The sequence below is a fragment of the Klebsiella sp. DY2415 genome (assembly GCF_026314315.1).
Classification (GTDB): Bacteria; Pseudomonadota; Gammaproteobacteria; order Enterobacterales; family Enterobacteriaceae; genus Klebsiella; species Klebsiella ornithinolytica.
This window is the reverse complement of sequence record NZ_CP111115.1, coordinates 4,984,221-5,040,684: the sequence shown is the minus strand read 5'-3', so window position 1 is coordinate 5,040,684 and position 56,464 is coordinate 4,984,221. Positions and strand designations below refer to the sequence as shown.

Below are 56,464 nucleotides of genomic sequence, written 5' to 3'. Positions count from 1 at the left end.
AGGAAACAGGAAACAGGAATGAGGAATCAGGAATGAGGAAACAGGAATGAGGAATCAGGAATGAGGAATCAGGAATGAGGAATGAAGGTGAGGGCGCGCGTAGAGAGCGGATATTCCCGGCGAGGCTATCGCTTGCCGGGCTACAGGTACAGCGTTATCCGGTAGCCCGGACAGGCGCAAAGCGCCGCCTCCGGGAAAATCTGGCGGGCAAACGCGGAGTTAGCTTTCGCCTTCAGCCAGTTCACGCAGATACTGGAAGATCAGGCGCGCGGATTTCGGCGGCTTGTTGCCTTCTTTCTCTTTTTTGGCGTTACGGATAAGCGAACGCAGCTGCTGACGATCGGCGTCAGGCCACAGGTTTAACACTTCCGGGACCGCATCATCACCCTCTTCAATCAGGCGATCGCGAATCATTTCCAGCTTATGGAACAGCGCAACCTGCTGGTTGTGACGGTTCTTCAGCTTGTCCAACGCCTGGCGAATCGGATCGACATCGCGGCTGCGCAGCATTTTACCAATCAGCTGCATCTGGCGGCGGCGACCCTCTTTCTTGATACGTTGGGCGAGTTCAATGGCGTCGCGCAGGTCGCTATCGAGCGGGATTTTATCCAGCGCGTTTTTTCCCAGCTCAACCATTTCAGCGCCAAGACGCTTCAGTTCTTCCGCGTCACGTTTAATTTCACTTTTACTGACCCAGATAATTTCATCGTCTTCATCTTCAACGTCATCACCGGGCACGTCGTCGAGCCAGTCATCGGGCTGCTTAGTCATCTCAGGCTCCTTAAAAAAAGAGGCTAATGTTACCAGTTAAGGCGCGCACTGAAAAACGGTTCTCTGTTAGACTTCACTTAACACCTTCCTACATTATGGCATTAGCGATGAAAGTCATCTCTCAAGTTGCACAACAGCGCAAGACGCTGGAAGAGGCCGTGACCACGGCGCTGGAACTGGCGGCAGGCAAATCAGACGGTGCGGAAGTCTCCGTCAGCAAAACCACCGGCATCAGCGTCAGCACCCGCTACGGCGAGGTGGAGAACGTAGAATTTAATAGCGATGGTGCGTTAGGCATCACCGTTTATCATCAGAACCGCAAGGGAAGCGCCTCTTCAACCGATCTGAGCCCGCAGGCGATAGCCCGCACGGTACAGGCGGCACTGGATATTGCCCGCTATACCTCCCCGGATCCGTTTGCCGGCGTGGCGGATAAAGAGCTGCTGGCCTTTGACGCCCCGGATCTTGACCTGTTCCATCCGGCGGAAGTGACTCCGGATCAGGCAATCGAGCTGGCCGCGCGCGCGGAACAGGTCGCTCTGCAGGCGGATAAACGCATTACCAATACCGAAGGCGGCAGCTTCAATAGCCACTACGGCATTAAAGTGTTCGGCAACAGCCACGGCATGTTGCAGAGCTACTGCTCAACTCGCCATTCGCTCTCCAGCTGCGTTATCGCGGAAGAGAACGGCGATATGGAGCGCGATTACGCTTACACCATTGGCCGTGCGCTCGAAGATTTGCATACCCCGGAGTGGGTCGGTGACGAATGCGCCCGCCGCACCCTGTCGCGCCTGGCGCCGCGTAAACTCTCGACGATGAAAGCACCGGTTATCTTTGCCAACGAAGTCGCCACCGGGCTGTTTGGTCACCTGGTCGGCGCTATCGCCGGCGGCGCGGTCTATCGCAAATCCACTTTCCTGCTCGACTCCCTCGGCCAGCAGATTCTGCCGGAGTGGCTGACGATTGAAGAGCATCCGCATCTGCTGAAAGGACTGGCCTCGACGCCGTTCGACAGCGAAGGCGTGCGCACGGAACGTCGTGACATTATTAAAGACGGCGTGCTGACGCAGTGGCTGCTGACCAACTACTCGGCGCGCAAGCTGGGCATGAAGAGCACCGGACACGCGGGCGGCATTCATAACTGGCGGATTAACGGCCGCGGTCTGAGTTTTGAAAAGTTGCTTAAAGAGATGGGCACCGGACTTGTCGTCACCGAATTGATGGGGCAGGGTGTCAGTGGCGTGACCGGCGATTATTCGCGCGGTGCTTCTGGCTTCTGGGTTGAGAATGGTGAAATTCAGTATCCGGTAAGCGAAATTACCATCGCCGGCAATTTGAAAGATATGTGGCGTAATATCGTGACCGTGGGTGACGATATTGAAACGCGTAGCAATATCCAGTGCGGTTCCGTGCTGTTGCCTGAGATGAAAATCGCCGGACAGTAATAGCGGATTATCCCCACTATTCACCATCCAGTTTGCAGAATAATCTGTACAGAAGGGCGCTCCCTGCGGCGCCCGTTTGCTTAAATAATAAAAAAGGATGTGAGCAATGCGTAAAAAACTGTTAGCAATGCTGGCCGTCTCCGCCCTTACGATGGGGTCTGTTTCGGCATTCGCCGCTGAACTGGGCGAAGATATGGATACTATCGCGCAAAACCTGCAGGTGGTGCAGAAGACCTCCGATGCGGGCGAACTGAAAGCGGCATTGACGAAGATGCGCAGTGCCGCCGTGGATGCGCAGCAAGCCACCCCGCAGAAGCTGGAAGGCAAAGCGGCGGACAGTGCGGAAATGAAAGACTATCGTCACGGTCTGGATATTCTGATTGGTCAGATTGACGGTGCGCTGAAGCTGGCGGAGGAAGGTAAAGTAAAAGAGGCGCAGGCTGCCGCTGAAGGGTTCAAAACAACCCGTAATACCTACCATCAGAAATACCGTTAACGTCTGTTACAGGAGGTTTCTGTCGAGACCTCCTGCTTGTCTCCCGCGATAAAACCCTGCTGGCATCACACTTTTCCCTTTTTCTTTTCCGCTTATTCAGGCAACGGCAACCGCCAACGCAATGATTTTCTTGTGATGCTCATCACGTGATTTCGCCCAAAACGTCCTCTCCGCGACAGTTTCACGTCGATTATGTGCAATAGATCACGCATGCCGTCCGCCTTTCCACTTCGAAGTGGAAAACAACTCGCTACAAACTCCTTCCCCCCGGCGCTAGTTTTATCCCCAGAGACATCAACGGGGTAACACAAGTGAATAACGGAGCGGTAATAAACGACGTAGGGGAACAGGCAAAGCAAACGGAGCAGTTGGCTGAGAAGATGCTGCCACGGGTTTATGCACTGTTAAGCCGTCGCAATATCATCCCCAACGCCGTCCAGGAGCAGATGCTGACTTCCCACGTGCGGGCGATGGCCCACCGGTCGATTAGCGGCGAGCCGCTGCCGGAAGTGGATGCCAGCCTGTTTGAAGAAATTTCAGAAGATTCAATGATGCTGGCCCGCGAAGTGGTCGCGGAATTCGGCAACCTGCCAGAAGAAGAGTCCTGGCTGCTGTCCGTCCACTTCGAAGTAGCAAAAGACAACCTGTAAGGAGCAATAAAATGGAACAGATTACTGTGGTAATTGGCGACCGCCTGGGTAAAGGGCAAAAAGTGGCCGCTGGCGCGGAAAAAGCCGGTGCTCGTGCTGTTGTTGTACCGGGTGTTGCCGCTGATATGAAGCTCGGCGACATGATGAAAGCAGAAAACGCCACCTTCGGCATCTCCTTCTGCGGCAGCGGCGGCGCAGGCGCCATCACTGCGCAGAACAAGCACGGCTACAAGGCAAAATATGGCATGCGCTCCGTTGACGAAGGCGTGACTGCGATCAACGAAGGCTACAACGTACTGGGTTTCGGCTTTATGGATAAAGAAGAGCTGGGCGAGCGCCTGGTGGAAGCCTGGAAAAAGAAATACGGCGCGTGAGCATGAAAGAGCAATTCACCACGACGGTGAGCGTGAAGGGTAAAGGCGAAAGCAAAGCACGGGCCTTCGCCGACGCCCTGAGCCATGTACAGGCAGCGGTGATGAAAACCTCGCCGCATATCTTACTGCGTATTGAGCCACAGGATGTGAAGGTTGTTCGTGCGCATGAAGCGACGCGCAAAGAAGCGTTTCTGTTCTTCTTTTTGCGTCGTGAACGACGGACCTACAGCGTGGAGCTGGATGTCACCGTCAACGTGACGGCCATTAATGTCGATAAAGTGGATTTCGTCACGCAAACCTGAATTTCATCATAGGGTTAAACTATGTTCCTGATAATTTTAATAAAATCGCTCATTATCGGCGGCCTGGTCGGCGTCGGAGTGGGCGCCGGAGCGGCACGCATGTTTCATGCGCCTACCACCCAGGGGATGGGGGCGTTTCGTACCTTGGGCGAGCTGAATTCCCGCGAAGGCGATCCGGCTTCTCACTTCTCCTTTGGTCTGGGATTCTTCTTTAACGCCTGGGCCTCTTCCGTTGCAGCAGGCTCATTCACCCAGGACGTCGATCACCGCATTATCCCGAACTGGGGCGCTGCGGCATTGATGTTGAAAAATCGTAACGTCGGCGAAACGCTGCACGATCCGAAGAAAATGGCGATTGCCTGCGGCATCATCGGCATGCTGGTGGTCGCCTTCTTAAACCTGACCGCCTCTTCCGTACCGGAAGCGCTGCAGGTCACCGCGGTGAAGGTGCTGGTCCCGGCGGCCAACCTGCTGGTTAACACCGTAATGCCGGTTATCTTCTGGCTGGCAGCCATCGACGCCGGTAAAAAATCGGGCTTCTGGGCCACTATTTTCGGCGGCGCGGCGCAGCTGATTATGGGCAACGCCGTACCGGGCCTGGTACTGGGGATCCTGATCGGTAAAGGCGTAGAAGAGAGCGGCTGGAACCGCGTCACCAAAGTGATGATGTCCGCCATTATTGCGCTGTTTGTCCTGAGCGCCTTCTTCCGCGGCTTTGACATTAAGACACTGCAATCCTTCCATCTGACCGTGCCGAACTGGTTGGATCTGATCCACAACTCGCTCAGCGGCAAATAACAGGAGCCTCTAAATGGAACAGAATAAAGGTTTTTGGTATGCCGACTGGTCGTTTCCGATTTTTGTTGGTCTGCTTTCGTCCGGTGTTTTCGCCGGGACCCACATGTATTACCTCTACGGCATCGGCGCATTTAACGAAGTGGCCTTCGTGGCCATGCTGAAAGCGGGTATTGATACCGGCGCTTATGGCGCGGTAGCCGCGTTCGGCGCCAGCTTCCTCTTCGCCCGTATTATCGAAGGTTCGCTGGTCGGGATCCTCGATATCGGCGGCGCGATTCAGACCGGCGTCGGTCTTGGCGTTCCGGCGCTGCTGCTCGGGGCTGGTATTGTCTTCCCGGTGGCGAACTTTGCCGCCTCGCTGGCGACCGGTCTCGCGCTGGGCCTGGCGATTGGCTACATCATTATTCTGGCGCGTAAGTTCACCATCAATCAGAGCGACTCCACCTACGGTGCCGATGTGATGATGGGGGCCGGTAACGCCTCGGGCCGTTTCCTCGGGCCGTTGATTATCCTCAGCGCCATGACCGCCTCAATTCCTATCGGTATCGGTTCTTTGGTCGGCGCGCTGCTGTTCTACATCTGGCAGAAGCCGATCACCGGCGGCGCCATCCTCGGTGCAATGATTTTAGGTTCGCTATTCCCGGTAGCGCTGTGACACCAACGGGCGCCTATGCGCCCGCCTTAACAGGAGATACGTATGTTTGATTTACTCCTGCGCCGTGCGCGCCTCGTCGACGATACCCTGACCGATATCGCCATCCAGGACGGAAAAATTGCCGCGCTGGGCGAGATTAGCGCGTCTGCGCGCAAAACCGTCGATCTGCATGGTAATTATTATGTCAGCGCCGGCTGGATTGATTCCCACGTTCACTGCTACCCGAAGTCACCGATTTATCATGACCAGCCGGACAGCATCGGTATTGCTACCGGCGTCACCACCGTGATTGATGCCGGGAGCACCGGTGCAGACGATGTCGATGACTTTTATCAGCTGACCCGCGAAGCGGCTACCGACGTTTATGCGCTGCTCAATATCTCCCGCGTCGGGCTGATTGCCCAGAACGAGCTGGCCAATATGGCCAACATTGACGCGGATGCGGTGAAGCAGGCGGTCGCACGCCACCCGGATTTTATCGTCGGCCTGAAGGCGCGCATGAGCAGCAGCGTTGTCGGCGAGAACGGAATTACGCCGCTGGAGCGGGCGAAAGCCATCCAGCGGGAAAACGGCGATCTGCCGCTGATGGTGCATATCGGCAACAACCCGCCGAACCTCGACGAAATCGCCGAACGGCTCAGCGCAGGCGACATCATTACCCACTGCTATAACGGCAAACCGAACCGCATCCTGACGCCAGAAGGTGAGCTGCGCAGCGCGATTACCCGCGCGCTGCAGCGCGGCGTGCGGCTTGATGTCGGCCACGGTACCGCCAGCTTCAGCTTCGAAGTGGCCCGACGGGCCATTGCGATGGGCATTCTGCCGCACAGCATCAGTTCCGATATTTACTGCCGCAACCGTATTGACGGCCCGGTTCGCTCGCTGGCGCTGGTGATGTCGAAGTTCCTCGCCATCGGCATGACGCTGCCGCAGGTCATTGATTGTGTCACCGTGAATGCCGCGAGTGGGCTGCGCCTGAAGAGCAAAGGGCAGCTGGCCGTGGGCTATGATGCCGATTTAACGCTGTTTACCGTGCAGCATGCGCCGACGTTACTGGTCGACGCGGAAAAAGAGAGCCTGCAGGCTGACAATATTCTGGTGCCGCTTGCCGCGATTCGCGCAGGCAAGGGCTATCTGACCGAACAAGGGAGCGCGGAAAATGCCTTCGATTTTTGAAAAATACCATCTCAAGCAAGTCATCAATACCTCCGGCCGCATGACGGCGCTGGGTGTCTCCACTCCGCGTCCGGAAGTGGTGGAGGCGGTGATGAGCGGCATGAATCACTATTTCGAAATCAAAGACCTGGTGAATAAAACCGGGGAATACATTGCGCAGCTGCTGGATGTGGAGGGGGCGACCGTCGTCTCCTGCGCCTCGGCGGGGATCGCGCAGTCGGTCGCGGCGGTGCTGGTGAAAGACAGCAGCTGGCTGCTGGAGAATCTGCACGTTACGCCGATTGAGAACAATGAAATCGTGCTGCCGAAAGGCCACAACGTCAACTTTGGCGCGCCGGTGGGTTCGATGGTCGCGCTGGGCGGCGGTAAGCTGGTGGAGGCGGGCTACGCCAACGAATGTTCCGCTGACCAGCTGGCGGCAGCGATTACCCCGCGCACCGCGGCGATTCTGTATATCAAATCTCACCACTGCGTGCAGAAAAGCATGCTCAGCGTAGAGCAGGCGGTGGTCGTGGCGCGCAAACATAACCTGCCGCTGATCGTCGATGCGGCGGCAGAAGAAGACCTGCAATGCTACTACCGGGCCGGGGCTGACCTGGTGATTTACAGCGGCGCGAAAGCGATTGAAGGGCCGACCAGCGGTCTGGTGGTGGGGAAAACTCAGTACGTTGAGTGGGTGAAACGCCAGTCGGCGGGTATTGGTCGGGCGATGAAGGTAGGTAAAGAGGGGATCCTCGGTCTGACCTGCGCGATTGAACACTATCTGCTGGCGCGTAAAGAGAGCGGTGATGAGATGGTTGCCAAAATGACGCCGTTCATTAACCAGCTGAACACGCTTAATGGCGTCACCGCCCGTGTTGTCTGGGACAGCGCCGGCCGTGATATCGCCCGTAGCGAAATCAAATTTGATGAAGCCGTTACCGGCATCGCCACCGGCGAACTGGTGGACGCGCTGAAACAGGGCGAATACGCCATCTATTTCCGCGGCTATAAGGCCAACGAAGGGATTATTGAAGCCGATGTTCGCAGCGTGAACGCACAGCAGCTGGAGATTGTCTCTCGTCGCATCGCCGAGGTTCTGAACAAGGAGAAAAACGCATGAAACTGACCCCCAACTTTTACCGCGATCGGGTATGTCTGAACGTTCTGGCGGGTAGCAAAGACAACGCCCGCGAGATCTACGAGGCGGCGGAAGGTCACGTTCTGGTTGGCGTGCTCTCCAAAAACTACCCGGACGTGGCGAGCGCGGTGGCGGATATGCGTGAATATGCGCAGCTCATCGATAACGCACTCTCAGTAGGGCTGGGAGCGGGCGATCCGAACCAGTCGGCTATGGTCAGCGAAATCTCGCGTCAGGTACAGCCGCAGCACGTCAATCAGGTGTTCACCGGCGTCGGCGCCAGCCGTGCGCTGCTCGGGCAGAACCAGACCGTGGTCAACGGCCTGGTGTCGCCGACCGGCACACCGGGTAAGGTTAAGATCTCGACCGGGCCGCTGAGCAGCGGCGTAGCGGACGGCATTGTGCCGCTGGAAACCGCCATCGCCCTGCTGAAGGATATGGGCGGCAGCTCAATCAAATACTTCCCGATGGGGGGCCTGAAACACCGCGATGAGTTCGTCGCAGTGGCACAGGCCTGCGCCCGCCATGATTTCTGGCTGGAGCCGACCGGCGGCATCGATCTGGAAAACTACAGTGAAATTTTGCAGATCGCGCTGGACGCGGGCGTCAGCAAAATTATTCCGCACATTTATAGCTCGATTATTGATAAAGCCAGTGGCAATACCCGTCCGGCGGACGTTCGCCAGCTGCTGGAGATGACCAAAGCTCTCGTCAAATAGGTTTGCTGTCCCGCCGCACGCGTTGCTTTGTGAGAGACGCGTGCGGAAACCCCCCATCGAACCATCAAGGAGTCACTATGCCCACCGCTCGTCACCTGCTTGTTGCTTCACTTTCTCTGTTGGCTGCCACCGCCTCCGCGCAAACGCATTATGCCTGGGTCGGTACCTACAACCCGAATGGCGAAGGCCTCTACCGGTTTACCGTCGACGGTAAAACCGGCGCGCTGCGCGATAAGGCCCTGGTCAGCTCGCTGCCGAATGTGGCCCAGCTCACCGTATCGCATGATGGTAAAACCCTGTATGCCGCCAGCGAAGTGGAAAAAGGGGTGGTACAGGCGTGGCGGATTGAAGCCAACGGTGAGCTAACCGCTCTCAATCAGGTCTCTTCGGCGGGGGCCGGGCCGGTCTATCTGTCGCTGACACCGGACGGTCGTCATCTGCTGGTGGCAAACTATGTCAGCGGAACGGTGGCGGTGCTGCCGATCAAAGACGATGGCAGCCTCGGCGAGGCGGTTGATAGCCATCAGGATCAGGGCCCTGCCGGCGCAGAACGGCCGGCTGCGGCCGCCGAGGGGAGCTTTGCTATCAGCGATCATAACGGTCCCCATGCCCATATGATCGCCGCCGATCCGAGCGGGAAATATGTTTATTCTACCGACCTGGGGCTGGATCGGATCTATCAGTACCGGCTGGACAACGGCAGCGGCAAGCTCACGCCGAACGATCCGCCGTTTATCGCCGCCTCTTCTGCCGGCGCCGGACCGCGGCATTTTGTCTTTACGCCGGAAGGGGATGGTCTGTGGCTGATTAATGAAGAATCCTCGACGCTGACGTTCTATCATCTTGATAAGAAAAGTGGGCTGTTGCGCGAGGGCAAAACGGTCTCCGCGTTACCGCAAGCGTATAAAGGCACCAGTTTCGCGGCGGGGCTGGCGCTGAGCGCCGACGGAAAACAGCTGTATGTCGCCAACCGTTTACATAACAGCATTGCGCACTTTAGCGTGATGGCCGACGGCAGCCTGAGTCATCAGGAAGATATCTGGACCCGCGGCGACTACCCCCGCACGCTGACGCTGGATAATCAGGGGCAGTGGCTGTACGTCATGAACCAGCGTAGCGATAATATTACCCGTTTTAGCGTGGCGCCTCAGAGCGGTAAGCTGACCTTTGCCCCGGACTACACCCCGGTAGGCAGCCCATCACAGATGGTGATATCCGCTCAACCTTGAGCCGTAAGATGAAGGAACTGACATGCGATTTCCCAACCAACGTTTAGCGCAACTGTTTACTTTGCTGCAAAACGAAACGCTGCCGCAGGATGAGCTGGCGCAGCGGCTGTCGGTTTCTACTCGTACCGTGCGCGCCGACATTACCGCGCTTAACGCGTTGTTAGTGGAGTATGGCGCGCAATTCATACTCACTCGCGGCAGCGGCTATCAGTTGAAAATCGACGACCCGGCCCGCTACCAGACTCTGCAAGAGCATGCGCCGAAGCCGCAGCAGATTCCGCGTACGGCGGCGGATCGCATCAACTTTCTGCTGGTGCGCTTTTTGACCTCTGCGTTCTCCATTAAGCTCGAAGATCTGGCGGACGAGTGGTTTGTCAGCCGGGCGACGTTACAAAGCGATATGGCCGAAGTGCGCGAGCGCTTTCAGCGCTACCAGCTGACTCTCGAGACCCGCCCACGGCACGGTATGAGGCTGTTTGGCAGCGAAGTATCGATTCGCGCCTGCCTGACCGATCTGTTATGGCAACAGGCGCAGCAGGGGGGGATAAACCCGCTGATCGATGAAGAAGCGCTGAATTCGGATGTGCAGGAGCAGCTTGGGGACATGCTGCAGGAGATCCTGACCCGGCACCACGTGCGCCTCACCGATGAAGGCGAGCGCTTTATCCGGATGTACAGCGCAGTGACGGTGCGTCGCGTCAGCCAGGGTTATCCGCTGGCGGAATTCAGCGCGGAGGATGTCGCGCAAAACGTGCGGGATGCCGCGCGGGATCTGGCTGCGGTGCTGCAGCAGCTGGCGGGAAAGGCCCTCTCTCCGGCAGAGGAAGCGTGGCTGTGCGTACATCTTGCCGCCCGTCAGGTTCAGGACATCGATCCGGGTACCATCAGCGCCGACGATGGCGAAGCGCTGGTAAACTACATTCTGCGCTACATCAACAGCCAGTATAACTACAACCTGCTGGACGACACTCAGCTACATGCCGATCTGCTGACCCACGTTAAGACCATGATCACCCGGGTCCGCTACCAGATCATGATCCCCAATCCTCTGCTCGATAATATTAAGCAGCACTACCCGATGGCGTGGGACATGACTCTCGCTGCGGTGACCAGCTGGGGGAAATACACGCCCTATGCCATCAGTGAAAACGAGATTGGTTTCCTGGTATTGCATATTGGCGTCGGACTGGAACGTCATTACAACATTGGCTATCAGCGGCAGCCGCGGGTGCTGTTGGTATGCGATACCAGCAATGCGATGGTGCGGATGATCGAAGCCATTTTGCAGCGTAAATATCCGCAGTTAGAAATCGCCGCCACCCTGTCGCAGCGGGAGTATGAACAGCTGGCGGCGGTCGCTGAAGATTTTGTCATCTCGACCGTGCGGATTGGTGAAAAAGACAAGCCGGTGGTGACCATTGCGCCATTTCCGACCGATTATCAGCTGGATCAAATCGGCAAGCTGGTGCTGGTGGACAGGACCCGTCCGTGGGTGCTGAATAAATATTTCGATGCGGCCCATTTCCAGGTGATCGATGCGCCGATCGATCGGCAGACGCTGTTTGCCGGGCTGTGCCAGCAGCTGCAGCAGGAAGGATTTGTCGATGCCGGGTTCCATGACTCGGTGGTCGAACGCGAGGCCATCGTCAGCACCATGCTGGGCGACGGTATTGCGTTGCCTCACGCCCTTGGCCTGCTGGCGCAAAAAACCGTGGTCTATACCGTCATTGCGCCGAATGGTATCGCCTGGGGTGATGAAACGGCCCATATCATCTTCCTGCTGGCGATCAGCAAAAGCGAGTATGAAGAGGCGATGGCGATCTACGATATTTTTGTCACTTTCCTGCGCGAGCGCGCGATGGCCCGGCTTGCCGAGACACGCAGTTTCGATGAGTTCAAAGCGGTGGCGGTGGAGTGCGTCAGCCGTTTTTGAACGTCACTATCTCAAGCGGTGGACGACCTGATTGCTGCTGCCGCGCCAGATCAGCGCCGGATCTTTTAAATCTTCGACAAACTTGCCGTCGACCAGTACGTTAATCAGATCAACCACTTCCCGCTGCGCGTCGTTCAGCTCGTCGAGCTTATAACCGGTCCAGACCCAGATATCCTTGCCGGGGCATTCGGCGAGGATGCGGCGCACCAGCGCGAGGATCTCCGGCACGTTCTGCGGATGCAGGGGATCGCCGCCGGAAAGGGAGATCCCCTGGCGTTTGATCCGCGTGTCGTTGAGGTCGGCGATGATACGGTCGGCCATCTCGGTCGTGAACGGCAACCCGGAGTTGAGTCGCCAGGTGCTCTTGTTATAACAGCCGGGGCATTCGTGGACGCAGCCGGAGACGAACAGGGTGCAGCGAGTGCCGGGGCCGTTGACGATGTCGACAGGGTAATACTGATGGTAATTCATTGTTTCCTCTTCTCATTTGACGCTGCAGCGGCGTTGGCTGCGCTCGCTCGCCCGGGTCACTTACTACAGTAAGCTCCCCGGGACTGACTCGTTTGCCGCCTTGCTACAACGCCAACTGATTTGAGGAAACCTACGCTGGTGCGTTGTAGCCCGGATAAGCCGCTGGCGGCGCCTCCGGGGGGACGATGGTGAGATTAGCGTTGTAGCCCGGACAGGCCGCTGGCGTCGCTATCCGGGATGACGGTGGCGAAATTAGCCGATCTGCCCGTTACCCAAATGCTTAACGCGGCGTTTAACTTCTTCCTGCTTGCCGGCGTTGAACGGACGGGCGTCCGGGCTGCCGAGATAGCCGCAGACCCGTCGGGTGACCGACACCCGGGCGGCATCGTGGTTGCCACATTTCGGGCAGGTAAAGCCTTTACTGGTACATTCGAACTCGCCGGTAAAGCCGCACTCATAGCACTCATCGATCGGCGTGTTGGTACCGTAATAGGGGACATGCTGGTAGCTGTAATCCCAGACATCTTCCAGCGCTTTCAGGTTGTGCTGGATATTCGGGTATTCGCCGTAGCAAATGAAGCCCCCGTTGGCCAGCGGCGGATACGGCGCTTCGAAGTCGATCTTGTCGTACGGGTTAACCTTTTTCTCGACATCGAGGTGGAAGCTGTTGGTGTAGTAGCCCTTATCGGTCACCCCTTCAATGACGCCGAATTCGGCGGTATCAAGACGGCAGAAGCGATCGCAGAGGTTTTCGCTCGGCGTGCTGTACAGGCTGAAGCCGTAGCCGGTCTCTTCTTTCCAGCGGTCGACGGCGTCACGCAGACGTCGGACGATGGCGACGCCTTTTTCACGCAGCGCGTCGCTATCGTACATATGCTGGTTGCCAGACAGCGCGTTGATGGTTTCGTGGATACCGATATAGCCCAGCGAAATAGAGGCGCGACCGTTTTTAAAGATCTCTGATACATCGTCGTCGGCCTTCAGGCGTACGCCGCAGGCGCCTTCCATGTACAGGATCGGTGCCACGCGCGCTTTCACTCCTTCCAGGCGGGCAATGCGCGTCATCAGCGCTTTGTAAGCCAGCTCCAGACGGTTATCCAGCAGCTTCCAGAATGTCGCTTCATCACCTTTCGCTTCCAGCGCAATGCGCGGCAGGTTGAGGCTGATCACGCCGATATTGTTGCGGCCGTCGTGGATCTGCTCGCCGTTTTCTTCATAGACGCCGAGGAAGCTGCGACAGCCCATTGGCGTTTTAAACGAACCGGTGACTTTCACCACCTGATCGTAGTTGAGAATGTCCGGGTACATGCGCTTGCTCGCGCACTCCAGCGCCAGCTGCTTGATGTCATAGTTCGCGTCGCCGAACTTGTGGTTCAGGCCGTCGCGAATGGCGAACACCAGTTTCGGGAATACCGCAGTTTTGCGGTTTTTGCCCAGGCCGGCGATGCGGTTACGCAGGATAGACTGCTGAATCAGGCGGGATTCCCAGCTGGTGCCGAGACCAAAGCCAAAGGTGACGAACGGCGTCTGCCCGTTGGCGGTATGCAGAGTATTGACTTCGTATTCCAGCGACTGGAAGGCGTCGTAGCACTCTTTCTCGGTACGCGAGCGGGCATAGCCTTCCGCATCAGGGATCTGCCACTCTTCGGCAATTTTACGGTGCTTGTTGAAGCTTTCTTTGACGAACGGCGCCAGCACTTCATCGATGCGGTTAATGGTGGTGCCGCCATAAATGTGGCTGGCGACCTGGGCGATAATCTGCGCCGTTACCGCCGTGGCGGTGGAGATCGATTTCGGTGGTTCAATCTCCGCGTTGCCCATTTTAAACCCGTGCGTCAGCATCCCTTTCAGATCGATCAGCATGCAGTTGAACATCGGGAAGAACGGCGAATAGTCGAGATCGTGGTAGTGAATCTCACCGCGCTCGTGGGCAAGCACCACATCGCGCGGCAGCAGATGCTGGCGGGCGTAATGTTTGGCGACGATACCGGCCAGCAGGTCGCGCTGGGTCGGGATGACTTTACTGTCTTTGTTGGCATTTTCGTTAAGCAGGGACGAGTTGGTTTGCTCAACCAGACCGCGAATTTCCTGGTTCAGGCGGCCGCGTTTTTCACGCTCGATATCGCGGTCGTGGCGATATTCGATATAGGCCCGGGCCAGCTGTTTCCACGGCCCTGACATCAGCTGGTTCTCAACGGCAGTCTGAATCTCGTTGATATCAACCTGGCTACGGTCCTGCATTTGCTGGCTAACGACTTCTGCGACGGTGGCGCAATAGTCTGCGTCATCGACTCCCGCTGCTTTAGCTGCACGCAGAATTGCTTCTTTAATGCGCTCAGATTTGAACGGCACTTTACAGCCATCACGTTTCATCACATGCGGTGTCATGATCACTCCATACTTTATAAAACAGGTTATCCACAGAGGCGGAAGTATCGCCGGCGTCGCGGGGGCTTTAGCTGCCGCCGTTTTGCGTCGGTTCCGGCCCTTTTTATCCACATCCCACCACCGCCACAGAACGATGGGATGTGCTGACATAATAGACGATTAATACAAGATGTAGGGCCGGGATGCATTCTAAGTTCTATATGTAGTGATTTGCATCAAAGATGTTTGCGATTTTATTGACCCAGAACAAAGTAAAAAGACGAGAGTACGGATGGTGGGCGCTGGGCGTTATGTAAATTTATCTGACTATAAAATAAGCAAAAAATGGCCTGAAGGGGGGAAGTATTCAGGCCGGAAATGCCCTGCGTCAGGCCATCAGGGTGTCATTGAGCAGATCGACCAGCAGCAGCAGGGCATAGCGTGCCAGCTGCGGACTATCGGGAAGGGGAATAATATCGGCGGCCATATTGGCCAGCGCATGCTGTGGCGGCGTTAGCGCGATGATGGTGACGCCCTGGGTTCGCGCCTGGAGCGTTGCGCTTTGTAAAACCGTATCGGCCTCGGCGGTCACCAGTACCAGCAGCAGATGATCGTCGCTGAGGGTGCTGGCGGTCATGCGCATCAGCGAGGCATCCTGACACAGGTTAATGGCAATGCCGGCGGGCAGCAGCTGATGCTGGAGTAGCGATGCCAGCGCCGTATCCTGGGCGCCGAGGGCAAAGCAGTGGACGGCGCGGGCCTCGCGCAGCCGGGATTTGAGCTTTTCCACCGCCGTTTCCGAGGTATTCGCCAGCTGCTGGGCGAGGGTGGAGCCAAGATAGCTCAGCGCGTCCCGCCAGGCGGCGGGCAGGGCATTGCTGTCCGGCGCCAGCCAGCTGGCGCGGCGCTCGCTGGCCTGCGCCAGCTGTTTGCGCAGATCGCGAATATCCTCGCAGCCGACGGAGCGGGCAAAGCGGGTGATCGTCGCCGGGCTGACGCCGGCGCTGGCGGCCAGTTCGTCGATAGAAGCGCTGGCGGTAAAGCTTAAGTTTTTCAGGATAAACGCGGCGACTCGCGACTCCTGAGCGCTAAAACGAACTAACCCTTCCTGCAACTGACCTACGATATCCATCCTGACTGTCCCTTTCTCCGGAAGATGATTTGAAAATATTTTTCACTTATCGCTTTCTGCCATTTATAGCACCAGTACAGAGTTTTTCCTAATGACAGGCGAAGTCAGCGCTGAAAAAACGCAATAATAATGCTGAAAAATTCATCCCCGATCACATCGGTGAAAATTATTTTCATATAGCCTTCACTCTTACACAATCTTAACAATATATTCATGTATGCCTTGACGGGCCAGATCACGAAACCACAAGAGGAAAACGCGATGCAACGAATCGTTCTGTGTTGTGCGGCGGGCATGTCGACCAGCATGCTGGTCAACAAAATGAAGGCGGAAGCGCAGCAGCGCGCGCTGGCGCTGGATATTTACGCCGTTGCGGTGGCGGAGTTTGAGCGCGAGCTGGCCAATGCCGATGTGATCCTGCTGGGTCCGCAGGTGAAGTATGAAGCCGGGCGCCTGAGCGCGCTGGCCGCTCCGCACGGTAAAGCGGTGGCGGTGATTGATATGGCCGACTACGGCATGATGCGCGGCGCGGCCGTGCTCGATAAGGCGCTTTCGCTGCTTAATCACTGATTTTTCTCTCTTAAATCTGAACCACCACGCGCAATCATGCCGGTTGCGTGCGGCTCTCTGTATGCCGAAAGGGGCCTCTATGCAAACACTGAAAATCGCCGTGATTGGCGGCGGCAGTAGCTACACGCCGGAGCTTATTGAAGGAATTATCGTTCGTTATGAGCAGCTTCCGGTCACCGAGCTGGCGCTGGTCGATGTTGAATCCGGCAGGGAGAAGGTCGGGATTATCGCCGCGCTGACGCAACGGATGTTGAAACACAAAGGGCTGGAGCACGTTACCGTCAGCGTCCATTTTACGCTTGATGAGGCGATTCGCGGCGCCAGCTTTGTCTTAACCCAGCTGCGCGTCGGCCAGCTGGCAGCGCGCGCGGCGGATGAACGCCTTGGGCTGAAGTATCATCTGCTGGGGCAGGAGACTACCGGCGTCGGCGGATTCGCTAAGGCACTGAGGACCATTCCGGTGATCCTTGAGGTGGCGCGCAAAGTGGAAGCGCTGGCGCCGGAGGCGTTTATTCTCAACTTCACCAACCCGGCGGGGATCGTCACTGAAGCGGTGAGCCGCTACAGCAAGGCAAAGATCATTGGCCTGTGCAACGTGCCCATTAATATGCAGCACATGATCGCCGGCATGCTGGGCGCCAGAGAGGAGGAGGTCAAACTGCGTTTTGCCGGCCTCAACCATATGGTCTGGGTGCATAAGGTCATGCGCGGGGGCGAAGATGTCACCCGCAAGGCGATCGACATGCTGTGTGATGGCCAGGCGCTGTCGATGAATAACATCAAGGAGCTGCCGTGGCCGGCGGAATTTCTGCGGGCGCTGAACGCGATTCCCTGCCCGTATCACCGCTACTTCTGGCTGACGCCGGCGATGCTGGCGGAAGAGATCGCCGCGGCGAAAAGCAAAGGCACCCGCGCCGAGCAGGTGATGAAGGTCGAACAGGAGCTGTTCGCGCTGTACGCCGATCCGGCGCTGGCTGAGAAACCGGCGCAGCTCAGCTTCCGCGGCGGGGCCTACTACTCCGAAGTTGCCGTGGAACTGATTACCGCCATCCACAACAATCTCGGTAAGGAGATGGTGGTCAACACCCGCAACAACGGCGCGATTCACGGGCTGGATGATGACGCGGTGGTGGAGACCAACAGCATTATTGATGCCCAGGGGGCACGGCCGCTCACCTTTGGCGCATTGCCTCCGGCGATGAATGGCCTGACGCAACAGGTGAAAGCGTTCGAACGGCTGACCATTGAAGCCGCGGTCCACGGCTGTCGCGACAGCGCGCTGCTGGCGCTGGTGACCAACCCGCTGGTGGGGAACGTCACCGATGCGCAGGCGTTACTGGATGAAGTGTTAACTATCAACCGTCAGTGGCTGACGCAATTTAACTGACCATTATTTCCTTCGGGGATCGCAAATGTCGAACACTACCTTCATTGAACGTTACGTCATGCCTGCGGCGCTGAAATTCGCCGGGCAAAAACATGTTCTGTCCGTACGCGACGGCATTATTCTTAATATGCCGTTTATGCTGATTGGTTCGTTTTTCCTGATTTTTGCCTATCTGCCGATTCCGGGCTATGCCGATATGATGAGCGGCCTGTTCGGCGATGTCTGGCGCGATAAAATTCTCTATCCGGTGAAAGCGACCTACGACATCATGGCGCTGATCTCCAGCTTCGGCATCGCTTACCGGCTGGCAGAGAAATACCGTACGCTGGATCCGCTGACCGCAGGCGCCCTGTCGCTGGTCGCTTTTGTGATGACCATTCCACAGCACACGCTGTTCACCCCGGTCCACGGGGCGGCGGAGGTGGTGAAAGGGGTGATTCCGGTCGGGCTGGTCGGTAGCCAGGGGCTGTTTGTGGCGATCGTGATTTCGCTGCTCTCTACTGAGATTTACCGCTTTGTCGCCGGGCGTAATCTGGTTATTCGCATGCCGGACGGTGTACCGCCGGCGGTGGCGAAATCCTTCCTCGCGCTGATCCCCGGATTCTGCGTGCTGGCGGTGGTGCTGGCGCTGCGTCTGGCCGTGGAAGCCTCCTCGTTCGGCGATATCAACAGCATGATCGCGACCATTATCGGTATTCCGATGCACCATATCGGCGGTACGCTACCGGGGATGATTATCTCGGTTATCCTGATCGGTATCCTGTGGACGCTGGGCCTGCACGGTGATGCTATCGTGCTGGTGTTTATCCAGCCGGTGTGGCTGTCGAATATGTCCGAAAACCTGACGGCGTTTCAGAACGGCCAGCCGATTCCGCACATTATTACGCAGCAGTTTTACGACCTGTGGATCGCCCCGGGCGGTACCGGAGCGCTGCTTGGGCTGGTGATTTTTATGCTGTTCAGAAGCCGTAGCCAGCAGATGAAGCAGTTAGGGAAAATCGCCGCGCCGGGCGCGTTGTTCAACATCAGCGAACCGATGGTATTCGGCATTCCGCTGGTGATGAACCCCTGGTTCTTCCTGCCGTTTATTTTGACGCCGGTGCTGCTGGTGATTGTTTCGTATACCGCGATGGCCACCGGGCTGGTGGCGCCGCCGGCGGGGATTGCGCTACCGTTTACCACGCCGATTTTTATCAGCGGCTACCTGGCGACGGGCGGGCATATTTCCGGGACTATTCTGCAGGTCGTTAACCTGAGTATTTCGCTGGTGGTCTATTACCCGTTCTTCCGGGCGTGGGATCGTCTGAAAGCGAAAGAGGAACATGCGGCGACGCAGTCGGAAGTGAGCGCTACGCTGTCTGCGGCTGACCGCACGTAACGTCTGCTCACTCCGGCGCGGCAGCGCCGCTGTCCGGGCTACCGGCTCGCCGAAGTTTGCGAACCCGTAGCCCGGTTACAGGCAGCGCTCCAGGGGTTACTCCTGCAGCCACCATACCGCTTCAAACGGCCGTAGGGTCATGGCGGCCGGGCGATTCGCCGCTTCCGCGTAATTGCTCATCAATACCTGCCAGTCGCCGTCCACCTCCTCCGGCTGCCAGCTCTGGAACTCGCGGCTCAGGTTCGCCGCGACAACCAGCGTTTTCCCTTGCCACTGGCGGCGATAACACCACAGCGACGGATGATCAGGCTGCAGGTCCAGATAGTCGCCCCAGGTCAGCACCGGCGTGGTTTTACGCAGCGCAATCAGCCGCTGGTAGGTGTAAAAGACGGAATCCGCATCCGCCAGCGCCGCCTCGACGTTGATCGTCTGATAGTTATCGCACAGCGCAATCCACGGTTCACCGGCGGTAAATCCGCCCTGGTCGCGAGCGTCCCACTGCATCGGCGTGCGGCTGTTATCGCGCGATTTACTGGCCAGAATCGCCAGCAGCTCATCGGGAGCCTGTCCCTGCGCCGAGCGCTCAATAAACATGTTATGACTCTCGACGTCGCGATAATCGCCGATCTGCGAGAAGTGCGGATTGGTCATGCCAATCTCTTCGCCCTGATAAATATAGGGAGTGCCCTGCATGCCGTGCAGGACCATCGCCAGCATTTTCGCCGCCGGTACCCGGTATTCCCCTTCATCGCCAAAACGCGACACGATACGTGGCTGATCGTGGTTACACCAGAACAGCGCATTCCACGCCCGGTTGTGCATGCCTTGCTGCCAGTGAGTGAACAGCGCTTTCAGCGCCACGTAGTCCGGGCGCGCAAGGGTCCATTTTTCGCCGCCGGGATAGTCCACCTTCAGATGGTGGAAGTTAAAGGTCATCGACAGCTCGCGGCCGTCCTGTGCGGCATATTGCTGGCAATGTTCCAGCGAGGTAGAGGACATCTCGCCGACCGTCATCAGATTACGCGGCGTGAAGACATCGCGGCTCATCTCCTGCAGGAATTCGTGGACCCGCGGACCGTCGGTATAAAAACGGCGGCCATCCCCCTGGGTATCCGACGGGAAGGTTTGATCTTTCGAAATCAGGTTGACCACATCGAGGCGCAGGCCGTCGACGCCGCGGTCGGCCCAGAACTCGCACACCTTTTTGAGTTCCGCACGGACCGCCGGGTTTTCCCAGTTGAGATCTGCCTGCTCCGCGGCGAACAGATGCAGATAGTACTGCCCGCTCTCCGCGTGCCACTGCCAGGCGTTGCCGCCAAACTTCGAGCGCCAGTTATTGGGCGGCGTCGTCGGTTCGCCATCGCGCCAGATATAAAACTGGCGGTACGGACTCGCTTTATTCAACGACTCGCGAAACCAGGCGTGGGCGGTAGAGGTATGGTTGAAAACCATATCCAGCACGATACGGATCCCGCGCGCTTTTGCCTGGGCGACCAGCTCGTCGAAATCATCCAGCGTGCCGTAAGTGGGATCGATGGCGGTATAGTTCGCCACATCGTAGCCGTTATCGACCTGCGGTGAGACGTAGAAAGGCGTCAGCCAGATGGCGTCCACGCCAAGTTTTTGCAGGTAGTCGAGGCGCGAGGTGACCCCACGCAGATCGCCGGTACCGCTGCCGGTTGTGTCCTGGAAACTCTTCGGATAAATTTGATAAATAACGCCGTTTTGCCACCAGTGGGGGAGGGTATTCATATCGCTTTCCTGCTACAACGAAGGGGCGCCAGCGCGCCCCGGAAGAAAAAATCAGACAATCTGTAATGTGCCCTGACGGAACTTACGCTGATAGATGACGGTGGTGAGAACAATCGGCACCACCACCGCAATGACCATCGCTAAGCCGAATACCTGCCAGTAAGTTGGCTGAATGGAGAGGATGCCCGGAAGGCCGCCGACGCCGATCCCGTTCGCCATGACGCCATTCAGGCCGCACAGCAACCCGGCAAGACCGGAGCCGATCATCGCGCAGAGCATCGGGAAGCGGTATTTCAGGTTGATCCCGTACATCGCTGGTTCGGTTACCCCGAGGTAGGCCGAGATAGCGGCCGGTACGGAGATCTCACGTTCGTTCTGTTTGCGGCTGGCGATAATAATCCCCACCACTGCCGACGCCTGAGCGATGTTGGACAGCGCAATCAGCGGCCATACCGGCGTACCGCCCATGCTTTGAATCATCTGCATATCGATAGCCAGCGTGGTCTGATGGACCCCGGTAATGACCAATGGCGCGTAGAGGAAGCCGAACAGCGCGGCGCCAATCGGCGCAAAGCTACCGGTCATCAGGTGGCGCACGGCAAAGGCGACGCCGTCGCCGATCATGCGGCCAAACGGACCGATAAAGGCGTGAGCGAGGAACACCGCCAGAATCAGGGAGCAGACCGGTACCACCACCAGATAGAGGTAGTCAGGCACGATGCGTTTCAGGCGCGTTTCGATAAAGCCGAGCGCCAGACCCGCCAGCAGCGCCGGGATGACCTGCGCCTGGTAGCCGACCTTCGCAATCGTAAACAGGCCGAAGTTCCACACTTCCGGCACCTGCTGGCCCAGTAGATAGGCGTTCATCAGCTGTGGAGAGACCAGCGTGACGCCGAGCACGATGCCGAGGATCGGCGTACCGCCCATTTTCTTCACCGCTGACCAGCAGATACCCACCGGCAGATAGAAGAAGATGGCTTCGCCAATTAGCCACAGGAAGTCATAAATGGTTTTCAGCGACGGATGCATCTGCGCCAGCGTCTGGCCGTTGCTCATCGGCAGATCGCCGATCACATTACGGAAACCGAGGATCAGACCGCCGCTGATCAACGCCGGTAGCAGCGGGAAGAAGATCTCGGCAAAGTGCGAGATCAGCTGCTCGTGCCACTTCATATTTTGCCGCGCCGCCTGCTTGGCCTGTTCCTTATCGGCAGACGCTTTGCCGGTGGTCGCCAGCAGGGCTTTGTAGTAATCGCCGACTTCTGTGCCGATCACGACCTGGAACTGCCCGGCGTTGGTAAAGCAGCCTTTCACCATGCGCAGCTGCTCAATTTCTTTCGGTTTGGCGATGGCCGGATTGTTCAGCACAAAGCGTAGACGGGTAATACAGTGACTGACGGTCGCAATGTTATCGCGCCCGCCGACCAGTTCGATTAATTTATCGATGTCCTGCTGATTTACTTTGCTCATTATGAGGCCTCAAAACAGAGGGAAGAGATTGCGTAATGACCTGAGACGAATCCTAACCGCTCCGTTCAACTTTCAAAATGGGAACGTTCCCGAAACGCAGCAACGATCACATAAATCCAACAAACGGGCTTAAATCAGCGCGGCGGGAATGACGATTTGACGAGGTTCTGCCTGGCCGCCGATCTGGGCGATCAGCTGTTGGGCCGCCTGGCGACCGGCCTCGGCGTAACCGGGATTCACGGTCAGGATTTCCGGATGGAGAAACTTCATCAGCGGCGTACTGCCGACGCTGGCGACCTGCAGATGTCCAATGCGTTGCTCTTGCAAATACTTGCTGGCGCCGAGGGCGAGGGTATCGGTCGCGCACACCAGCGCGCTGGTATCGGGGGTCAATACGCCGGCGACATTTTCATAACCCTGTTTCATGGCCAGGCCCGGCAGGGCGGCGGACGGGATCAACTGATGCTGCTCGCAAAAATTGAGGTAGGCCTGATGGCGGCGCTGCCCGGTGGTGACGTCGCTATGCGGTACCCCGAGGAAGCTGATATGCCGATGACCGCCATCGTACAGACGCTGCATCAGCATGTTCACCGCGCCGTTGTCGTCGTAGCAGACGGAGGCGAATCCCGGCGCGTCGCGGGCCAGCAGCACCATCGATTCCCGCCACGGCGTCAGCATCTCTTCGCTAATGCCGGTAAAGCCAAACAGTACCACGCCGTCGATATTGCGGCGGGCGAGGATCCCCAGGTGCTCGCCGACCAGCGCGGGAGAGAACTGGCTTTCCATCATAATCGGATCGTAACCTTGCTCGTAAAAGGCGGGCAGCATGGTCTGTACGGCAAGGTTTTCCGACAGCGAGTCCAGACGGGTGACGATAATCGCCACCACTTTATCGCTCTGACCACGCATCGCCCGCGCTGAGCGGGAGGGCGAGAAGCCGTGCTGTTGCATCACCGCCTCGACCCGTTCACGGGTGCGCTCATTGACGCCGCTTTCGTTATTAAGCACGCGGGATACCGTCGATTTCCCGACGCCGCTTAAGCGCGCGATATCTTTGATGGTCAGCCGGTTTTGCATGCAGAGGTCTCGTCGTGGTCCGATAAAAGTGAGCCTAATGCTACTCAACCAAACCGCAATGAGCAAAGTCTGGTTTACGTCTTGTTTAGTTACGCGGGGTTATCATTAAGACAGTGGCTATAAATTGCCTGTTGCTCGCGGTACTCTCGCGCCGCTTTTACTCACTTACCGGAGATTATATGGACCCCGATCCCACTCCTCATCCTCGATGGAGTTACATCCTTTTCCGGTAAGCCTGCTTAGCACTGCTTTACCGGAAGCGTAAAGCAGTGACGTCCTTGATGTCCCTGCCATAAAAAAATAATACCTGACAGGTAAGGTTCTATCGTGCCTGTCTGTTTTGCCGCGTTCGTCTGTACGAGCGTGGAGGGACTGTTTATGCTGAAAAATATCACCCGGCAGCTGTTTGCACAGCTCAGCCGCCATTTGCCGCGCCGACTGGTTCAGCGCGATCCGTTACCTGATGCCCGCAATCTGGCCACTGCGCCGATTCCGGATTCGTTGGGTAAACACTGCCTGAACGTGGCGGCAATGGACGAAAATGAAATCTGGCGCGCCTTCGAAAGCCACCCGGAAGGGCTTAACGACGCCGACGTTGCGCGGAAAATTGCCCGCTACGGCGATAACCAAATTCCGGCACAAAAACCGGCGCCGTGGTGGGTGCACCTCTGGACCTGCTACCGCAACCCGTTCAACCTGCTGTTGACCGTGCTGGGTATCGTCTCGTATGCGACGGAAGACCTGTTTGCCGCAGGCGTGATTGCGCTGATGGTGGGGATCTCCACGCTGCTCAATTTCATTCAGGAAGCCCGCTCGACCAAAGCGGCGGATGCGCTGAAGGCGATGGTCAGCAACACCGCGACGGTGCTGCGGGTGGTCAACGAACAGGGCGAAAGCCGCTGGTGCGAACTGCCGATTGATCGGCTGGTGCCTGGCGATATCGTGAAGCTGTCGGCCGGGGATATGATCCCGGCAGACCTGCGTATTCTTCAGGCGCGGGATCTGTTCGTGGCCCAGGCGTCGCTGACCGGTGAATCGCTGCCGGTCGAAAAAGTGGCGAGCAGCCGCGACCCTCAGCAGGGCAACCCGCTTGAGTGCGATACCCTGTGCTTTATGGGCACCAACGTGGTGAGCGGAACGGCGCAGGCGATGGTCTTCGCCACCGGCGGCAACACCTGGTTTGGTCAGCTGGCCGGGCGGGTAAGCGAGCAGGAGAGCGAACCCAATGCCTTCCAGAAAGGCATCAGCCGCGTCAGCATGCTGTTGATCCGCTTTATGCTGGTGATGGCGCCGGTGGTGCTGCTGATCAACGGCTACACCAAAGGCGACTGGTGGGAAGCGGCGCTGTTTGCCCTGTCGGTGGCGGTGGGCCTGACGCCGGAGATGCTGCCCATGATTGTCACCTCGACCCTGGCACGCGGGGCGGTGAAGCTGTCGAAACAGAAAGTCATTGTGAAGCACCTCGACGCGATTCAGAACTTTGGCGCGATGGACATCCTGTGCACGGATAAAACCGGCACCCTGACTCAGGATAAAATCGTGCTGGAAAACCATACCGATATTTCCGGTAAGGTCAGCGAGCGGGTTCTGCATTGCGCATGGCTGAACAGCCACTATCAGACCGGGTTGAAAAACCTGCTCGATAAGGCCGTGCTGGAAGGCGTGGATCTGGATGCGGCGCGCCAGCTTTCTGAACGCTGGCAGAAAGTCGATGAAATTCCCTTCGACTTCGAACGTCGCCGTATGTCGGTGGTGGTGAGTGAACAAGACGGCGTGCATCAGCTGATCTGCAAAGGTGCGCTCCAGGAGATCCTCAACGTCTCGACCCAGGTGCGCCACAATGGTGAAATCGTGCCGCTGGACGATACCATGCTGCGCCGTATCAAACGCGTCACCGATACCCTGAATCGCCAGGGGCTGCGCGTGGTGGCGGTGGCGACTAAATATCTGCCCGCCCGCGAAGGTGACTATCAGCGCATTGACGAGTCCGATCTGATCCTTGAAGGCTATATCGCCTTCCTCGACCCGCCGAAAGAGACCACCGCCCCGGCGCTGAAAGCGCTGAAGGCCAGCGGCATTACCGTCAAAATCCTCACCGGCGATAGCGAGCTGGTGGCGGCGAAGGTGTGCCATGAAGTGGGGCTGGACGCCGGCGAGGTGGTCACCGGTAGCCAGATTGAAGACATGAGCGATGACGAGCTGGCGGCGCTGGCCAAACGCACGACCCTGTTTGCACGTCTTGCGCCGTTACATAAAGAGCGCATCGTCACGCTGCTTAAACGCGAAGGCCATGTGGTCGGCTTTATGGGCGACGGCATCAACGATGCTCCGGCGCTGCGCGCGGCGGATATCGGTATCTCCGTGGATGGCGCGGTGGATATTGCGCGCGAAGCTGCGGATATTATTCTGCTGGAAAAAAGCCTGATGGTGCTGGAAGAGGGGGTGATCGAAGGTCGCCGTACTTTCGCCAACATGCTGAAATACATCAAAATGACCGCCAGTTCGAACTTTGGTAATGTCTTCAGCGTGCTGGTGGCGAGCGCCTTTTTGCCGTTCCTGCCGATGCTGCCACTGCACTTGCTGATCCAGAACCTGCTGTACGATGTATCCCAGGTGGCGATCCCGTTTGATAACGTCGACGACGAGCAGATTCAAAAACCGCAGCGCTGGAATCCCTCGGAACTGGGGCGCTTTATGGTCTTCTTTGGCCCGATAAGCTCGATTTTCGATATCCTGACCTTCTGCCTGATGTGGTGGGTGTTCCAGGCCAACGTGCCGGAAGCCCAGACGCTGTTCCAGTCGGGCTGGTTTATTGAAGGGCTGCTGTCGCAAACGCTGATTGTGCATATGATCCGTACGCGGCGGATTCCGTTTGTTCAGAGCCGCGCCGCATGGCCGCTGTTTGCCATGACGCTGGTGGTGATGCTGGTTGGCATCGCTCTGCCGTTCTCGCCGCTGGCGGGCTATCTGCAGCTGCAGGCCCTGCCGCTGAGCTACTTCCCGTGGCTGATTGCCATTCTGGCAGGCTACATGACGCTGACGCAGATGGTAAAAGGCTTCTACAGCCGTCGCTACGGCTGGCAATAACCCGTCTTTGTGCCGACCGTTCTCCCTCAGGGGAGGACGGTCTTTTTGGCATTTCTCTTAAATCTCAGAAAGTTGTGAACCCCGTCATCCCGTTTGCTTGACGCTCTTTTGCGCGCATGTTAACCCAATGTTTTGCTTTTTTTTGGCCCGTCATCAAAAGGAAAACTCATGCTTAACTCTGTGCGCAATGGCCTGCTGACCAGCGGATTATTATTTGGCGCGATGGCACATGCCGCTCCGGCCGGCGATCTGCCGCTGATGCCGTGGCCGGCTCAGGTCGAACGCCCGCAGTCGCCGGGGGCGTTGGTGGTGAATAACGCGCTGACGCTGAACGTGACCGGCGACGTGCCCGGCGACGCCGTGGGCCGCTGGCGCGAGCGCATTGCCCGCCAGACCGGCTGGACGTTACAACCGCAAATGGCGCCGGTTACCACGCCGACAATTAACGTGGTGGTGGCCAAAAAAGTGCCGGCGATTCCTCGTCCTGACAGTGATGAAAGCTACCAGCTGAAGGTGACCGCCGAGGGCGTTACCCTCAAGGCGAATACCCGGTTTGGCGCGATGCGCGGGATGGAAACGCTGCTCCAGCTGATGCAGAACGGCGCCGAAAACACGGCAATTCCTTACGTCACGATTGATGATGCGCCGCGCTTCCCGTGGCGCGGTCTGCTACTGGATTCCGCTCGCCACTTCATGCCGCTGGAGGCGATCAAACGCCAGATTGACGGCATGGCGGCGGCCAAGCTCAACGTCTTCCACTGGCATCTGACCGACGATCAGGGCTGGCGCTTCGCCTCCACGCGGTATCCGAAACTGCAACAGAAGGCCAGCGACGGGCTGTTTTATACTCAGGCGCAGATGAAAGAGGTGGTGCGCTACGCGGCGGACCGCGGCATTCGCGTGGTGCCGGAAATCGATATGCCCGGCCACGCGTCGGCGATTGCGGTGGCCTACCCGGAGCTGATGAGCGCCCCGGGGCCCTACGGCATGGAGCGCCATTGGGGCGTACTGAAACCCGTGCTCGATCCCAGCAAAGAGACCACCTACGCCTTTGCCGAGGCGATGATCGCCGAGCTGGCGGCTATTTTCCCCGACCCGTATCTGCATATCGGCGGGGATGAAGTGGACGACAGTCAGTGGAAAGCGAACCCGACTATCCAGGCGTTTATGCGCGAGAAGGGGCTGGCCGATAGCCACGCGCTGCAGGCGTACTTCAACCGCAGGCTGGAGGCGATCCTCGAAAAATACCACCGGCAGATGGTCGGCTGGGATGAGATTTATCACCCGGACCTGCCGAAAAGCATTCTGATTCAGTCCTGGCAGGGACAGGACGCGCTGGGCGAGGTGGTAAAGCAGGGCTATCGGGGGATCCTCTCCACCGGTTTCTATCTCGACCAGCCGCAGTACACTGCCTATCACTATCGTAATGAAATTGTGCCCCAGGGGCTGAACGGCGTGGATACGATAAGTGATAACGACAGCGCGCAGAGCTGGAGCTTCTCGATGCCACGGCTGAAGGGCAGCGCGGTGGAGGGAAGCTTTACACTGGTTAAAGGCGAGAGCGGCTGGCGCGGGTTTATTGATTTCAAAGGCAAATCTCGTCGTGCGGTGCAGGATATTGAATGGGGCGGCGACGATCGGCTGACCTTTCGCGTCGACACCTGGATGGGGGAAACCCGACCGGTGCTGACCGTGAACGACGATAAGCTGGGCGGCTATTTCCTGCTGGGCAACACCCGCTATCCTGTCAGCGGGCAAAGGCTGGAAGCGGTGCCCCAGGGTACGCCGCCGGTGGTCCCGGAGGCGGACCAGCAGAAGAACCTGCTCGGCGGCGAGGCGGCGCTATGGGCGGAAAACGTGGCGGCGCCGGTGCTGGATATTAAACTCTGGCCGCGGGCCTTTGCGGTGGCGGAGCGGTTGTGGTCGGCGCAGGATGTCAACGACAGCGATAACATGTATCAGCGGCTACAGGCGATGGACAGCTGGTCTACGGTGTCGGTTGGCCTGCAGCAACATACCCAGCAGCTGGTGCAGTTCACGCGCTTAGCCAACGGCGGCAGCACGCTGCCGCTGCAAATTCTCGCCCAGGCGCTGGAGCCGGCGCACTACTACACCCGCCAGCATCTGAAATTCCAGGCTAATCATTATCATCTGTTTGAGCCGCTGAACCGCCTCGCCGATGCGTTACCGGCAGAAAGTACGACCGTGCGCAACCTCGATCGTTGGGCGTCGCGTTTGATCAGCGATGCGGAAGACAGCGAAAGCGCGGATGCGCTGCGCCATATTTTTACCCTCTGGCAAAATAATATCGCCGATGCGCAGGCGCTGACGGAAAACAGCTATCAGCTGGCGGCGATAAAGCCGGTGGTGGCGCAGGTGGATAAGCTGGCGACGCTGGGGATACGGTTGACCGATCTGGTGGCGCGGCAGGGCACGCTGGATGATAAAGAGTATGCGTCGGTTCAGGCGCAGCTGGACGAGGCGGCGAAAACGCAGGATGAGCTGGTGATTGCGGCGGTTTATCCGCTGGAGAAACTGCTGCGGGCGACGAAGGTCGAGTAGTGAAACTCCCTCACCCGGCGCGGTAATAAAGGCGCATGGGTGAGGGGATGCGAGGCTTAGCGACGAATGGCGATCGCTTCGATCTCGATTTTCACATCTTTCGGCAGGCGAGCCACTTCCACGCAGGAGCGCGCCGGGAAGGTCGCGTGATGTTCGGTGAAGAACGCTTCATAAGCGGCATTCACGGTGGCGAAGTCGTTCAGATCTTTAACGAATACGGTCGTTTTAACAATGTCGCCGACTTTCAGGCCTGCGGCTTCAACGATAGCTTTGACGTTGTCCAGAGACTGACGCGCCTGAGCGGCGACATCTTCCGGCACGCTACCGGTTTTCGGATCGACGGGGATCTGGCCGGAAGTGATGATCATGCTGCCCAGATCAACACCCTGAACATACGGGCCGATTGCTGCTGGTGCATTTTCCGTCGCGATAGTTTTAGACATGAGTTCTCCTGAATAACAGCATTATTAAGTAGTGACGCAAAATCCTTCGAGTTGCAGCGACGCGGCAAGGGGCGAACCGCCCGCGCGGCCGACAAAGAAGCAGCTTGAAGGATAGCGCGTATGGAACCCGGCCATTATAGGGAGCCGGGTTGCCAATACCAACCTCAATTAGTTGGCCAGAACCACATAATGCGAAAACTCTTTTTCACAATATTTGCACTTCAGCGCGATATCGTTTTCCCGCTTTTTCACCGCAAAGCTGGAGGAAACCGGCTCGGCATGGCTGATACAGTTGCTGTTCGGGCAGACCAGCACGCTGTTAATCCGATCCGGCAGATTCGGGCGTGACTTACCGACTACTTCATAATCATCGATGCGGTTGACCGTCGCATGCGGGGCATACAGCGCCAGCTGGTTTACCTGCTCGTCGGTCAGGAACGTATTCTCGATTTTTACCAGGTCCTTGCGGCCCATTTCACCTGACGGCAGGTTCAGGCCGATGGTGATCCGCTGATCCGTTTCGGTCAGTTTGAACAACGTCAGCAGTTTAAAGCCCACCTGCGCAGGGATGTGGTCGATAACGGTGCCACGTTTAATGGCTTCTACCTGCAGTTTATTATCGTGTGTCATGGTCGTTTCCCCTTACAGAGCCAGCTCGCTATTCAGTACCAGTGCCAGTAACGCCTGGCGTGCGAAGATGCCGTTGCCGGCCTGCTGGAAGTACCAGGCGTGCGGCGTTTTATCGACATCGGTGGTGATTTCATCAATGCGCGGCAGCGGGTGCAGCACTTTCATATTGTGACGGGCGCCGTCGAGGTCGGCGGCACGCAGGACAAACTGCGCTTTCACGTTGGCGTATTCCGACGGGTCAAGACGCTCTTTCTGCACGCGGGTCATGTACAGAATATCCAGCTCTCCCATCACTTCATCAATGGCGCTGTGCACGCTCCAGGCAATCCCTTTCTCATCCAGCATATCGAGGATGTACTGCGGCATCGCCAGCGCATCCGGGGCGATAAAGTAGAAGCGGTTGCCGTTGAATTTCGCCAGCGCCTGGGTCAGCGAATGGACGGTGCGGCCATATTTGAGGTCGCCAACCATCGCGACGTTGAGGTTTTCCAGGCGGCCCTGAGTTTCCTGAATGGTGAAGAGATCCAGCAGGGTCTGCGTCGGGTGCTGGTTAGCGCCATCGCCGGCGTTGAGGACCGGGATACCGCCGGAAAACTCGGTCGCCAGACGCGAAGCCCCTTCCTGCGGATGGCGCATCACGATGGCGTCGACGTAGGTGCTGATGACCGAAATGGTGTCGGCCAGGGTTTCCCCTTTTTTGCCCAGCGAGGTGTTGCTGCTGTCGGAAAAGCCCACCACGCTGGCGCCGAGGCGGTGCATCGAGGTTTCAAACGACAGGCGGGTACGGGTGGAGGCTTCAAAGAAACAGCTGGCGATAACCTTATGCTTCAGCAGTTCCGGCTGTGGATTCGCTTTCAGTTTTGCAGCGGTCGCCAGAACCAGTTCGAGGTCTTCTCGGCTGAGATCGTTTATGGAAATGATATGTTTTTGATATAGCGGGTTAGCCATGTTTATCTCCTGACGCCTGGGCAAAAAAAAAGCCCCTTAAATAAGGGGCTTCGAGAATTCATTGAGCAACGGAAAGAAAAACGCTACGCCAGCGCCTGTGTTCAGACGCGGTAAGACAAAATGTCGTACGCAGTAGACCATGCTTCCTCCCGGCAAATCGACCGGCATTATACGCAGCTCAAATTTCGGATCAAGCGATTAGTACACAAACAAGAAAACGATTGCTTCGATAAGGCTGCGCCAGCGCAAAAAACCGTAAAAAAGAGGTGGTATGGCAGTGTGAAGGGGCGTATAAAAACAAAAATGAAAAGCTGTTTTATCTTTGAGAGGTACTATGATCGTTGGTCACATTCACCATCTGCAGGCCTGGCTACCGGACGCGTTGCGTCAGGCGATTGAGCACGTTAAAGCCCACGTGAGCGAAGAGACGTCGCCCGGCAAATACGATATTGACGGTAACAACGTGTTTTATATGATTTCAGAAGATACGACCGAACCTCTTGCCGCCCGCCGCGCGGAATACCATGCGCGCTATCTGGATATCCAGATTGTGCTGCGCGGCCAGGAGGCCATGACCTTCAGCACCCGCCCTGCCGCCGGCGCAGCGGACATCGACGGGCTGGCGGAGAGAGATATTGCGTTTCTGTCGGCCGGCGAACAGGAGAAAACCGTCATTCTGAACGAGGGGGATTTTGTGGTCTTTTACCCTGGAGAAGTGCATAAGCCGCTGTGTGCCGTGGGCGAACCGGCCAAAGTGCGTAAGGCGGTAGTGAAGATCCTGATGGCGTAAAAAATCCCCCGCAGGCGCTACGCTTACGGGGGAGGTCATCCGGATGAAGGCTCTTGTGCCGCAATCCGGGGAGATCATCCGCTAGCCGGTCAGGCGCGATAGCACCGCTCCGGGATGATCCGTACCAGATGCGCTATTTACTCAGCGTTGCCACCATCACCGCTTTGATGGTGTGCATCCGGTTTTCCGCCTGATCGAAGACGATGCTTGCCGGCGACTCAAAGACCTCGTCAGTCACTTCCATGCCGCCATGCAGGCCGTATTCCTCCGCCATCTGCTGACCAAGGGTCGTTTGATCGTCATGGAATGCGGGCAGGCAGTGCAGAAATTTCACCTGCGGATTACCGGTCAGCGCCATCATGTTGCTATTCACCTGATAAGCGCGCAGTAACGCAATGCGTTCCGCCCATTTCTCTTTGGCTTCGCCCATCGAGACCCACACGTCGGTGTAGATAAAGTCCGCCCCTTGCACGCCCGCCGCGATATCTTCGGTCAGAGTGATGTTGCCGCCGTTTTTCTGTGCCAGCGCCCGGCATTCTGCCACCAGATTTTCTTCGGGCCAGCAGGCCTTCGGAGCCACCAGGCGCAGATCCAGACCGGTCAACGCCGCGGCTTCGAGCATGGAGTTGCCCATATTGTTGCGGGCGTCGCCTGCATAGACCAGGGTCATTTCGTTAAAGGCTTTCCCCGGCAGATGTTCCTGCATGGTCAATAGATCTGCCAGCAGCTGGGTGGGATGAAACTCGTTGGTCAGACCGTTCCATACCGGAACACCGGCATATTTGGCCAGCGTTTCGACCACTTCCTGACCATGACCGCGGTACTGAATACCGTCATACATCCGGCCCAGCACGCGGGCGGTATCTTTAATGGATTCTTTATGGCCGATCTGGCTGCCGCTTGGCCCGAGATAAGTGACGCGGGCACCCTGATCAAATGCGGCAACTTCGAAAGAGCATCGTGTCCGGGTAGAGTCTTTTTCGAAGATGAGCGCGATGTTTTTTCCAGCCAGATGCTGGATTTCAATACCGTTTTTTTTATCGGTTTTCAGTCTGGCCGCCAGCTTCAGCAGAGCGGTGATTTCTGCAGGGGTAAAATCGAGTAACTTTAAAAAATGCTTCTGGTAAAACGCGGACATGATTCCCTCACATGGCTTAAGCCCCTTATTGAATTAAAATTCAATTTATATGTATGAATATTCATTTGCAACCCCGTGACACAAATCTTTCGCACAAAGGTGGAGGCAATCACGGCGGTATGTGACAATAGAAGTATCTGCCGCACATTATGAGGAACGAGCCATGGCAAACCCGGAACTACTGGAAGAACAGCGTGAAGAAACGCGTCTGATTATCGAAGAGCTGCTCGAAGACGGCAGCGATCCGGACGCGCTGTACACGATTGAACACCATCTCTCTGCCGACGACTTTGAAACGCTGGAGAAAGTGGCTGTCGAGGCCTTCAAACTGGGTTACGAAGTGACCGAGCCGGAAGAGCTGGAAGTGGAAGAAGGCGAAGTGGTTATCTGCTGTGACATCCTGAGCGAAAGCGCCCTGAAGGTGGAGCTGATTGATGCCCAGGTTGAACAACTGATGACTCTGGCGGAAAAATTCGGCGTCGAATATGACGGTTGGGGTACTTACTATGAAGACCCGAACGGTGAAGAGGGCGATGAAGAAGATGACGACGATCTCGTCGATGAAGACGATGACGGCGTTCGCCACTAAGTAAATCTGCACGTCATCCTTCAGGCCGCGTCTTTGCTGGCTACGCACAGGAACCCCGGCGACATCGTTCTCTATGTTGTCGGGGTTTTCGTCTCGTTATACCCTGAACAATAATATTGTGTCTGTTTGGATGCGATAACGGCCGGCAGCCGTTACCGTATAGCAAGGAACCTCAATGGACTACCCGCAAATACTCGCCCCCGTAAGTCACTTCCTGCACTGCCCGACGCCACAGGCGTGGATTGATGAAGCCCGTAAGCCGGAAAATCTCCCGCTGCTGCTGACCGATCATATGGTTTGTGAGCTAAAAGCGGCGCAAAACGCGCTGCTGCTGGTGCGTAAATATGTTGCTGATAAAGAAGGGGCCGACGAGCTGCTGGCCTGCCTGAAGCCGTATGAGGACTTTACCTATCGCCGGGGGCCCGAGCCGGATTTCGTCGCGCTGCATAAACGGATTAATAAGAGCGCCATGCCGCAAACCGACGATCGCTGGAGCCGTCAGCTGGTGGACAGCATGGTACTGCTGATTAAAGAAGAGCTGCACCATTTCTGGCAGGTGCGGGAGATGATGCAGGCTCACGCTATCCCGTACGTCAAAATCACCGCCAGTAATTATGCCCGCGGGTTGCGCAGAGAGGTACGCTCCCACGAACCGGTGATGCTCATCGATAAGCTGATTTGCGGAGCCTACATTGAAGCGCGCTCCTGCGAGCGCTTTGCCGCGCTGGCGCCGTGGCTGAATGACGATCTGCAGAAGTTCTATCTGTCGCTGCTGCGCTCCGAAGCGCGGCACTATCAGGACTATCTGGATTTGGCGCAGCAGATTGCCGAAGAGGATATCAGTGAACGTATTCACCAGCTTGGCGAGGCGGAGGCGGCGTTAATTCTCCGACCTGAGGCGGAGTTCCGCTTCCACAGCGGCGTACCGATGGTCGCGGCGTAAAGTGCCTTTCCCCGGAGGCGGGTCCGGACGACCAAACCTGACGAGGCCCGGCTAACGGCGCTGCACGCCTTATTCGGGGTATCTGAGGGGGAGAGCCCGTCGCCCCGGTAAGACCGGGGACGCGCGGCTGACGGGCACGAGCGCTTACAGCGTTTTCAGCATCCGCACTTCGCAATCTACATGACCGGTGCAGCCCAGCGGGCCGTCGATATGTTCGAAACCCAGGCGCTCATACAGCCCGACGGCTTCTTTCAGGAAGGCGGTGGTTTCCAGATAGCAGCGTTTGAAACCCTGCTCGCGGGCATAATCTAACGCCAGCAGCGCCAGCTTTTTCGCCAGTCCCTGCCCACGGGCAGAGGTCATAAAATACATTTTCTGCAGTTCGCAAATATCCGGTTCGCTATGTGCCAGCGGAGCAATGCCGCCGCCACCGACCACCCGACCATCCTGCTCAACCACCCAATAGGCGGAGCCCGGCTGGCTGTAGAGTTCAAACAGCTCATCGAGGTTGGGGTCGGCTACGGTGTAGCCCTTATCAGCCGTCAGCCCGTATTCCGCAGAAACCTGGCGGATAACGTTGGCGATAGCAGCATTGTCTTCAGCGGTGATGCGGCGCAGCGACGCCGTAACGGTCGCGATCGTATTCATACGATTACTCATAGCAAAAAAATGACGGATGGTGTTGTTAATAACATCGGGAGCGGGGGGAGCGCAAGCGGGGATCGCGGATTAAAACGCCCCCTGCCTGAGCAGGCAAGGGGCGGGAGGATTACAGCGCGGCGATGACCGCCTGCTGTTCGATCAGTTTGCTTTTCGCTTCGGCATAACCGTCCAGCTTCTCACGCTCTTTGGCGATCACCGCTTCCGGTGCGCGAGCGACAAAGCCTTCGTTGGCCAGTTTGCTTTCGATGCGGCTGATTTCACCGTCGATCTTCGCCACTTCTTTCGCCAGACGCGCCAGCTCATCTTCTTTGTTGATGAGACCCGCCATCGGGATCAGCAGCTCGGCGCCGTCGATGATTTTGGTCACGGAAACCGGACCTTTGTCGTCGGCTGGCAGTACGGTGATGCTTTCCAGACGCGCCATGGACTGCAGGAAGCTCTGGTTGTCGGTCACGCGACGCTGAGCGTCAGCGCTGCAACCGCGCAGCAGCAGTTCGAGCGGTTTGCCCGGGGCGATGTTCATTTCCGCACGGATGTTACGTACGGCAACGATCGCCTGCTTCAACCATTCGGTATCGGCCAGCGCCGCTTCATCAACCTGCGCCGCATCGTAAGCCGGGAACGGCTGCAGCATGATGGTATCCGCATCGATACCGACGATAGTTTTCACACGCTGCCAGATGGTTTCGGTGATGAACGGAATGATCGGATGCGCCAGACGCAGCAGGCCTTCCAGCACGGTGACCAGCGTGTTGCGGGTGCCGCGCAGCTCGGCTTCAGATCCGCCGGTCATGACCGGTTTGGTCAGCTCCAGGTACCAGTCGCAGAACTGGTTCCAGGTGAACTCATACAGGATGCCGGCGGCGATGTCGAAGCGGAAGTTATCCAGCGCTTCGCGGTACGCTTTTACGGTCTGGTTGAATTCGGCAAGGATCCAGCGGTCCGCCAGCGACAGGACTTTCTCGCCGCCGTTGAAGCCGCAGTCCTGATCTTCGGTGTTCATCAGCACGAAACGGCTGGCGTTCCACAGCTTGTTACAGAAGTTACGGTAACCTTCCAGACGCTTCATGTCCCAGTTGATGTCGCGGCCGGTGGAGGCCAGCGCCGCCAGGGTGAAGCGCAGGGCGTCGGTGCCGTGCGGCTCGATACCGTTCGGGAACTGTTTCTCGGTGCGTTTGGCGATTTTCTCCGCCAGCTGCGGCTGCATCATGTTACCGGTGCGTTTCTCCAGCAGCTCTGGCAGGGAGATGCCGTCAACCATATCCAGCGGGTCAATAACGTTGCCCTTGGATTTGGACATCTTCTGGCCTTCGTCGTCACGAATCAGACCGGTCATGTAGACGGTATGGAACGGTACCTGCGGTTTGCCGTTTTCATCTTTGATGAAGTGCATGGTCATCATGATCATGCGGGCAATCCAGAAGAAGATGATGTCGAAACCGGAAACCATCACGCTGGTCGGGTGGAACTGACGCAGCGCATCGGTGTTTTCCGGCCAGCCGAGGGTGGAGAAGGTCCACAGCGCGGAGGAGAACCAGGTGTCGAGCACGTCTTCGTCCTGGCGCAGCGCGACGTCAGCGGAGAGGTTGTTCTCCTGACGCACTTCGTCTTCGGTGCGGCCTACGTAGACGTTGCCTTCGTTGTCATACCACGCCGGGATACGGTGACCCCACCACAGCTGACGGGAGATACACCAGTCCTGAATATCGCGCATCCAGGAGAAGTACATGTTTTCGTACTGCTTCGGCACGAACTGAATGTCGCCGTTTTCAACCGCTTCTACGGCAGGCTTCGCCAGCACGTCGGCACGCACGTACCACTGGTCGGTCAGCATCGGCTCGATCACCACGCCGCCACGGTCGCCGTACGGCACGGTCAGATCATGAGGTTTGATCTCTTCAAGCAGGCCGAGCGCATCGATGGCTGCCACCACGGCTTTACGCGCAGCGAAACGCTCCAGATTCTGGAATTCCGCCGGGATCTCTGCGGAGTAAACGTCGGACTCTTCGCCTTTGGTATCGTACACCTGCGCGCTTTCGCGGATGTCGCCGTCAAAGGTCAGGATGTTGATCATCGGCAGGGCGTGACGTTTCCCGACTTCATAGTCGTTAAAGTCGTGCGCCGGAGTGATTTTCACGCAGCCGGTGCCTTTTTCCATATCGGCGTGTTCATCGCCGACGATCGGAATGCGGCGGTTAACCAGCGGCAGCACCACGAATTTACCGATCAGATCTTTATAACGCGGATCTTCCGGGTTAACGGCCACGCCGGTGTCGCCCAGCAGGGTTTCCGGACGGGTGGTCGCCACGACCAGATAATCTTTACCGTCAGCGGTTTTCGCGCCGTCGGCCAGCGGGTAGCGGATGTGCCACATCGAGCCTTTAGACTCGCGGTTTTCCACTTCCAGGTCGGAAATCGCGGTACGCAGTTTCGGATCCCAGTTAACCAGGCGCTTGCCGCGGTAAATCAGGTCTTCTTTGTACAGACGAACAAAGACTTCTTTTACGGCATTGGAGAGGCCTTCATCCATGGTGAAGCGCTCGCGCTCCCAGTCCACGGAGTTGCCCAGGCGACGCATCTGACGGGTAATGGTGCCGCCGGATTCCGCTTTCCACTGCCAGATTTTATCGATAAAGGCATCGCGACCGTAGTCGTGGCGAGTTTTCCCTTCTTCTGCGGCAATCTTACGCTCAACCACCATCTGGGTCGCGATACCCGCGTGGTCGGTACCGGCCTGCCACAGAGTATTTTTACCCTGCATGCGCTGGTAGCGAATCATGGTATCCATGATGGTTTGCTGGAAGGCATGACCCATATGCAAACTGCCGGTGACGTTCGGCGGCGGGATCATGATGCAGAAGCTCTCCTGGCTTTCATCACCATTCGGTTTGAAATAGCCCTGCTTTTCCCAATGCTCGTAGAGCGGCTGTTCGATATCTTGTGGGTTGTATGTCTTTTCCATTATTTCCAGGTTGCCGTATTCAGGTTGAAACCAGCCATGCGGTACGCTTTGTAGCGTTCGCGCGCCAGTTGTTTCAGAGAATCTTCGTAAGGGACAAAGTCTATCACTTCTGTGAAAGCGGTGGCAAAATCTGCAAAGTTTAGCCGCAGACTGATCAGAATATCCCGCGGGCTGCTGTTGCGTTTTTGCGGCCAGGCGATCTCCACCGGCGCTCCGCCTCTGGGGCCTTCTCCCGCCAGATTATGCGGGACGAAGCTTTCCGGAGGGCGGGCCCACAGCGCTTCATCCAGACGGATGGCCTGCTGTTCGTCTTCACAGGCGATAAGCACGCGTTTGCCGCTACGCCAACGTTCTGCGGCAATGTCACACACCAGTTGTTCAACGGCGCTTAAACCGTCTTGTTGTGTGTCGTTGTCCAGAAGGTAGAACGTTGCGTTTTTCATATATGGGGCTTCTTGTGGTGACTTTAAATGCTTAAGCCGGGTGGCGCTGCGCTGACCCGGCCTACAAACGGCATCTTTGCGTAGGCCCGGCAAGCGTAGCGCCGCCGGGCATCAGACGGCAATTACTCTTCGCCAGTAAACCCGGCGCGATTGAGCAGGAACTGCGACAGCAGGGCGACCGGGCGGCCGGTGGCGCCTTTCGCTTTCCCGGAACGCCAGGCGGTGCCGGCGATATCCAGGTGTGCCCAGTTGTACTTACGGGCAAAGCGCGACAGGAAGCAGCCGGCGGTGATCGCGCCGCCAGGACGTCCGCCGATGTTGGCCATATCCGCAAAGTTAGATTCCAGCTGATCCTGGAACTCGTCGCCCAGCGGCAGACGCCACGCGCGGTCGCCCGCCAGTTCAGATGCGCCAATCAGCTCATGGGCCAGCGGATTGTGGTTCGACATCAGGCCGGTGATATGGTGCCCCAGGGCAATCACGCAGGCGCCGGTCAGCGTCGCCACGTCAATCACCGCTTCCGGTTCGAAACGCTCAACATAGGTCAGCACATCGCACAGCACCAGACGGCCTTCGGCGTCGGTATTCAGTACTTCAACGGTTTGACCGGACATGGTCGTCAGGACGTCGCCCGGACGATAGGCGCGGCCGCCAGGCATGTTTTCACAGCCGGCGAGGACGCCGATCACGTTCAGCGGCAGTTGCAGCTCAGCAACCATACGCATCACGCCGTAGACCGCCGCCGCACCGCACATGTCGTACTTCATCTCATCCATGCCTTCGGCAGGTTTGATGGAGATACCGCCGGAGTCAAAGGTCAGCCCTTTGCCGACCAGAACGATCGGACGCGCGTCTTCCGCCGGGTTGCCTTTGTATTCAATCACCGACATCAGCGATTCATTCTGCGAACCGTTGCCAACCGCCAGGTAAGAGTTCATACCCAGCTCTTTCATCTGCTGTTCGCCGATGACGCGGGTGATCACATTCTTACTGTAGGTATCGGCCAGCTGACGGGCCTGAGAGGCCAGATAGGCGGCGTTACAGATGTTTGGCGGCATATTGCCGAGATCTTTGGCCGCTTTGATACCGGCGGCAATGGCCAGTCCGTGCTGGATGGCGCGTTCGCCGCTGGTCAGCTCGCGACGGGTCGGGACGTTGAAGACCATTTTACGCAGCGGGCGACGCGGCTCGCTTTTGTTGGTTTTCAACTGATCGAAGCTGTACAGCGTCTCTTTGGCGGTCTCAACGGCCTGGCGAACTTTCCAGTAGTTGTTACGGCCTTTCACGTGCAGTTCGGTCAGGAAGCAGACGGCTTCCATTGAACCGGTATCATTCAAAGTATTAATGGTTTTCTGAATGACCTGCTTGTACTGACGCTCGTCCAGCTCACGCTCTTTGCCGCAGCCAATCAGCAGAATACGTTCTGACAGAATATTTGGCACGTGGTGCAGCAGCAGCGTCTGGCCAGGCTTACCTTCCAGTTCACCGCGACGCAGCAGCGCGCTGATATAGCCGTCACTGATTTTATCGAGTTGTTCGGCAATCGGGGAGAGGCGACGCGGTTCAAAGACGCCGACTACGATACAGGCACTCCGCTGTTTCTCCGGGCTACCGCTTTTTACACTGAACTCCATGCACTACGCTCCTGAATCTTAAAGACAACGACGGTGGCTACGGATAGAATTGAAAGCTTTCGTAACTCATGTCCGCTGTTGCGGTGACTTCGTGTTAATCTTAACGTTATTACGGCTTTGGTTCGTCAGAAAAAAACCTGATACGCGGAACCAGTGAGTCATTTAATCTTAGCGATGATTTCGAAGACCAAAGAGAATAAATGACGTTTAAGCCATGAAACAAGCAATTTTCCTGCAATAAGACGGGTTTTTACGGGCGTATTTATAGTGATAATCATAAGATATCTGGTTCGTGAGACGCTGAAAAGCCAGTTGGCGATCCTGTTCATCCTGTTACTGATCTTCTTTTGCCAGAAACTGGTCAGGATCCTTGGCGCCGCGGTGGATGGCGATATCCCGACAAATCTGGTGCTCTCGCTGTTAGGGCTGGGCGTACCGGAAATGGCGCAGCTCATTCTGCCCCTGAGTTTATTCCTCGGGCTGCTGATGACGCTGGGCAAACTGTATACCGAAAGTGAAATCACGGTGATGCATGCCTGCGGCCTGAGTAAGGCCGTGCTGGTGAAAGCGGCGATGATCCTCGCGCTGTTTACCGGCGCGGTGGCGGCGGTCAACGTGATGTGGGCCGGCCCCTGGTCGTCTCGCCATCAGGATGAAGTGCTGGCGGAGGCGAAAGCCAACCCCGGTATGGCGGCGCTGGCCCAGGGCCAGTTTCAGCAGGCCAGCGACGGCAGCGCCGTGCTGTTTATTGAAAACGTCAACGGCAAGCGCTTCCATGATGTCTTCCTGGCGCAGCTGAAGCCAAAAGGTAACGCGCGACCTTCCGTCGTGGTGGCCGATTCCGGCGAACTGACGCAGAAGAAAGACGGCTCGCAGGTGGTGACCATGAATCAGGGTACCCGCTTTGAAGGTACGGCGATGCTGCGCGATTTCCGCATTACTGATTTTAAAAATTACCAGGCCATTATTGGCCATCAGGCGGTGGCTTCGGATCCTGACGACACCGAACAGATGGGCATGCGCGCGCTGTGGCGCACCGATACCGACCGCGCGCGCGCAGAGCTGCACTGGCGCTTCACGCTGGTGGCAACGGTGTTCATTATGGCGTTGATGGTCGTTCCGCTGAGCGTGGTGAACCCGCGTCAGGGCCGCGTGCTGTCGATGCTGCCGGCGATGCTGCTGTATCTGGTCTTCTTCCTGCTGCAAACCTCGATTAAGTCAAACGGCGGTAAAGGTAAAATCGACCCGATGATCTGGATGTGGGGGATTAACCTGCTCTATTTCGCGCTGGCCGTGCTGCTGAACCTGTGGGATACGGTGCCGATGCGCCGCTTCCGTGCCCGTTTTAACAAAGGAGCGGTGTGATGCAGGCGTTTGGCGTACTCGACCGTTATATCGGTAGGACGATTTTCAACACCATCATGATGACGCTGTTCATGCTGGTTTCGCTCTCGGGCATTATCAAGTTTGTCGACCAGTTGAAAAAAGCCGGCCAGGGCAGCTACGACGCGCTCGGTGCCGGGCTGTATACCATCCTCAGCGTGCCAAAAGATGTGCAGATTTTCTTCCCGATGGCAGCGCTGCTTGGCGCACTGCTTGGCCTGGGGATGCTGGCGCAGCGCAGCGAACTGGTGGTGATGCAGGCCTCCGGCTTCACCCGGTTACAGGTAGCGCTGGCGGTGATGAAAACCGCGATTCCGCTGGTTCTGCTGACTATGGCGATCGGGGAGTGGGTGGCGCCGCAGGGCGAGCAGATGGCGCGTAATTATCGCGCCCAGCAGATGTACGGCGGTTCGCTGCTGTCGACCCAGCAGGGGCTGTGGGCGAAAGACGGCCATAACTTCGTGTATATCGAACGGGTGAAAGGAAACGATGAACTGGGCGGCGTGAGTATTTACGCCTTTAACGACCAGCGCCGTTTGCAGACCGTTCGCTACGCCGCCTCGGCGAAATTCGACAACGATAATAAAGTCTGGCGCCTGTCGCAGGTTGATGAGTCTGACCTGACCGACCCGAAACAGATCACCGGCTCGCAGATGGTCAGCGGCACCTGGAAAACTAAGCTGACGCCCGACAAGCTGGGCGTGGTGGCGCTGGATCCGGATGCGTTGTCGATCAGCGGCCTGCATAACTACGTGACCTATCTGAAATCCAGCGGACAGGACCCGGGACGCTACCAGCTCAACATGTGGAGCAAAATCTTCCAGCCGCTGTCGGTGGCGGTGATGATGCTGATGGCGCTGTCGTTTATCTTCGGCCCGCTGCGCAGCGTGGCGATGGGGGTAAGGGTTGTCACCGGGATCAGCTTTGGCTTTATCTTCTACGTGCTGGACCAGATTTTTGGCCCGCTGACGCTGGTCTACGGCATCCCGCCGATTATCGGCGCGCTGCTGCCAAGCGCCAGCTTCTTCCTGATCAGCCTCTGGCTGATGATGCGTAAGGCGTAAACGACCCGCGACTCCTCCCGTCGGGAGGAGTCGTTACAGCGCGGGCGGCCTGTCAATATTGTTTAAAAAACCTTTCACGCAGCTTTCCTGATGACGGAACAGCGTCACTATCTCACTCACCGCCTTACCGTCCCGTTCTTTACTCCATGCCAGCGACAGCGGTGAAGGCTGTCGACGATTCTCCACCTCTTTGGCTATCAGACTGCCGTTATCAAGCCACGGCTGACAGACATTGCGCGGCAGAAAGCCGACGCCCACCCCGGTAATATGGCACTGTAATTTAGTCTGCATGTCCGGGACTTTTATTTCCTTCTGTCCGGAGAGCAGCCAGGCCACGCGCTTGGTGAGATTGCGGGAGGTATCTTCGATATTAATAGCCGGGAAAGCGCGCAGCGGTGCATCGTTAATCACCCCTTCGACGGCCGCCAGCGGATGATGCGGCGCCACCACAAAGACCCAGCTGATTTCCCCGAGCGGCAACAGATTAATTGAGTTGGAGAGCGATTCCGAACCGGTGACGCCAATCGCCAGGTGGTAGTCGCCATACAGCATGGCATCCCAGACCCCCATATAGACCTGGCGGGAGACCTGAAACTGGGTAAACGGGAATCGCTGATGCAGATGGCTGAGCAGCAGGGCCACGGCGAGGTTGTCGTACAGCAGATTGTTGATAACCAGATTCACCTGGCGTTCGACGCCGTCATTGACCTGGCTTAGCTCATCGGGCATCGCCTCCAGCCAGCTTAGCCACTGCAGGCAGCGCTCAAGCAGATGGGTGCCGGCGGGGGTCAGACTGACCGAGCGTGTGGTTCGCAGAAACAGCGGTGTACCCAACGATTCTTCCAGCATTTTGATGCGGTAGCTGATGGCGGCCGGGGTTTTGAACAGGCTCTCGGCGGCGCGGGAAAAACTCCGGGTTTCCGCCACGCGAATAAAGGTGCGGATCGTTTCATGGTCCATCATTACAGTGTCCCCCTGATACATGCGTTACCAGACACTGCTGCGCAACATGCACTCCCAGCAGAGTGTCTGCGCCAGAGGTGTGTCCATGTGCCAGCAGGTGACGAATGGCGTGGTGAGTCCTTGTGCGATGAGCACCGACAGCCAGGTGACGCAGGAGATGGATAAGCGTGGTCGAAAAGCGCCCTTGACTGGCGTGCAGAAGATAACAAGCGCTTACCGTCGTTGTCAGCTGTTGCAGCGTCCGGGCCGGGGGGAATTGCTCGATTTTGCGAGGCAACTCGCGAAGTGGCGCGGCGCAGTACAGAACGGCCAGCGCACCGACCAGCATATCGTCCATGGAGGGGGTCAGTCCGGGGCCGAGTCCGATCAGCGTTTCTGCGTCGGCAAAGTCGTTGTTCAGCAGCCTGAACAGGCGCTGCTGTGGCGCATCTGCACGGTTCACCGCTTCTGAGAGGCTGCCGCAAAGCCCGGTATTCTGAGGATAAGCGGATAAAAAAGTCGCCAGTGGCTGTAAGGGATGAGTCGGGAGTGAGGGGGTAATATGCCGACGAGGAGCGCGCAATCGCAGCGCCCGCCAGTGTAAAACGCCGGCAAACAGAGTGAGCACGGTGCCAGGAGAGAGGATGCTGCGCAGATAATCATACTCCTGACAGCGCAGCAGCCAGCCCATGGGGGGCAGGTTTGTTCCGCCGCGCAGCAGGGTCAACAGCGTGCCATCCTCATGCTGCAGATTAATGGCCTGGTTAAACAGGCTATGACAACGCCACTCGCCGTCCGGGAGCGGATGGCTGCAGCCAGAGGCAAGCGGCGTCAGGATCATATCAGGCTGCCTGGATATTCATCGCCTGGGCCAGCGCTTCCAGCGCCTGCTCGAAGCAGGCCAGCGGGGCGCGGACGGTTCCGGCACCCACCTGGCCAATCCCGGCCTCCTTGTGGGCAATGCCGGTATTAATGATTGGCGTGATGCCGGTTTCCACGACCCGACGAATATCGAGCCCCAGGCAGGCCCCCTGGAAGTTCCACGACGGGATCTGCAACAGCGGGTTATGCTGAAGATAAATCTCGCCCATCTCCTCTGATGTTTCCTGGGCCGCCTCCATCCCGCCTGCGCCAACGAAGCGGGTAACGCCTGGGGCAGCAATCATCGCCGCGCCGCCGATGCCGTAGGTTTCCGTTATTGCGCTGTCGCCGATGTCCGGGTTGGCATCTGCCTGGCTGTAGCCGGTAAAGAACAGCCCCTGCGGGGTATTCACCGGCGCGGTAAACCAGCGGTCGCCGAGGCCGCTGACGCGGATGCCGAACATCTGGCCGTTGCGGGTCATGGCGGTGACCACCGAGCCTGCTTTAATTTCTGCGGCGGCATCCATGGCGGCTTTACAGTAGGCCATTGCCAGGTTGAGGAAGAACTGATCGGTGACGCTGAGGAACTCCAGCACTTCACCGGTCTGCGTTTTATCTCGTTCCTGTCCGGCGATGCGCGGGGCAAGGGTACGCATCAGCAGCGCCGAGGCGGCGATGTTGCGCTGGTGGAACTCGTCGCCCATGGTGATGGCCTGCGCCATCAGCGCCGACAGGTCAAGGCCCTCTTCGAAGGTGCTTAGCGCGTCGCTGAGTACCGGGGCGAGGGTATCGCGCATCCAGCGCAGACGGGTTTGCACGTCAGGGCCGTAAGCGCCAAAGCGCATCACTTTGCCGATTCCTTCGTTGAGGTTGCAATAGGCTTCATTGCCGTGCACCGCATCGCGCACCACAATCACCGGCATGCTGGCGGAGGTAATACCGCCCATCGGACCCACTGCCCGGACGTGATGACAGGGGACAAAGGCGACCTCTCCTTGCTCCAGCAGCTGCAAAGCATGGGCTTCATCATCAGCCCAGCCTTCAAACAGACAGGCCCCGAGACAGGCCCCGCGCATCGGGCCGGTCATCTCCTGCCAGCGGATTGGCGGCCCGGCATGCAGCAGCACGCGGCCTTCACGCAGTTCAGGGATAACGCTGGCGGCGGGTTTAACGTCGAGCCAGTGCGGGCGGGCGGCTTTAATACGGGCGATCACCGCGTCGTTTGCTTGATTAATGCTGGTGTACATAGCTACCTCTTACAAAAATAGAGTCAAAAGTTCAGTTGCTTAAGCAGGGCCGCCAGATGCGGATTGCCGCCGGCTATCGGTGCCCACTGGAAATGCACCACCGGGCAACCGGCCTGCTGCAAATCACGGGCAAAGCTGCGCAGGCCAACGTTGATCACCTGCACGCCGTTGAGCAGCGCCGGGAGAGCGACAGGCGCCGGGTGTTGACGGGGAGCCACCAGGTAATGCGCCAGCAGCACCGCCTCCTGCAAGGTGTTCATTACGATGACGTCGCCGTTGAGCAGGGCGTCGATTTGTTGGGAGCGAGGCTGGGGATCCTGTTCGGTGCCGGTGACGGTGGCGATAACCGTCAGCGGTTGCTCAGGGCCACGGGCGCTGCGGACGGTGTTAATGGCCTCCAGCAGCGCGCCCGCCGGATCGTCACAGGCGCCATAGCCGAGCACGATGTCTACCAGCAGCACCCCGGTTTCCGGCTGCTGGCTGAGTTTCTCGATCTCCAGAGAACGGGTGGTTGGGTCGATCATCGGGTGCGGGCGTCCCACCGTCCAGGCGTCGTCGCCAAGATCGATCAGGCGATGACCCTGGGCTTCCAGCATCACGCCGTCCGGGTGATGAGCATCGGTTTCCACCCCCAGATGCTCCGCCAGTAACATCGCCGCCTCAGCGGCGAGCGTACCGCCTGCATACAGGCCAAGGATCTGCTTACCACGTTGTGGTGCCTGCGAAGCCGCTATCTGCTCGACGCTCGCCAGCATAGCGGCCAGGCGCGCGGCTTCAGCCAGTGAGCTGGCGAACCAGATATTGCCCTCCTGCGCCCGGGCGGGTTTGCTGCCGAGAAACAAGGCGACGACGGGCTTAGACAGCTTTTTCATGGCGCTGATAATGGTCTGCCTGACTGATTCAGCAGGGGGCTTGGAGACGAAAGCGATCACCTTGCTTTGCTCGTCTGCCGCCAGCATCTCCAGCGCCGTCAGGGCGCTGAGGCCCCCGATCTGCTGATTCAGATCGCGTCCCCCTAAACCCATCGCATGAGTCACGCCCTGGCCGAGCAGCGCTACCTGTGAGGTCAGCTCCTGGATGCCGGTGCCCGAAGCGCCAATCACCCCGATACAGCCCGCAGGCAGAATGTTGGCGAAGGCCAGCGGCGCTCCGGCGATGGCGGCGGTGCCGCAGTCGGGCCCCATCACCAGCAGACCGCGCTCGCGGGCGTATTGTTTCAGGGCCCGCTCCTGCTCCAGCGGCACGTTGTCAGAAAACAGCATCACATTTTTACCGCTCTCCAGCCCCTGACGGGCCACGCCCGCCGCGTACTCCCCGGCGACGGAGATCAGCACCAGGTTTGCCTCCGGCAGCTTCGCGCAGGCGCTCTCCCAGCGGCGCGCCTTTTGCAGACGCAGGCCGCTGCTTTGCCCCTGGGCAATGGCGTTTAGCTCGGCGTCCAGCCGCTGCTGGATCAGGGTGAGAATATCGGCGACCGGCTGACGGGTGCGGATTGCCGCGCAGATATCGTTCGGCGTTGCCTGGGCAAATTCTTCATGCCAGAAGCCCGTCGACTCCAGCAGCGCTTTGTTAGCGGGGGTGCCCATCATCACCGAGACTTCTTCGACATCGTCAATGGCGCTCAGCTTACGGGAGATAAGCATCAGGCTGACGGAGTCCTGAAAACTGCCTTTTTTTACGAATGCGTAAATCATCACAAACCTCGGGTTATTTCTTCTCTTTCAGGAACAGCATGCCGACCAGACCCACGACCAGTAACGCCGCGGAGACGTAGAAGCTGGAGGCAAGACTGCCGGTCATATCGCGAGCGGCGCCGGCAATCACCGGAGCCAGTATGGAGGAGCTCATACCGATAAAATTGAACAGGCCGAAGGCGGAGCTGTAGTTGTTCTCATCGACGCTGTCGGCGACCAGCGCCACCAGAACCGGATCCAGCGCCAGCTTGCCGACCAGGCCGTAAACGCACAGGGCGACGATTACCCCGGTCATATTCGGCATCCAGATGATGGAGAGCATGCTGAGAATGGCCACCGGCACCAGTACCAGAATCAGCGGCTTACGTTTACCCAGACGGTCGGAGAGCGAGGAGAAGAGCAGCGCGCCAGGGATTGAGATCCAGGCGACCAGCGAGGTGATAAAGCCGGTTTCGCTGCCCGCAATGCCGCGCTCGCTTTGCAGGTAATAGGGCAGCCAGGTGAGGATCACGAAGAAGCCAAACAGGCTGCAAAACACCATCAGATAGACCAGCAGCAGATTGCGGTTTTTGAACAAATCGGTGAATTTGCTTTTCGGTTTCGCCACCCCGCCTGCCTCGACGGGCTGGCGCTTTTTCTCTTTGACAAACAGCCAGATAGCCATCCCGGTCAGCAGAGTAGGGATCGACATGACAAAGAACGGCGTACGCCAGCTGTAGCCCTGGTCATACACCAGCCAGCTGGAGGCCATCAGCCCCAGCGCAATACCAAAAGCCATGCCGCTGTTGATGATGGCGCTGCCGAGCGAACGGTATTTTTTGGGGATTTGCTCTGAGGAGAGGCCGTACTGCGGGCCGTAGTAGGTGCCTTCGCCAGCGCCGGTGACGACCCTGGCGAACAGCAGGGTGCTCCAGCTTTTGGCCCAGCCGGTGACGGCGGTAAAGGCCCCGAACAGTAAAAATCCAGGAATAAGGACTTTTTTCTTGCCTATTTTATCTCCGAGGATCCCGGCCGGAACCTGTAATAAAGCGTAAGAGAAATAAAAGACCGAATTCATTAATCCGAGCTGGGTGCCTGATAAACCAAATTCTTTTTCCAGTTCCCCCATGACCGGGTTTAATACCGTGCGGTCGGCATACATAAATATCCAGCCGAGCCAGAATAAAAAGATGGTCACCCACCAGGCGGGGATCCCTCTTTTGTGCGGGGCCACCGCATCGTTGAGTTGTGCAGACATGGTTTGTCTCCTGTAGATAATGTTGCCGCCGCCAGTCCCGGCGGGTGTTCTGTGGCTAAACCTACAGTAGAAGCAGGGGTATTCTGGTGAAGCAGATCACACTCGCCTGATTGTGAGATTTTTTTTCTTCACGCCGTCTGGATTATTAAAAATATTTAAAAGAAGCCATTGTTAGAATTAATTTAATAACCATGGTGGACTGAGGTTTAATTTTTAAATTGTTCTTTCGAGTCGGTCAATAATGATATTGCTCACATTTTATGATGATTATTTCGTTATGTTTTCAGGCAATATTATTAACCGGAGAATAACATGAAAAAGACCATCGTCATTGCGCTGGGGGGGAATGCTCTGCTGGCACGCGGTGAAGCGTTAAGCGCCGAAAATCAGTACCGTAATATTGCGCAAATTGCCGATGTGGTGGCCAGTCTGAGCCAGGAGTATCAGGTGGTGATTGTGCATGGTAATGGCCCGCAGGTGGGGCTGCTGGCATTGCAAAATCAGGCTTACAGCGACAGCCCGGCGTGGCCGCTGGATGTGCTGGTGGCCGAGACCCAGGGGATGCTGGGCTACATGATTGCTCAGGTGCTGGGCAGCCGGGCCGGGATCCCACCGGTCGTCACCCTGTTGACCCGAGTGGAAGTGGACGCCGCCGACCCGGCGTTTCGCCAGCCCGGGAAATATATCGGTCCGGTGTGGGCTGCGGAGGAGCAAAGTGCGCTGGAGGCCCGCTATGGCTGGCAGATGAAAAAAGACGGCGACTATGTTCGCCGGGTCGTGCCGTCGCCAAGACCACAGAAAATCCTTGAGCGGCAGGCCATTAGTCAGCTGCTGGCCGACGGCAACGTGGTGATTTGTGCGGGCGGCGGCGGCACGCCGGTGGTGGAGGAAAACGGCAGTTATCAGGGCATGGAGGCGGTGGTGGATAAAGATCTGGCGGCGTCGGTTTTGGCTCAGTCGCTGCAGGCTGAAGCGCTGCTGATCCTCACCGAGGCTGACGCTGTTTATCTTGACTGGGGTACCCCGAAGGCGCGCGCATTGCGCACGGCCACCGTGGACGATCTTCGGCCGCTGGCCGTACCGGATGGTGCAATGGGGCCGAAAGCGGAAGCCGCGATCCAGTTTGTGGAGATGACAGGTCACCCGGCGTACATCGGCGCGCTGCGCGATGCCCCAGCCATCCTGCGGGGCGAAAAAGGCACCCTTATCGCCCCGGCAGCGGTGTGCGTCTGACTAGCGCCGTCTGCCGCCCAGCAAACTTCCGAGCATGCCACGCACAATCTGATTGGTGATTTGCCGCGTGGCGCTTTTCGCTGCCGTTTGTACCAGACCGTCGCGCTTGCCGCCGCGCGGGCCGGTCGTGCCGAACAGAATATCTTTCAGGCCGCCTAAAATGCCGTCGTCGAGGTCAGCGGTGGCCCCTTTTGCCGGCGGCGCATTTTGCTGTTCGGCGGTGGCCTGCACGCCCTGCTGCAATTTCTCGAAGGCGGACTCCCGATCCACTTCATCCTCATATTTGCCATACAGCGGGGAGTGATTGATGAGCCCGTTGCGTTCATCATCGGTCACCGGCCCCATTCGTGAGCAGGGGGCAATTACCATCGCGCGCTCGACCACCGAAGGGCTGCCTTTTTCATCGAGGAAGGAGATCAGCGCTTCACCGGTGCCCAGCTCCTGGATGGCCTGTTCGGTGCTGAAAGCCGGGTTGGCGCGCATGGTCTGCGCCGCGGTTTTCACCGCTTTCTGATCTTTTGGTGTAAAGGCGCGCAGGGCGTGCTGAACGCGGTTGCCCAACTGGCCGAGAACCGCATCGGGAATATCCGACGGGTTCTGCGACACGAAGTAAACCCCCACGGCTTTGGAACGAATCAGGCGGATAACTTGCTCGATTTTATCCAGCAGCACCTGAGGCGCATCGTTAAACAGCAGATGCGCTTCATCGAAGAAAAAGACCAGCTTCGGCTTTTCCAGATCTCCGGCTTCCGGCAGGCGCTCGTAGAGCTCCGAGAGCATCCACAGCAGGCTGGCGGCGTAGAGTTTCGGCATCTGATACAGCTTTTCGGCGCTGAGGATATTAATCACCCCTTTGCCGTTCTCGTCGAGACGCATCCAGTCCTGGATGTCGAGCATCGGCTCGCCGAAAAAGTGCTCCGCTCCTTGCTGTTCCAGAGTCAGCAGGCCGCGCTGGATGGCGCCGACCGAGGCGCTGCTGATGTTGCCATACTGGTTTTGAAAAGCTTTGGCGTTGTCGCCGATATACCGGGTGATGGCGCGCAAATCCTTAAAGTCGAGGAGCAGCAGACCGCGGTCATCGGCGATGCGGAAGATAATATTCAGCACCCCGGACTGGACTTCGTTGAGATTCAGTAATCGTGACAAGAGCAGCGGCCCGAGATCGGACACCGTCGCCCGGACCGGGTGGCCTTTCTCGCCGAAAATATCCCATGTCACCACCGGGTTAGCGTGGGGCTGCCAGTCGGTGACGCCGATTTTTTCCAGCCGCGCCTGCAGTTTCTCCGAATTTTGGCCCGCTGCGGCGATCCCGGTCAGGTCGCCCTTCACATCGGCCATAAAGACCGGCACGCCGATTTCTGAAAAAGACTCCGCCAGCTTTTGCAGGGTGACGGTTTTACCGGTGCCGGTCGCACCGGTAATCAGGCCGTGACGGTTAGCCATTCCCGGCAGTAAATGCAGCTGTTTTTCCCGCGTGCGGGCAATCAGCAGGGGTGCGCTCATGATCGATTCCTCCATTTATCCTGCGTCGATTATAGGCAAACTGGCCGTAAACCGATGTGAGAAATCGCTATATTCGCCTGGCGTGACGTTGATTTCTCTCAGGCGCAATGGCGTTGAATGAGCGCGATGCTCCGTTCCGTCTCGCGGCGGATATCCTCTTCGCTCCAGGATGCCAGCTCCGGCGCAAACGGTTCGAACGCATACACCCCCTGATAACCCCGGGCTTCAAGGTGTTTGATTTGCTCACAGGTTTGCAGCCGATCTTTTTCCGTCAGCATGATTCGTTCGTCGTCGGTCAGGTTTTCCCGTGGGCGGGCGTCTTCCACGCCGGAAAGGTGCACCAGCCCGATGTCAGCGATATCCACCTGGCTAAACTCGGCATCCGCCTGCGGATAGAGATGGTGGTGGAAGGTATCAATCAGTAGCTTAAACGGTACCTTCGCATCGCGGATGAGCGTCTGCGCCTGTGCCGCAGATCGCAGTGAGCTCTGCGGGAAACCCAGCGGTTCAACCAGGCCCCGCACGCCGTAAAACGAAAACAGCGGCGACAGATCGCGCAGCGCACTCAGGGTTTCGCTGGCCGGCACCTCGCTGCCATCGTTGAGCGGACACAGGACCAGCGATTTGGCGCCAATGGCTCTGGCCTCTTGCAACAAAGATTCGGCCAGGCCGCGAACCTGCTCCGTGCGGCGGTTAAATGGGTATACCGCATTGATGGTCAAAATCTCAATATGGTAGCGGTCGGCCAGCTCGCGCACCTGCTGATGACTCAGATCGTCGGTCACTTTGCCTGTGGGCAAATCATTACGCAGCTCGACTTTATTCAGCCCAAGACTGTTCACCAGACGGAAAAAGGCCTCGATGCTCAGGGATGGGGCGATCTTGCGATTAAGACAGAAACGTTGCAGTGCGATAGCCATGTGGCTCTCCTGAATGACGATAGATTGGGTTTATTCGATCGACTGTAAGTCAAAACATTTATTTCATAATTGGCAATGGATGAAATGGTGGATCTTTGAGCTGCTTCGCAAATAATCGTACTTTCCCGCTCTAAGTCACATCGGGTACAGATGGCGTCGCAGCTGAATCTTATCGGGGGCGCTTTCTTGACGAAACTCGCGCACCGCGGCCGGGAAATGCGACGGTCATCACCAAAATAGAATTTCATTCTACGTCAACATTGAAATATAAGTTTCATTTTACTACGGTTATAGCACAGCAAAATCGGAACGGGGCCGCAGCGTTGGCCTTCCCACATCATGAGGCGAGAAGATGACGATCACAGGAAACTTTATTGGCGGGAAAACCGTCACCAGCAGCAGCAATGAAACGATGCCGGTGTATGACCCGGCGACGGGCAAGGTGGTGCGCGAAGTCACTTTGTCGACCGCTCAGGAAGTCTCTGATGCCATTCAGGTTGCCCGTGATGCGTTTGAAAGCTGGTCGCGCACCACGCCGCTACGCCGCGCCCGCGTCCTGTTCAACTTTAAAATGCTGCTTGAGCAACATGCTGAAGAACTGGCGGGAATCATCGTTAGCGAGCACGGTAAAGTCTGGTCGGACGCACTGGGCGAGCTGACACGTGGTCTGGAAGTGGTTGAATTTGCTTGCGGTATTCCACATCTGATTAAAGGTGAATACTCCTCTGATGTCGGCACCGGCGTGGACAGCTATTCGCTGATGCAGCCGCTGGGTGTTGTGGCGGGGATTACGCCGTTTAACTTCCCGGCGATGGTGCCGATGTGGATGTTCCCGCTGGCGCTGGCCTGCGGCAACAGCTTCGTCCTCAAGCCACCGGCGCTGGCCCCGACGGCCGCGGTACGCCTGGCTGAACTGCTGAAGGAAGCAGGCCTGCCGGATGGCGTCTTTAACGTTGTGCACTGCAGCAACGACGATGCCGAGCAGCTGTATACCGATCCGCGTATTGCGGCGGTCAGCTTCGTGGGCTCTTCCGGTGTTGCCGAATATATCTACAAAACTGCCAGCGCCCACGGCAAACGCGTGCAGGCCTTTGGCGCAGCGAAAAACCACGCGATTGTGATGCCGGATGCGGATCTGGATGCCACGGTGAATGCGATTATGGGTGGGGCGTTTGGTTCTGCGGGCGAGCGCTGCATGGCGCTGCCGGTCGTGGTCGCGGTGGGCGATGAAACGGCGGATAAGCTGATTGCACGTCTGAAGCCGCTGGTGGAAGCGCTGAAAGTCGGGCCGGGATGTATGCGCGGCAAAGAAGAGAACGAAATGGGCCCGGTGGTTTCCGATACCCATCAGAAGAAAGTGCTGGGCTATATCGATAAAGGCGCCAGCGAAGGGGCGAAACTGGTTGTCGACGGGCGTAAGCTGCGCGTGTCAGGCTATGATGACGGGTACTATGTCGGCGGTACGCTGTTCGACAACGTGACGCCGGATATGACCATCTGGCGGGAAGAGATTTTTGGACCGGTACTGGGTATTGTCCGCGTGGCGGACTATCACAGCGCGCTGGAGCTGGTGAACAGCCACGAATTTGGCAACGGCAGCGCCGTCTTCACCAGCAATGGACACACTGCCCGTGAATTCGTGCATGATGTCCAGGCCGGGATGGTCGGGGTGAACGTGCCGGTTCCGGTACCGATGGCTTTCCACAGCTTCGGCGGCTGGAAGCGCTCGGTATTTGGCGCCCTCAACGTCCATGGTCCTGACGGCGTGCGCTTCTACACCCGCATGAAAACCGCCACCGTGCGTTGGCCGCAAGGGCAGCAAACCGTATCTGAATTCAGCATGCCGACCTTAGGTTAATCGGCGAAGGAGAACGCCATGTCGTTACTGGCTAAATCACGAAAAGAGGGGCAGATCCAGCACATCACGCCGCAAAGCGCCGGCTGGCGCTATATCGGTTTTGATGTGTGGATGCTGAAAAAAGGGCAGAGCATTACGCTGGAAAGCGGCGAACGCGAGCTGTGTCTGGTGCTGGTTGCCGGGCTGGCGTCGGTCAAAACGACGAAGGCCGACTTCCCAGGGTTGGGACAGCGCATGTCGCCGTTTGAACGTACCCCGCCGTGGGCGGTGTACGTCCCGACGCAGGACAAGGTGGAAGTGACGGCGGATTCTGACCTTGAACTGGCGGTGTGCAGCGCGCCGGGTAAAGGTACGCTGCCGGCGCGGGTGATTCGTCCGCAGGATGTGGGCGTTGAGCATCGTGGCAAAGGGCGTAATCAGCGTCTGGTGCACAATATCCTGCCGGATAATGCGCAGGCCGACTGTCTGCTGGTGGTGGAGGTGTATACCGACGAAGGCGCCACCAGCTCCTGGCCGTCGCATAAACACGATACCGCGCAGCCGGGCAAAGAGACCCAGCTGGAAGAGACCTACTATCACCGTTTCGATCCGCCGCAGGGCTTCGCACTCCAGCGAGTGTATACCGATGACCGCAGCCTGGATGCCTGCATGGCACCGTACAACCACGATGTGGTGATGGTGCCGCGCGGCTATCATCCGGTCGCGACGATTGCCGGGTATGACAGTTATTATCTGAACGTGATGGCCGGGCCGGAGCGCAAGTGGTTGTTTACCTGGGAAGAGGACCACGCGTGGATCAATAGTCCTGACTATCCTCGTCACGACTGACGGATCGCAAGAGTTAAAAGGGCCGCTAAGTTTTGCTTAGCGGCCCTTTTTGTCTTCTGTTGTTCCCCGGTGGCCTTCCGGAGGTATTCCCCGGTGGCGCTGCGCTTACCGGGGCTACATCGGGAGAGGGGGCAGGGTCAGGCGAGGTTCTGCTGGGTTTGCGGTTCTTTGCTGCTGTTCAGCGCCAGTGAAACGGCCAGCGTCTGGGCCAGGCACAGAGAGGCCACCTGGGAGCGGAAACCGTCAACCTGCGCTTCACGTACTACAAAGCAGACATCGCTGAAGGCCGCGAGCGGACTGACCTGGCTGTCGGTTATTGCAATCTGTCGCGCTTTGCGCTGGGCGCCAAGTTCAACCAGCTCGACCACTTCACGCGCGTAGGGCGAGAAGCTCACGGCGACCACCACGTCTTTCGGCCCCACCAGGCTCAGCTGCTCGGTGAACATGCCGCCGAGACCATCGATCAGGAACGCTTTACGATCAAGATGACGCAGCGCATAGGTCAAATAGGAAGCGACGCTAAACGAGCGGCGCAGGCCAATCACATAGATATTCTCCGCCTCCGCCAGCAGGCCGACCGCGCGCTCGAGATCATCGCCAGAGGTCTGCATCGCTAGCTGCTGCAGCGCCTGGGTATTCACCATGGTGAACATATTGAGAATTTCCGTTGGCGTTTCCGGCGGCGACGTTTCATCGTTGGTCGTCTGGCGGAACAGGCGCGCGCGTTCGGTGTAGTTGGCGGTCTCTTCCATCAGATGCTGTCTGAACATCTGCTTCATTTCGTTAAAGCCGCTAAAACCGAACGCATTGGCGAAACGGATTAACGTCGATGGCGGGACATCCGCCTGCTGGGCGATGGAAGCGACGGTATCGAAAGCGACGCTATTACTGTTATCCAGAATATAGCGTGCCACCTGTTTTAAGCGTTTGCTTAATGTGTCGTAGCGACGCCGGATTTCATCCTGCAGGATGGTCAGTTGGGTCGGATTATTGGCCATAGATTGCGCTCTGAGAAAATGAAAGGAATATAACTTCCAGTGTACCAAATGAAGCGAATTTTTCATTTTTTGCGATGAAATACGCGATTCATTTCACGAAGAAACAGAAAAAAAACCCGCACCGGGAGGTGCGGGCGGGTTTTATCGCGGTTAACCGCGGGCTTCACGCCAGTAGTCGATGAGCCTCAGGTAGTTTTGTTTCACCTCGCCAATCAGCGCCTCATCGCTCAGTTCGCCCGCCATCCAGCGTCGTGAAGGTTGACCAAAGATGGTACGTCCGACGGCGAAACCTTTGATGATCGGGTGGCCGGCGGCCTCGGCAAACCCGGCGCGCAGTCGATCTGACGGCGCATCGAGGCCCAGCAGCAGGATCCCGCGACACCAGGGATCTTCGCGTGCGATCAGACCCGCGATCTTCTCCCAGCTGGCGCTGGAGAGCGGCGGTAGCTTCCACCAGTCCGGCTGAATGCCAAGCTGGTAAAAATGTTCCAGCATCGTGTGGTAGTGGCGCTCGTCTTTATCCGGGCCATTTTCCGGGAGGATCACCTCCAGCAGCAGCTCGTGTCCGGACTTGTTGCAGGCCTGCCAT

53 protein-coding genes (1 of these 53 running past the window's edge) are annotated in these 56,464 nt (G+C 57.8%); 26 read left to right on the top strand and 27 right to left on the bottom strand.

The genetic code is table 11. From position 1 onward, the window contains the following. Nucleotides 1-219 precede the first annotated feature (219 nt). Nucleotides 220-771 carry a ribosome biogenesis factor YjgA gene (yjgA, locus tag OQV00_RS23865; RefSeq protein WP_004857200.1) on the bottom strand — a complete coding sequence of 184 codons (552 nt, stop codon included), beginning with the start codon at nt 769-771 and terminating at the stop codon, nt 220-222. A 95-nt stretch (nt 772-866) separates the two neighbouring features. Here yjgA and pmbA point away from each other — a divergent pair, with 95 nt between their 5' ends. The 12 genes from pmbA to OQV00_RS23805 all read left to right on the top strand — a co-directional run bounded on the left by pmbA (nt 867) and on the right by OQV00_RS23805 (nt 11,671). Further along, the gene (gene pmbA, locus OQV00_RS23860; protein ID WP_004857202.1) at nt 867-2,219 is read left to right on the top strand and encodes a metalloprotease PmbA; all 1,353 of its coding nucleotides are present in this window, start codon (nt 867-869) and stop codon (nt 2,217-2,219) included. Nucleotides 2,220-2,325: 106 nt separating this feature from the next. Beyond that, on the top strand, nt 2,326-2,715 hold the full coding sequence (gene cybC / locus OQV00_RS23855) for a cytochrome b562 (RefSeq protein WP_192226647.1): 390 nt from the start codon (nt 2,326-2,328) through the stop codon (nt 2,713-2,715). A gap of 311 nt (nt 2,716-3,026) precedes the next feature. Beyond that, nucleotides 3,027-3,365: a hypothetical protein gene (locus tag OQV00_RS23850; protein WP_015585305.1), complete on the top strand. Its 339-nt coding sequence runs from the start codon at nt 3,027-3,029 to the stop codon at nt 3,363-3,365. An 11-nt stretch (nt 3,366-3,376) separates the two neighbouring features. Then, nucleotides 3,377-3,739: an SFCGS family glycine-rich protein gene (locus OQV00_RS23845; protein WP_004098072.1), complete on the top strand. Its 363-nt coding sequence runs from the start codon at nt 3,377-3,379 to the stop codon at nt 3,737-3,739. A 2-nt stretch (nt 3,740-3,741) separates the two neighbouring features. After that, entirely contained in the window at nt 3,742-4,041 is a 300-nt protein-coding gene (locus tag OQV00_RS23840; RefSeq protein WP_004857212.1) for a DUF4312 family protein, read from the top strand. A 21-nt stretch (nt 4,042-4,062) separates the two neighbouring features. Further along, nucleotides 4,063-4,839, top strand: coding sequence for a DUF4311 domain-containing protein (locus tag OQV00_RS23835; RefSeq protein ID WP_266279528.1), 777 nt, complete (start codon nt 4,063-4,065; stop codon nt 4,837-4,839). Nucleotides 4,840-4,852: 13 nt separating this feature from the next. After that, nucleotides 4,853-5,494 carry a DUF4310 family protein gene (locus tag OQV00_RS23830; RefSeq protein ID WP_004857216.1) on the top strand — a complete coding sequence of 214 codons (642 nt, stop codon included), beginning with the start codon at nt 4,853-4,855 and terminating at the stop codon, nt 5,492-5,494. A gap of 42 nt (nt 5,495-5,536) precedes the next feature. Then, entirely contained in the window at nt 5,537-6,670 is a 1,134-nt protein-coding gene (locus OQV00_RS23825; RefSeq protein ID WP_004857218.1) for an amidohydrolase/deacetylase family metallohydrolase, read from the top strand. Beyond that, a complete protein-coding gene (locus tag OQV00_RS23820; RefSeq protein WP_004857221.1) occupies nt 6,654-7,772 on the top strand; it encodes a DgaE family pyridoxal phosphate-dependent ammonia lyase in 1,119 nt (372 codons plus the stop codon). The genes OQV00_RS23825 and OQV00_RS23820 overlap by 17 nt, the downstream gene beginning before the upstream one ends. Then, nucleotides 7,769-8,509: a 2-dehydro-3-deoxy-phosphogluconate aldolase gene (gene dagF / locus OQV00_RS23815; RefSeq protein ID WP_266279526.1), complete on the top strand. Its 741-nt coding sequence runs from the start codon at nt 7,769-7,771 to the stop codon at nt 8,507-8,509. Before OQV00_RS23820 ends, dagF begins: the two co-directional genes overlap by 4 nt. 77 nt (nt 8,510-8,586) lie before the next feature. Continuing rightward, nucleotides 8,587-9,738, top strand: coding sequence for a lactonase family protein (locus OQV00_RS23810; RefSeq protein WP_015585304.1), 1,152 nt, complete (start codon nt 8,587-8,589; stop codon nt 9,736-9,738). Between the two features lie 22 nt (nt 9,739-9,760). Continuing rightward, nucleotides 9,761-11,671, top strand: coding sequence for a BglG family transcription antiterminator (locus OQV00_RS23805; RefSeq protein ID WP_015585303.1), 1,911 nt, complete (start codon nt 9,761-9,763; stop codon nt 11,669-11,671). A 6-nt stretch (nt 11,672-11,677) separates the two neighbouring features. Here OQV00_RS23805 and nrdG read toward each other — a convergent pair whose 3' ends face one another. The 3 genes from nrdG to OQV00_RS23790 all read right to left on the bottom strand — a co-directional run bounded on the left by nrdG (nt 11,678) and on the right by OQV00_RS23790 (nt 15,641). Beyond that, nucleotides 11,678-12,142, bottom strand: a complete 465-nt coding sequence (gene nrdG / locus OQV00_RS23800; protein WP_004857235.1) for an anaerobic ribonucleoside-triphosphate reductase-activating protein — start codon at nt 12,140-12,142, stop codon at nt 11,678-11,680. Nucleotides 12,143-12,394: 252 nt separating this feature from the next. After that, a complete protein-coding gene (gene nrdD, locus OQV00_RS23795; protein ID WP_004857238.1) occupies nt 12,395-14,530 on the bottom strand; it encodes an anaerobic ribonucleoside-triphosphate reductase in 2,136 nt (711 codons plus the stop codon). 367 nt (nt 14,531-14,897) lie between these two features. Continuing rightward, nucleotides 14,898-15,641 carry a MurR/RpiR family transcriptional regulator gene (locus OQV00_RS23790; protein ID WP_015585302.1) on the bottom strand — a complete coding sequence of 248 codons (744 nt, stop codon included), beginning with the start codon at nt 15,639-15,641 and terminating at the stop codon, nt 14,898-14,900. A gap of 306 nt (nt 15,642-15,947) precedes the next feature. Here OQV00_RS23790 and OQV00_RS23785 point away from each other — a divergent pair, with 306 nt between their 5' ends. From OQV00_RS23785 to celB, 3 genes are all read left to right on the top strand, one after another. After that, nucleotides 15,948-16,211: a PTS sugar transporter subunit IIB gene (locus tag OQV00_RS23785; RefSeq protein ID WP_230132549.1), complete on the top strand. Its 264-nt coding sequence runs from the start codon at nt 15,948-15,950 to the stop codon at nt 16,209-16,211. A gap of 79 nt (nt 16,212-16,290) precedes the next feature. After that, a complete protein-coding gene (locus OQV00_RS23780; RefSeq protein WP_004857248.1) occupies nt 16,291-17,598 on the top strand; it encodes a 6-phospho-beta-glucosidase in 1,308 nt (435 codons plus the stop codon). 25 nt (nt 17,599-17,623) lie between these two features. Continuing rightward, the gene (celB, locus tag OQV00_RS23775) at nt 17,624-18,976 is read left to right on the top strand and encodes a PTS cellobiose transporter subunit IIC (protein ID WP_004857251.1); all 1,353 of its coding nucleotides are present in this window, start codon (nt 17,624-17,626) and stop codon (nt 18,974-18,976) included. 96 nt (nt 18,977-19,072) lie between these two features. Here the strand turns inward: celB and treC are convergent, their stop codons facing one another. From treC to treR, 3 genes are all read right to left on the bottom strand, one after another. Beyond that, nucleotides 19,073-20,728: an alpha,alpha-phosphotrehalase gene (treC, locus tag OQV00_RS23770; RefSeq protein WP_152292696.1), complete on the bottom strand. Its 1,656-nt coding sequence runs from the start codon at nt 20,726-20,728 to the stop codon at nt 19,073-19,075. A 51-nt stretch (nt 20,729-20,779) separates the two neighbouring features. After that, complete coding sequence (gene treB / locus OQV00_RS23765) at nt 20,780-22,198, bottom strand: PTS trehalose transporter subunit IIBC (protein WP_004857263.1); 1,419 nt, start codon at nt 22,196-22,198, stop codon at nt 20,780-20,782. A gap of 129 nt (nt 22,199-22,327) precedes the next feature. Next, nucleotides 22,328-23,275 carry a trehalose operon repressor TreR gene (treR, locus tag OQV00_RS23760; protein ID WP_004857268.1) on the bottom strand — a complete coding sequence of 316 codons (948 nt, stop codon included), beginning with the start codon at nt 23,273-23,275 and terminating at the stop codon, nt 22,328-22,330. Between the two features lie 179 nt (nt 23,276-23,454). On the opposite strand from treR, the gene mgtL reads away from it, so the two are divergent. The 3 genes from mgtL to OQV00_RS23750 all read left to right on the top strand — a co-directional run bounded on the left by mgtL (nt 23,455) and on the right by OQV00_RS23750 (nt 28,924). Continuing rightward, the gene (mgtL, locus tag OQV00_RS27195; RefSeq protein ID WP_155417144.1) at nt 23,455-23,508 is read left to right on the top strand and encodes a mgtA regulatory leader peptide MgtL; all 54 of its coding nucleotides are present in this window, start codon (nt 23,455-23,457) and stop codon (nt 23,506-23,508) included. A gap of 145 nt (nt 23,509-23,653) precedes the next feature. Beyond that, nucleotides 23,654-26,362 (top strand): magnesium-translocating P-type ATPase, encoded by a 2,709-nt coding sequence (mgtA, locus tag OQV00_RS23755; RefSeq protein ID WP_015585300.1) that lies wholly within the window; start codon nt 23,654-23,656, stop codon nt 26,360-26,362. A 168-nt stretch (nt 26,363-26,530) separates the two neighbouring features. Continuing rightward, a complete protein-coding gene (locus OQV00_RS23750) occupies nt 26,531-28,924 on the top strand; it encodes a beta-N-acetylhexosaminidase (RefSeq protein WP_069476300.1) in 2,394 nt (797 codons plus the stop codon). A gap of 56 nt (nt 28,925-28,980) precedes the next feature. Here the strand turns inward: OQV00_RS23750 and ridA are convergent, their stop codons facing one another. From ridA to OQV00_RS23725, 5 genes are all read right to left on the bottom strand, one after another. Next, nucleotides 28,981-29,367: a 2-iminobutanoate/2-iminopropanoate deaminase gene (gene ridA / locus OQV00_RS23745; RefSeq protein ID WP_004857278.1), complete on the bottom strand. Its 387-nt coding sequence runs from the start codon at nt 29,365-29,367 to the stop codon at nt 28,981-28,983. A gap of 168 nt (nt 29,368-29,535) precedes the next feature. After that, nucleotides 29,536-29,997, bottom strand: a complete 462-nt coding sequence (gene pyrI, locus OQV00_RS23740) for an aspartate carbamoyltransferase regulatory subunit (protein ID WP_004857283.1) — start codon at nt 29,995-29,997, stop codon at nt 29,536-29,538. Nucleotides 29,998-30,009: 12 nt separating this feature from the next. Beyond that, nucleotides 30,010-30,945 carry an aspartate carbamoyltransferase gene (pyrB, locus tag OQV00_RS23735; protein ID WP_004857285.1) on the bottom strand — a complete coding sequence of 312 codons (936 nt, stop codon included), beginning with the start codon at nt 30,943-30,945 and terminating at the stop codon, nt 30,010-30,012. A 2-nt stretch (nt 30,946-30,947) separates the two neighbouring features. Further along, nucleotides 30,948-31,007: a pyrBI operon leader peptide gene (locus OQV00_RS23730; RefSeq protein WP_112150686.1), complete on the bottom strand. Its 60-nt coding sequence runs from the start codon at nt 31,005-31,007 to the stop codon at nt 30,948-30,950. Then, nucleotides 30,982-31,086, bottom strand: a complete 105-nt coding sequence (locus tag OQV00_RS23725; RefSeq protein WP_088402672.1) for a pyrBI operon leader peptide — start codon at nt 31,084-31,086, stop codon at nt 30,982-30,984. Before OQV00_RS23725 ends, OQV00_RS23730 begins: the two co-directional genes overlap by 26 nt. Before the next feature lie 193 nt (nt 31,087-31,279). On the opposite strand from OQV00_RS23725, the gene OQV00_RS23720 reads away from it, so the two are divergent. Then, nucleotides 31,280-31,735 carry a YhcH/YjgK/YiaL family protein gene (locus OQV00_RS23720; RefSeq protein ID WP_004857287.1) on the top strand — a complete coding sequence of 152 codons (456 nt, stop codon included), beginning with the start codon at nt 31,280-31,282 and terminating at the stop codon, nt 31,733-31,735. Between the two features lie 133 nt (nt 31,736-31,868). Here OQV00_RS23720 and argF read toward each other — a convergent pair whose 3' ends face one another. Both argF and argL read right to left on the bottom strand, forming a co-directional pair. Beyond that, nucleotides 31,869-32,873 (bottom strand): ornithine carbamoyltransferase, encoded by a 1,005-nt coding sequence (gene argF / locus OQV00_RS23715; RefSeq protein WP_004857290.1) that lies wholly within the window; start codon nt 32,871-32,873, stop codon nt 31,869-31,871. Next, on the bottom strand, nt 32,843-32,938 hold the full coding sequence (gene argL, locus OQV00_RS27190) for a putative translational regulatory protein ArgL (protein ID WP_371033352.1): 96 nt from the start codon (nt 32,936-32,938) through the stop codon (nt 32,843-32,845). Before argL ends, argF begins: the two co-directional genes overlap by 31 nt. 98 nt (nt 32,939-33,036) lie before the next feature. On the opposite strand from argL, the gene rraB reads away from it, so the two are divergent. Next, a complete protein-coding gene (rraB, locus tag OQV00_RS23710) occupies nt 33,037-33,462 on the top strand; it encodes a ribonuclease E inhibitor RraB (protein WP_004857292.1) in 426 nt (141 codons plus the stop codon). A 175-nt stretch (nt 33,463-33,637) separates the two neighbouring features. Next, the gene (gene miaE, locus OQV00_RS23705; protein WP_266279521.1) at nt 33,638-34,405 is read left to right on the top strand and encodes a tRNA isopentenyl-2-thiomethyl-A-37 hydroxylase MiaE; all 768 of its coding nucleotides are present in this window, start codon (nt 33,638-33,640) and stop codon (nt 34,403-34,405) included. Between the two features lie 144 nt (nt 34,406-34,549). Here the strand turns inward: miaE and OQV00_RS23700 are convergent, their stop codons facing one another. The 4 genes from OQV00_RS23700 to pepA form a co-directional block, all read right to left on the bottom strand. Next, the gene (locus OQV00_RS23700; protein WP_004857300.1) at nt 34,550-35,053 is read right to left on the bottom strand and encodes a GNAT family N-acetyltransferase; all 504 of its coding nucleotides are present in this window, start codon (nt 35,051-35,053) and stop codon (nt 34,550-34,552) included. Between the two features lie 121 nt (nt 35,054-35,174). Further along, entirely contained in the window at nt 35,175-38,030 is a 2,856-nt protein-coding gene (locus OQV00_RS23695) for a valine--tRNA ligase (RefSeq protein WP_032718598.1), read from the bottom strand. Beyond that, complete coding sequence (gene holC / locus OQV00_RS23690) at nt 38,030-38,473, bottom strand: DNA polymerase III subunit chi (RefSeq protein WP_004857306.1); 444 nt, start codon at nt 38,471-38,473, stop codon at nt 38,030-38,032. Before holC ends, OQV00_RS23695 begins: the two co-directional genes overlap by 1 nt. A gap of 122 nt (nt 38,474-38,595) precedes the next feature. After that, complete coding sequence (gene pepA / locus OQV00_RS23685) at nt 38,596-40,107, bottom strand: leucyl aminopeptidase (RefSeq protein ID WP_004857309.1); 1,512 nt, start codon at nt 40,105-40,107, stop codon at nt 38,596-38,598. A gap of 267 nt (nt 40,108-40,374) precedes the next feature. On the opposite strand from pepA, the gene lptF reads away from it, so the two are divergent. Further along, nucleotides 40,375-41,472, top strand: a complete 1,098-nt coding sequence (gene lptF / locus OQV00_RS23680) for an LPS export ABC transporter permease LptF (RefSeq protein ID WP_004857311.1) — start codon at nt 40,375-40,377, stop codon at nt 41,470-41,472. Beyond that, a complete protein-coding gene (gene lptG, locus OQV00_RS23675; RefSeq protein WP_004857316.1) occupies nt 41,472-42,554 on the top strand; it encodes an LPS export ABC transporter permease LptG in 1,083 nt (360 codons plus the stop codon). Before lptF ends, lptG begins: the two co-directional genes overlap by 1 nt. Nucleotides 42,555-42,587: 33 nt before the next feature. Here the strand turns inward: lptG and allS are convergent, their stop codons facing one another. Genes allS through OQV00_RS23650 form a run of 5 tightly spaced genes read right to left on the bottom strand, consistent with a single transcriptional unit; the run spans nt 42,588 to nt 48,535 of the window. Next, complete coding sequence (gene allS / locus OQV00_RS23670; RefSeq protein WP_004857321.1) at nt 42,588-43,517, bottom strand: HTH-type transcriptional activator AllS; 930 nt, start codon at nt 43,515-43,517, stop codon at nt 42,588-42,590. Continuing rightward, a complete protein-coding gene (locus OQV00_RS23665; protein ID WP_044348379.1) occupies nt 43,504-44,337 on the bottom strand; it encodes an oxamate carbamoyltransferase subunit AllH family protein in 834 nt (277 codons plus the stop codon). Before OQV00_RS23665 ends, allS begins: the two co-directional genes overlap by 14 nt. A gap of 1 nt (nt 44,338) precedes the next feature. Then, entirely contained in the window at nt 44,339-45,604 is a 1,266-nt protein-coding gene (locus OQV00_RS23660) for a YlbE family protein (protein ID WP_004857327.1), read from the bottom strand. A gap of 23 nt (nt 45,605-45,627) precedes the next feature. Further along, complete coding sequence (gene fdrA, locus OQV00_RS23655) at nt 45,628-47,298, bottom strand: acyl-CoA synthetase FdrA (RefSeq protein ID WP_044348384.1); 1,671 nt, start codon at nt 47,296-47,298, stop codon at nt 45,628-45,630. Nucleotides 47,299-47,311: 13 nt separating this feature from the next. Beyond that, nucleotides 47,312-48,535 carry an MFS transporter gene (locus OQV00_RS23650; RefSeq protein WP_065905708.1) on the bottom strand — a complete coding sequence of 408 codons (1,224 nt, stop codon included), beginning with the start codon at nt 48,533-48,535 and terminating at the stop codon, nt 47,312-47,314. Nucleotides 48,536-48,847: 312 nt separating this feature from the next. On the opposite strand from OQV00_RS23650, the gene OQV00_RS23645 reads away from it, so the two are divergent. After that, the gene (locus OQV00_RS23645; RefSeq protein WP_032718605.1) at nt 48,848-49,768 is read left to right on the top strand and encodes a carbamate kinase; all 921 of its coding nucleotides are present in this window, start codon (nt 48,848-48,850) and stop codon (nt 49,766-49,768) included. On the opposite strand, the gene OQV00_RS23640 is transcribed toward OQV00_RS23645, so the two are convergent. Next, nucleotides 49,769-51,271, bottom strand: coding sequence for a helicase HerA-like C-terminal domain-containing protein (locus OQV00_RS23640; protein WP_004857337.1), 1,503 nt, complete (start codon nt 51,269-51,271; stop codon nt 49,769-49,771). 98 nt (nt 51,272-51,369) lie between these two features. Continuing rightward, nucleotides 51,370-52,191, bottom strand: coding sequence for a TIM barrel protein (locus tag OQV00_RS23635; protein WP_075808934.1), 822 nt, complete (start codon nt 52,189-52,191; stop codon nt 51,370-51,372). 352 nt (nt 52,192-52,543) lie between these two features. Between OQV00_RS23635 and OQV00_RS23630 the strand changes: the two genes are divergently transcribed. Next, nucleotides 52,544-54,049, top strand: coding sequence for a CoA-acylating methylmalonate-semialdehyde dehydrogenase (locus tag OQV00_RS23630; protein WP_004857345.1), 1,506 nt, complete (start codon nt 52,544-52,546; stop codon nt 54,047-54,049). An 18-nt stretch (nt 54,050-54,067) separates the two neighbouring features. Beyond that, complete coding sequence (gene iolB, locus OQV00_RS23625) at nt 54,068-54,877, top strand: 5-deoxy-glucuronate isomerase (RefSeq protein WP_015585291.1); 810 nt, start codon at nt 54,068-54,070, stop codon at nt 54,875-54,877. A gap of 137 nt (nt 54,878-55,014) precedes the next feature. Here the strand turns inward: iolB and OQV00_RS23620 are convergent, their stop codons facing one another. Beyond that, complete coding sequence (locus tag OQV00_RS23620; RefSeq protein WP_004857352.1) at nt 55,015-55,875, bottom strand: MurR/RpiR family transcriptional regulator; 861 nt, start codon at nt 55,873-55,875, stop codon at nt 55,015-55,017. Between the two features lie 150 nt (nt 55,876-56,025). Next, nucleotides 56,026-56,464: the final stretch of a bifunctional 5-dehydro-2-deoxygluconokinase/5-dehydro-2-deoxyphosphogluconate aldolase gene (locus tag OQV00_RS23615; RefSeq protein ID WP_104895719.1), read on the bottom strand. 1,475 nt of this gene lie beyond the right edge of the window; the window shows 439 of its 1,914 coding nt (coding positions 1,476-1,914); its start codon lies beyond the right edge, outside the window — the gene reads right to left on this strand; the stop codon is at nt 56,026-56,028.

What these genes read in the sequence shown, in the direction of transcription:
- yjgA (WP_004857200.1), bottom strand. Translation starts at nt 771, where the DNA reads ATGACTAAGCAGCCCGATGACTGGCTCGACGACGTGCCCGGTGATGAC.
- pmbA (WP_004857202.1), top strand. Translation starts at nt 867, where the DNA reads ATGGCATTAGCGATGAAAGTCATCTCTCAAGTTGCACAACAGCGCAAG.
- cybC (WP_192226647.1), top strand. Translation starts at nt 2,326, where the DNA reads ATGCGTAAAAAACTGTTAGCAATGCTGGCCGTCTCCGCCCTTACGATG.
- OQV00_RS23845 (WP_004098072.1), top strand. Translation starts at nt 3,377, where the DNA reads ATGGAACAGATTACTGTGGTAATTGGCGACCGCCTGGGTAAAGGGCAA.
- OQV00_RS23840 (WP_004857212.1), top strand. Translation starts at nt 3,742, where the DNA reads ATGAAAGAGCAATTCACCACGACGGTGAGCGTGAAGGGTAAAGGCGAA.
- OQV00_RS23835 (WP_266279528.1), top strand. Translation starts at nt 4,063, where the DNA reads ATGTTCCTGATAATTTTAATAAAATCGCTCATTATCGGCGGCCTGGTC.
- OQV00_RS23830 (WP_004857216.1), top strand. Translation starts at nt 4,853, where the DNA reads ATGGAACAGAATAAAGGTTTTTGGTATGCCGACTGGTCGTTTCCGATT.
- OQV00_RS23825 (WP_004857218.1), top strand. Translation starts at nt 5,537, where the DNA reads ATGTTTGATTTACTCCTGCGCCGTGCGCGCCTCGTCGACGATACCCTG.
- OQV00_RS23820 (WP_004857221.1), top strand. Translation starts at nt 6,654, where the DNA reads ATGCCTTCGATTTTTGAAAAATACCATCTCAAGCAAGTCATCAATACC.
- dagF (WP_266279526.1), top strand. Translation starts at nt 7,769, where the DNA reads ATGAAACTGACCCCCAACTTTTACCGCGATCGGGTATGTCTGAACGTT.
- OQV00_RS23810 (WP_015585304.1), top strand. Translation starts at nt 8,587, where the DNA reads ATGCCCACCGCTCGTCACCTGCTTGTTGCTTCACTTTCTCTGTTGGCT.
- OQV00_RS23805 (WP_015585303.1), top strand. Translation starts at nt 9,761, where the DNA reads ATGCGATTTCCCAACCAACGTTTAGCGCAACTGTTTACTTTGCTGCAA.
- nrdG (WP_004857235.1), bottom strand. Translation starts at nt 12,142, where the DNA reads ATGAATTACCATCAGTATTACCCTGTCGACATCGTCAACGGCCCCGGC.
- nrdD (WP_004857238.1), bottom strand. Translation starts at nt 14,530, where the DNA reads ATGACACCGCATGTGATGAAACGTGATGGCTGTAAAGTGCCGTTCAAA.
- OQV00_RS23790 (WP_015585302.1), bottom strand. Translation starts at nt 15,641, where the DNA reads ATGGATATCGTAGGTCAGTTGCAGGAAGGGTTAGTTCGTTTTAGCGCT.
- OQV00_RS23785 (WP_230132549.1), top strand. Translation starts at nt 15,948, where the DNA reads ATGCTGGTCAACAAAATGAAGGCGGAAGCGCAGCAGCGCGCGCTGGCG.
- OQV00_RS23780 (WP_004857248.1), top strand. Translation starts at nt 16,291, where the DNA reads ATGCAAACACTGAAAATCGCCGTGATTGGCGGCGGCAGTAGCTACACG.
- celB (WP_004857251.1), top strand. Translation starts at nt 17,624, where the DNA reads ATGTCGAACACTACCTTCATTGAACGTTACGTCATGCCTGCGGCGCTG.
- treC (WP_152292696.1), bottom strand. Translation starts at nt 20,728, where the DNA reads ATGAATACCCTCCCCCACTGGTGGCAAAACGGCGTTATTTATCAAATT.
- treB (WP_004857263.1), bottom strand. Translation starts at nt 22,198, where the DNA reads ATGAGCAAAGTAAATCAGCAGGACATCGATAAATTAATCGAACTGGTC.
- treR (WP_004857268.1), bottom strand. Translation starts at nt 23,275, where the DNA reads ATGCAAAACCGGCTGACCATCAAAGATATCGCGCGCTTAAGCGGCGTC.
- mgtA (WP_015585300.1), top strand. Translation starts at nt 23,654, where the DNA reads ATGCTGAAAAATATCACCCGGCAGCTGTTTGCACAGCTCAGCCGCCAT.
- OQV00_RS23750 (WP_069476300.1), top strand. Translation starts at nt 26,531, where the DNA reads ATGCTTAACTCTGTGCGCAATGGCCTGCTGACCAGCGGATTATTATTT.
- ridA (WP_004857278.1), bottom strand. Translation starts at nt 29,367, where the DNA reads ATGTCTAAAACTATCGCGACGGAAAATGCACCAGCAGCAATCGGCCCG.
- pyrI (WP_004857283.1), bottom strand. Translation starts at nt 29,997, where the DNA reads ATGACACACGATAATAAACTGCAGGTAGAAGCCATTAAACGTGGCACC.
- pyrB (WP_004857285.1), bottom strand. Translation starts at nt 30,945, where the DNA reads ATGGCTAACCCGCTATATCAAAAACATATCATTTCCATAAACGATCTC.
- OQV00_RS23725 (WP_088402672.1), bottom strand. Translation starts at nt 31,086, where the DNA reads ATGGTCTACTGCGTACGACATTTTGTCTTACCGCGTCTGAACACAGGC.
- OQV00_RS23720 (WP_004857287.1), top strand. Translation starts at nt 31,280, where the DNA reads ATGATCGTTGGTCACATTCACCATCTGCAGGCCTGGCTACCGGACGCG.
- argF (WP_004857290.1), bottom strand. Translation starts at nt 32,873, where the DNA reads ATGTCCGCGTTTTACCAGAAGCATTTTTTAAAGTTACTCGATTTTACC.
- argL (WP_371033352.1), bottom strand. Translation starts at nt 32,938, where the DNA reads ATGAATATTCATACATATAAATTGAATTTTAATTCAATAAGGGGCTTA.
- rraB (WP_004857292.1), top strand. Translation starts at nt 33,037, where the DNA reads ATGGCAAACCCGGAACTACTGGAAGAACAGCGTGAAGAAACGCGTCTG.
- miaE (WP_266279521.1), top strand. Translation starts at nt 33,638, where the DNA reads ATGGACTACCCGCAAATACTCGCCCCCGTAAGTCACTTCCTGCACTGC.
- OQV00_RS23700 (WP_004857300.1), bottom strand. Translation starts at nt 35,053, where the DNA reads ATGAATACGATCGCGACCGTTACGGCGTCGCTGCGCCGCATCACCGCT.
- OQV00_RS23695 (WP_032718598.1), bottom strand. Translation starts at nt 38,030, where the DNA reads ATGGAAAAGACATACAACCCACAAGATATCGAACAGCCGCTCTACGAG.
- holC (WP_004857306.1), bottom strand. Translation starts at nt 38,473, where the DNA reads ATGAAAAACGCAACGTTCTACCTTCTGGACAACGACACACAACAAGAC.
- pepA (WP_004857309.1), bottom strand. Translation starts at nt 40,107, where the DNA reads ATGGAGTTCAGTGTAAAAAGCGGTAGCCCGGAGAAACAGCGGAGTGCC.
- lptG (WP_004857316.1), top strand. Translation starts at nt 41,472, where the DNA reads ATGCAGGCGTTTGGCGTACTCGACCGTTATATCGGTAGGACGATTTTC.
- allS (WP_004857321.1), bottom strand. Translation starts at nt 43,517, where the DNA reads ATGATGGACCATGAAACGATCCGCACCTTTATTCGCGTGGCGGAAACC.
- OQV00_RS23665 (WP_044348379.1), bottom strand. Translation starts at nt 44,337, where the DNA reads ATGATCCTGACGCCGCTTGCCTCTGGCTGCAGCCATCCGCTCCCGGAC.
- OQV00_RS23660 (WP_004857327.1), bottom strand. Translation starts at nt 45,604, where the DNA reads ATGTACACCAGCATTAATCAAGCAAACGACGCGGTGATCGCCCGTATT.
- fdrA (WP_044348384.1), bottom strand. Translation starts at nt 47,298, where the DNA reads ATGATTTACGCATTCGTAAAAAAAGGCAGTTTTCAGGACTCCGTCAGC.
- OQV00_RS23650 (WP_065905708.1), bottom strand. Translation starts at nt 48,535, where the DNA reads ATGTCTGCACAACTCAACGATGCGGTGGCCCCGCACAAAAGAGGGATC.
- OQV00_RS23645 (WP_032718605.1), top strand. Translation starts at nt 48,848, where the DNA reads ATGAAAAAGACCATCGTCATTGCGCTGGGGGGGAATGCTCTGCTGGCA.
- OQV00_RS23640 (WP_004857337.1), bottom strand. Translation starts at nt 51,271, where the DNA reads ATGAGCGCACCCCTGCTGATTGCCCGCACGCGGGAAAAACAGCTGCAT.
- OQV00_RS23635 (WP_075808934.1), bottom strand. Translation starts at nt 52,191, where the DNA reads ATGGCTATCGCACTGCAACGTTTCTGTCTTAATCGCAAGATCGCCCCA.
- OQV00_RS23630 (WP_004857345.1), top strand. Translation starts at nt 52,544, where the DNA reads ATGACGATCACAGGAAACTTTATTGGCGGGAAAACCGTCACCAGCAGC.
- iolB (WP_015585291.1), top strand. Translation starts at nt 54,068, where the DNA reads ATGTCGTTACTGGCTAAATCACGAAAAGAGGGGCAGATCCAGCACATC.
- OQV00_RS23620 (WP_004857352.1), bottom strand. Translation starts at nt 55,875, where the DNA reads ATGGCCAATAATCCGACCCAACTGACCATCCTGCAGGATGAAATCCGG.